At 70.5% G+C, this 57,671-nt stretch carries 42 protein-coding genes (2 of these 42 cut by a window edge); 25 read left to right on the top strand and 17 right to left on the bottom strand.

Annotated features, from left to right (window positions below):
* Positions 1 to 9: the 5' portion of an ECF transporter S component gene (locus DEU36_RS08465; protein WP_120263762.1), read on the bottom strand. Its footprint begins 534 nt before the window's first position; 9 of the gene's 543 nt are visible here — the first part of the coding sequence; the start codon lies at positions 7 to 9; its stop codon lies beyond the left edge, outside the window.
* Between the two features lie 191 nt (positions 10 to 200).
* On the opposite strand from DEU36_RS08465, the gene DEU36_RS08460 reads away from it, so the two are divergent.
* Positions 201 to 3,812, top strand: coding sequence for a S8 family serine peptidase (locus tag DEU36_RS08460; protein ID WP_120263761.1), 3,612 nt, complete (start codon positions 201 to 203; stop codon positions 3,810 to 3,812).
* 163 nt (positions 3,813 to 3,975) lie between these two features.
* Positions 3,976 to 5,274 (top strand): alpha/beta hydrolase, encoded by a 1,299-nt coding sequence (locus tag DEU36_RS08455; RefSeq protein ID WP_183045323.1) that lies wholly within the window; start codon positions 3,976 to 3,978, stop codon positions 5,272 to 5,274.
* A gap of 74 nt (positions 5,275 to 5,348) precedes the next feature.
* Here the strand turns inward: DEU36_RS08455 and DEU36_RS08450 are convergent, their stop codons facing one another.
* Positions 5,349 to 5,996 carry an FMN-dependent NADH-azoreductase gene (locus tag DEU36_RS08450; protein ID WP_120263759.1) on the bottom strand — a complete coding sequence of 216 codons (648 nt, stop codon included), beginning with the start codon at positions 5,994 to 5,996 and terminating at the stop codon, positions 5,349 to 5,351.
* Positions 5,997 to 6,068: 72 nt separating this feature from the next.
* On the opposite strand from DEU36_RS08450, the gene DEU36_RS08445 reads away from it, so the two are divergent.
* Both DEU36_RS08445 and DEU36_RS08440 read left to right on the top strand, forming a co-directional pair.
* Positions 6,069 to 6,398: a helix-turn-helix domain-containing protein gene (locus DEU36_RS08445; protein WP_120263758.1), complete on the top strand. Its 330-nt coding sequence runs from the start codon at positions 6,069 to 6,071 to the stop codon at positions 6,396 to 6,398.
* A gap of 33 nt (positions 6,399 to 6,431) precedes the next feature.
* A complete protein-coding gene (locus DEU36_RS08440) occupies positions 6,432 to 6,965 on the top strand; it encodes a GNAT family N-acetyltransferase (protein ID WP_120263757.1) in 534 nt (177 codons plus the stop codon).
* Positions 6,966 to 6,975: 10 nt separating this feature from the next.
* On the opposite strand, the gene DEU36_RS08435 is transcribed toward DEU36_RS08440, so the two are convergent.
* The 4 genes from DEU36_RS08435 to DEU36_RS08420 form a co-directional block, all read right to left on the bottom strand.
* Positions 6,976 to 7,380 carry a hypothetical protein gene (locus DEU36_RS08435; RefSeq protein WP_120263756.1) on the bottom strand — a complete coding sequence of 135 codons (405 nt, stop codon included), beginning with the start codon at positions 7,378 to 7,380 and terminating at the stop codon, positions 6,976 to 6,978.
* Between the two features lie 25 nt (positions 7,381 to 7,405).
* Positions 7,406 to 7,840, bottom strand: a complete 435-nt coding sequence (locus DEU36_RS08430) for a GNAT family N-acetyltransferase (protein WP_120263755.1) — start codon at positions 7,838 to 7,840, stop codon at positions 7,406 to 7,408.
* Between the two features lie 32 nt (positions 7,841 to 7,872).
* Positions 7,873 to 8,304: a hypothetical protein gene (locus DEU36_RS08425; protein WP_120263754.1), complete on the bottom strand. Its 432-nt coding sequence runs from the start codon at positions 8,302 to 8,304 to the stop codon at positions 7,873 to 7,875.
* A gap of 76 nt (positions 8,305 to 8,380) precedes the next feature.
* Positions 8,381 to 8,749, bottom strand: a complete 369-nt coding sequence (locus tag DEU36_RS08420) for a nuclear transport factor 2 family protein (protein ID WP_183045322.1) — start codon at positions 8,747 to 8,749, stop codon at positions 8,381 to 8,383.
* A 104-nt stretch (positions 8,750 to 8,853) separates the two neighbouring features.
* Here DEU36_RS08420 and DEU36_RS08415 point away from each other — a divergent pair, with 104 nt between their 5' ends.
* Positions 8,854 to 9,831, top strand: coding sequence for an NAD-dependent epimerase/dehydratase family protein (locus tag DEU36_RS08415; RefSeq protein WP_120263752.1), 978 nt, complete (start codon positions 8,854 to 8,856; stop codon positions 9,829 to 9,831).
* 105 nt (positions 9,832 to 9,936) lie between these two features.
* Entirely contained in the window at positions 9,937 to 10,560 is a 624-nt protein-coding gene (locus DEU36_RS08410) for a GNAT family N-acetyltransferase (protein ID WP_120263751.1), read from the top strand.
* A 67-nt stretch (positions 10,561 to 10,627) separates the two neighbouring features.
* Here DEU36_RS08410 and DEU36_RS08405 read toward each other — a convergent pair whose 3' ends face one another.
* The 3 genes from DEU36_RS08405 to DEU36_RS08395 all read right to left on the bottom strand — a co-directional run bounded on the left by DEU36_RS08405 (position 10,628) and on the right by DEU36_RS08395 (position 12,271).
* Entirely contained in the window at positions 10,628 to 10,873 is a 246-nt protein-coding gene (locus DEU36_RS08405; protein ID WP_147374374.1) for a hypothetical protein, read from the bottom strand.
* A 76-nt stretch (positions 10,874 to 10,949) separates the two neighbouring features.
* A complete protein-coding gene (locus tag DEU36_RS08400; RefSeq protein ID WP_259455280.1) occupies positions 10,950 to 11,933 on the bottom strand; it encodes a pirin family protein in 984 nt (327 codons plus the stop codon).
* Positions 11,930 to 12,271 carry a GNAT family N-acetyltransferase gene (locus DEU36_RS08395; RefSeq protein ID WP_120263748.1) on the bottom strand — a complete coding sequence of 114 codons (342 nt, stop codon included), beginning with the start codon at positions 12,269 to 12,271 and terminating at the stop codon, positions 11,930 to 11,932. Before DEU36_RS08395 ends, DEU36_RS08400 begins: the two co-directional genes overlap by 4 nt.
* 128 nt (positions 12,272 to 12,399) lie before the next feature.
* On the opposite strand from DEU36_RS08395, the gene DEU36_RS08390 reads away from it, so the two are divergent.
* From DEU36_RS08390 to DEU36_RS08380, 3 genes are read left to right on the top strand one after another with little or no spacing between them, the layout of a single operon-like run.
* Positions 12,400 to 14,655, top strand: coding sequence for a carbon starvation CstA family protein (locus tag DEU36_RS08390; RefSeq protein WP_120263747.1), 2,256 nt, complete (start codon positions 12,400 to 12,402; stop codon positions 14,653 to 14,655).
* 3 nt (positions 14,656 to 14,658) lie between these two features.
* Positions 14,659 to 14,952, top strand: a complete 294-nt coding sequence (locus DEU36_RS08385; protein ID WP_120263746.1) for a YbdD/YjiX family protein — start codon at positions 14,659 to 14,661, stop codon at positions 14,950 to 14,952.
* Between the two features lie 18 nt (positions 14,953 to 14,970).
* On the top strand, positions 14,971 to 16,170 hold the full coding sequence (locus DEU36_RS08380) for a glycoside hydrolase family 3 N-terminal domain-containing protein (RefSeq protein ID WP_183045320.1): 1,200 nt from the start codon (positions 14,971 to 14,973) through the stop codon (positions 16,168 to 16,170).
* A 42-nt stretch (positions 16,171 to 16,212) separates the two neighbouring features.
* Here DEU36_RS08380 and gtfA read toward each other — a convergent pair whose 3' ends face one another.
* From gtfA to DEU36_RS08355, 5 genes are read right to left on the bottom strand one after another with little or no spacing between them, the layout of a single operon-like run.
* The gene (gtfA, locus tag DEU36_RS08375) at positions 16,213 to 17,691 is read right to left on the bottom strand and encodes a sucrose phosphorylase (RefSeq protein WP_120263745.1); all 1,479 of its coding nucleotides are present in this window, start codon (positions 17,689 to 17,691) and stop codon (positions 16,213 to 16,215) included.
* A gap of 26 nt (positions 17,692 to 17,717) precedes the next feature.
* Entirely contained in the window at positions 17,718 to 18,683 is a 966-nt protein-coding gene (locus DEU36_RS08370) for an alpha/beta hydrolase fold domain-containing protein (protein WP_120263744.1), read from the bottom strand.
* The gene (locus tag DEU36_RS08365; protein WP_120263743.1) at positions 18,680 to 19,504 is read right to left on the bottom strand and encodes a carbohydrate ABC transporter permease; all 825 of its coding nucleotides are present in this window, start codon (positions 19,502 to 19,504) and stop codon (positions 18,680 to 18,682) included. Before DEU36_RS08365 ends, DEU36_RS08370 begins: the two co-directional genes overlap by 4 nt.
* Positions 19,501 to 20,463, bottom strand: coding sequence for a carbohydrate ABC transporter permease (locus tag DEU36_RS08360; protein WP_120263742.1), 963 nt, complete (start codon positions 20,461 to 20,463; stop codon positions 19,501 to 19,503). The genes DEU36_RS08365 and DEU36_RS08360 overlap by 4 nt, the downstream gene beginning before the upstream one ends.
* A 9-nt stretch (positions 20,464 to 20,472) precedes the next feature.
* Positions 20,473 to 21,828, bottom strand: a complete 1,356-nt coding sequence (locus DEU36_RS08355; protein WP_120263741.1) for an ABC transporter substrate-binding protein — start codon at positions 21,826 to 21,828, stop codon at positions 20,473 to 20,475.
* A gap of 134 nt (positions 21,829 to 21,962) precedes the next feature.
* Here DEU36_RS08355 and DEU36_RS08350 point away from each other — a divergent pair, with 134 nt between their 5' ends.
* The 15 genes from DEU36_RS08350 to DEU36_RS08280 all read left to right on the top strand — a co-directional run bounded on the left by DEU36_RS08350 (position 21,963) and on the right by DEU36_RS08280 (position 49,528).
* Complete coding sequence (locus DEU36_RS08350; protein WP_183045319.1) at positions 21,963 to 23,048, top strand: LacI family DNA-binding transcriptional regulator; 1,086 nt, start codon at positions 21,963 to 21,965, stop codon at positions 23,046 to 23,048.
* A 14-nt stretch (positions 23,049 to 23,062) separates the two neighbouring features.
* The gene (locus tag DEU36_RS08345) at positions 23,063 to 25,645 is read left to right on the top strand and encodes an RNA helicase (RefSeq protein ID WP_120263740.1); all 2,583 of its coding nucleotides are present in this window, start codon (positions 23,063 to 23,065) and stop codon (positions 25,643 to 25,645) included.
* 713 nt (positions 25,646 to 26,358) lie between these two features.
* Entirely contained in the window at positions 26,359 to 26,895 is a 537-nt protein-coding gene (locus DEU36_RS08340) for a DUF1697 domain-containing protein (protein WP_120263739.1), read from the top strand.
* Positions 26,896 to 26,969: 74 nt separating this feature from the next.
* A complete protein-coding gene (gene recQ, locus DEU36_RS08335; protein ID WP_259455279.1) occupies positions 26,970 to 29,075 on the top strand; it encodes a DNA helicase RecQ in 2,106 nt (701 codons plus the stop codon).
* A gap of 144 nt (positions 29,076 to 29,219) precedes the next feature.
* Positions 29,220 to 31,340: an acyl-CoA dehydrogenase gene (locus DEU36_RS08330; protein WP_120263737.1), complete on the top strand. Its 2,121-nt coding sequence runs from the start codon at positions 29,220 to 29,222 to the stop codon at positions 31,338 to 31,340.
* Between the two features lie 56 nt (positions 31,341 to 31,396).
* The gene (locus tag DEU36_RS08325; protein ID WP_120263736.1) at positions 31,397 to 32,044 is read left to right on the top strand and encodes a DNA-3-methyladenine glycosylase I; all 648 of its coding nucleotides are present in this window, start codon (positions 31,397 to 31,399) and stop codon (positions 32,042 to 32,044) included.
* Positions 32,025 to 34,400, top strand: coding sequence for an excinuclease ABC subunit UvrA (locus DEU36_RS08320; RefSeq protein ID WP_120263735.1), 2,376 nt, complete (start codon positions 32,025 to 32,027; stop codon positions 34,398 to 34,400). The genes DEU36_RS08325 and DEU36_RS08320 overlap by 20 nt, the downstream gene beginning before the upstream one ends.
* 151 nt (positions 34,401 to 34,551) lie before the next feature.
* Entirely contained in the window at positions 34,552 to 40,623 is a 6,072-nt protein-coding gene (locus DEU36_RS08315) for an Ig-like domain-containing protein (protein ID WP_120263734.1), read from the top strand.
* 52 nt (positions 40,624 to 40,675) lie between these two features.
* A complete protein-coding gene (locus tag DEU36_RS08310) occupies positions 40,676 to 41,647 on the top strand; it encodes a MoxR family ATPase (RefSeq protein ID WP_120263733.1) in 972 nt (323 codons plus the stop codon).
* The gene (locus DEU36_RS08305; RefSeq protein ID WP_120263732.1) at positions 41,647 to 43,074 is read left to right on the top strand and encodes a DUF58 domain-containing protein; all 1,428 of its coding nucleotides are present in this window, start codon (positions 41,647 to 41,649) and stop codon (positions 43,072 to 43,074) included. Before DEU36_RS08310 ends, DEU36_RS08305 begins: the two co-directional genes overlap by 1 nt.
* Positions 43,071 to 45,365, top strand: a complete 2,295-nt coding sequence (locus tag DEU36_RS08300; RefSeq protein WP_120263731.1) for a transglutaminase-like domain-containing protein — start codon at positions 43,071 to 43,073, stop codon at positions 45,363 to 45,365. Before DEU36_RS08305 ends, DEU36_RS08300 begins: the two co-directional genes overlap by 4 nt.
* The gene (locus DEU36_RS08295) at positions 45,362 to 45,745 is read left to right on the top strand and encodes an FHA domain-containing protein (RefSeq protein ID WP_120263730.1); all 384 of its coding nucleotides are present in this window, start codon (positions 45,362 to 45,364) and stop codon (positions 45,743 to 45,745) included. Before DEU36_RS08300 ends, DEU36_RS08295 begins: the two co-directional genes overlap by 4 nt.
* A gap of 5 nt (positions 45,746 to 45,750) precedes the next feature.
* On the top strand, positions 45,751 to 46,566 hold the full coding sequence (locus DEU36_RS08290) for a PP2C family serine/threonine-protein phosphatase (RefSeq protein WP_120263729.1): 816 nt from the start codon (positions 45,751 to 45,753) through the stop codon (positions 46,564 to 46,566).
* On the top strand, positions 46,566 to 47,867 hold the full coding sequence (locus DEU36_RS08285; protein WP_120263728.1) for an FHA domain-containing protein: 1,302 nt from the start codon (positions 46,566 to 46,568) through the stop codon (positions 47,865 to 47,867). Before DEU36_RS08290 ends, DEU36_RS08285 begins: the two co-directional genes overlap by 1 nt.
* A complete protein-coding gene (locus DEU36_RS08280) occupies positions 47,864 to 49,528 on the top strand; it encodes a serine/threonine-protein kinase (protein ID WP_120263727.1) in 1,665 nt (554 codons plus the stop codon). The genes DEU36_RS08285 and DEU36_RS08280 overlap by 4 nt, the downstream gene beginning before the upstream one ends.
* Positions 49,529 to 49,538: 10 nt before the next feature.
* Here DEU36_RS08280 and DEU36_RS08275 read toward each other — a convergent pair whose 3' ends face one another.
* From DEU36_RS08275 to DEU36_RS08260, 3 genes are all read right to left on the bottom strand, one after another.
* Positions 49,539 to 50,936 carry a serine/threonine-protein kinase gene (locus tag DEU36_RS08275; protein WP_120263726.1) on the bottom strand — a complete coding sequence of 466 codons (1,398 nt, stop codon included), beginning with the start codon at positions 50,934 to 50,936 and terminating at the stop codon, positions 49,539 to 49,541.
* 116 nt (positions 50,937 to 51,052) lie between these two features.
* A complete protein-coding gene (locus DEU36_RS16000; protein WP_183045318.1) occupies positions 51,053 to 53,851 on the bottom strand; it encodes an alpha-L-rhamnosidase in 2,799 nt (932 codons plus the stop codon).
* Positions 53,848 to 56,805 carry a sugar-binding protein gene (locus DEU36_RS08260; RefSeq protein WP_120263725.1) on the bottom strand — a complete coding sequence of 986 codons (2,958 nt, stop codon included), beginning with the start codon at positions 56,803 to 56,805 and terminating at the stop codon, positions 53,848 to 53,850. Before DEU36_RS08260 ends, DEU36_RS16000 begins: the two co-directional genes overlap by 4 nt.
* 233 nt (positions 56,806 to 57,038) lie before the next feature.
* Here DEU36_RS08260 and DEU36_RS08255 point away from each other — a divergent pair, with 233 nt between their 5' ends.
* A protein-coding gene (locus DEU36_RS08255) for an extracellular solute-binding protein (RefSeq protein ID WP_120263724.1) crosses the window boundary here: on the top strand, positions 57,039 to 57,671 show its 5' portion. 729 nt of this gene lie beyond the right edge of the window; only the first 633 of its 1,362 coding nucleotides appear in the window; the start codon lies at positions 57,039 to 57,041; the stop codon falls past the right edge of the window.

Genomic DNA, 57,671 nt, shown 5'->3' with positions numbered 1-57,671 from the left:
CGTGGCCACCTGCCCAGCCTATGGGACGGGTGGCGCGGGGCTCCCCTCCCGGCCGTGAGAAATGGCTCGGTCACCTCAACGCTCCCGTGACCTGAATGAAAGCCGAGGGTTCCTTGTGTCGGAACTGTGAGCTAGGTTGACTTCACCGCGCGCCGACGACGCCGCGCGGACTGCTCATCCATCCCCCCACTGGAGCGCACATGGTTCGCACCACCCTGCGAACAGTCGCGGCTGTATCCCTGGCTGCACTGTTCACGAGCTCTGCCGCAACGGCATCCTTTGCTGCAACGGGAGAGGGGGTGAACATCCCGGTTCCGATCGAGAGCGAGAGCGGGCGCTACATCGTCCTGCTCGATGAGGCTCCCGTCGCGACCTACGAGGGCGGCGAGGCCGGTCTCGCGCCGACCAAGCCCGACGAGGGCGAGCGTCTCGACGTCCAGTCGCGCGCCGTGACCGACTACTCCGGCTTCCTCGAACAGCGTCAAGAAGAGGTCGCGAGCGAGGTCGGCGCGACCCCCGACGCGACCTACCAGACCACTCTCAACGGGTTCGCGGCTCAGCTGACCGCCGATCAGGCGGGCAAGCTCGCGGCCAAGAAGGGCGTGCTCGGCGTCTTCCCCGACGAGATCCGTCACGTCGACGCCGTTCCCTCGACCGAGTTCCTCGGCCTCGAGGGCGCCGGCGGCGTCTGGGAGAAGGTCGGCGGCATCGATGCTGCCGGTGAAGGCGTCGTCGTGGGCGTCGTCGACACCGGCATCGCGCCGGAGAACCCGGCATTCGCCGGCGACGCGCTCGGCGGCTCGGCGGGCGCTCAGCCCTACCGCGACGGCGACGAGGTCGTGTTCACGAAGGCCGACGGCGGCGAGTTCCGCAGCACGGTCGTCGATCAGGATGCCGGGACGAAGGATGCCTGGGACCCGTCGCTCCTGAACACCAAGCTCATCGCGGCGCACTACTTCAGCGAGGGTGCCGCCGCCAACGGGTTCTCGTTCGCCGACGACCACCTCTCGCCGCGTGACGGCGACGGACACGGCTCGCACACGGCGAGCACCGCCGCGGGCAATAACGGTGTCGACGCGACGGTCGAGGGGGTCGACTTCGGCTCGATCTCGGGAGTCGCGCCGGCCGCGAAGGTCGCGTCGTACAAGGCCTGCTACGTCGGGCCCGACCCGCTCGTCACGACGGATGACATCTGTGCGCTCAGCGACCTGCTGGCCGCGATCGACCAGGCCGTCGCCGACGGCGTGGACGTCATCAACTATTCGATCGGCGGCGGCTCGGCCACGACCGTGCTCGCACCGGAGGACATCTCGTTCTTCAATGCGGCGGCGGCGGGTGTCTTCGTCGCAACCAGCGCCGGCAACTCCGGCCCCGACCCGGTCACGGCCGATCACGCCTCGCCCTGGTACGCCACGGTCGCGGCATCCACCATCCCGACCTGGGAGGGCACCGTCCGACTCGGTGAGGAGGGCGACGCCTCGGCCGCCCAGTTCGCGGGTGCGTCCGTCTCGGTCGGCTTCGGCGACACGATCTCGGGTCCCTCGGTCTTCGCCGGCGACGCCGGTCTGGCCGGTGCCGCGACCCCCGAGCTCTGCCTGCTCGGCTCGCTCGATCCGGCCAAGGTCACCGGCAAGATCGTCGTCTGCGACCGAGGGTCGAACGCCCGTGTCGAGAAGTCGCAGGCGGTCGAAGAGGCCGGCGGTATCGGGATGATCCTGACCAACGTCACGCCCGCGTCGCTCGACAACGACTTCCACTCGGTTCCCACCGTGCACGTCGCCGACACCGCCCGACCGGCCGTGCTCGAGTACGTGCAGGGCGGCACCGACCGCGTCGTCACCCTGATCGGCGAGAACGTCACCGGCAGTGAGACCCCGGTCCCGCAGGTGGCGGGCTTCTCGAGCCGCGGGCCGATGCTCGCCGACGGCAGCGATGTCATCAAGCCCGACATCACCGCTCCCGGCGTCGCGATCCTCGCGGCCACCGAGAACGGAATCGACGAGGACCCGACGTTCGGCATCCTCTCGGGCACCTCGATGTCGTCGCCGCACGTCGCCGGCCTCGCCGCGCTCTACCTCGGTGAGCACCCTCTCGCGACTCCCGCCGAGGTGAAGTCGGCGATGATGACCACCGCTTACGACACGGTGGACGCCGCCGGAGTTGCGGTCACCGACCCGTTCACGCAGGGGGCCGGACAGACCGACCCGACGAAGTACTTCGAGCCGGGCCTGCTCTACCTGAACGGTCCGGCCGACTGGGCCGCGTACCTGCAGGGGCTGGGACTGCGCGACTTCGGCGTCGACCCGATCGATCCGAGCGACCTGAACCTGCCTTCCATCGGCGTCGGCGCGCTCGGCGCGCCGCAGACGGTGACCCGCACGATCACGGCCACCGAAGCCGGGACGTACCAGGCGCAGGCATCCGTCCCCGGCGTCGACGTGCAGGTGTCGCCGTCGTCGGTGACGCTCGCGGCGGGCGAGTCGGCCACGGTCGAGATCACGCTGTCGCGCGTCGACGCACCGATGGGCGAGTGGGCCACCGGCTTCCTCACCTGGACGGGCGGAGCGAACGATGTGCGCTCGCCGATCGCCGTTTTCCCGGTGCCGGTCGACGCTCCGGCGTCGGTCTCGGGAACGGGCGTCACGGGCTCGGTCGACGTCACCGTCGCGCCCTCGCTGACGGGTGAGATCGACCTCGGTCTGTCGGGTCTCGTTCCGCAGGAGTTGCGCGTGAACCCGGACTTCCCCGAGGTGCCCGGTCACTCCGGTGACCAGGACTCGTTCTACGACGAGGGCGAGGCCGGCTTCAACACGTACGAGATCGTCGACGTTCCGGAGGGCACCGAGTTCGCGCGCTTCGCTGTCGAGACCGAGGCGACCGAGACGACCGACCTCGACATGACGGTGTACCGCGTCGTGAGTCCCGACGACCTGCGCTACTACGAGCAGTGGTCGTCGGCGACGGCGTCGGCCAACGAGGCGGTCTCGCTCACGGCTCCCACCGCGGGCACCTACCTGGTCAAGGTCAACCGGTACTCGTTCAGCGAGCCGTTCACCTACGACCTCACCACCGCGGTCGTCGCGGCGGGGGTGTCGGGCGGCGAGTTCACCGCGACACCTGACCCGCTGCCGACGGTGCAGGGAGAGAGCGCGACCTACACCCTGTCGTGGGCCGGGCTCGAGCCCGAGACGTCGTACGTGGGCGTGGTGCGCTACGGCGACTCGTCGATCCGGACGATCGTCGACGTCGAGTCAGGCCAGGGAGCCCCGGTCGCGGTCGTCGCGCCCGAGGTCACCGGCTCGGCGAAGGTCGGGGCGACGCTGACGGCCACAGCCGGCGAGTGGGACCCCGCCGAGGTGAGCGTCGCCTATCAGTGGCTTCGCGGCGGTGAGCCCATCGAGGGCGCCACCTCGGCGTCGTACAAGGTGACGCGCGCCGATGTCGGCACGGCTCTGTCGGTGCGGGTGACCGCGACGGCGGAGGGCAACCCGCAGGTCGGAACCGCGGTGTCGAACGAGGTGTTCGTGAAGTTCGCCTCGGCGACGACGGTGTCGCTCAACCGGTACGTCGGGACGGCTTCGCAGCCGTACGTCGTTTCGGTGAAGGTCACCCCGACCGGGGGCGCCCCGGCGACGGGCACCGTCGACATCTGGGTGAACTCGACCCGCTACAGCGCGGATGTCGTCGACGGAACGGCGCGTGTCGAGCTGCCTCGGCAGTCGCGCGGGCTGAAGGTCGTCGTCGCCACCTACAACGGCAGCGACACGGTCGAGGGATCGCTGGGGCTCAGCGGCTTCCTCGTGCTGTGGTGATGACCGGCTGACGCGCTGCGGCGCGGATGAGCGGGGCGCTCGGACGACGGTCCGGGCGCCCCGTCGCGTACGGCTGGAGTGGGCCCCGACATCGTTCGCGAGGATGCCGCGGAAGCGTCCTCCGGCTGACGCGGCCGATCCCCCGGGCTGTTTGGCTGGCGTCATGCATCACTCACCTCGTTCCTCGATTCTCCTTCCCGCGACTCTGCTCGCCCTCGGCGGACTGCTCAGCGCCTGCAGCGTCGCCCCCTCGGCACCGACGTCCCCTCAGGCGGACGCGATCGCGTGGCAATCGTGCGACGGTCTGGTCTCGCAGGTCGCCGCGCTCTATGACGTCATGGAGACTCCCTCGCCGCTCGACGGGTGGGGCGATCGGATGCAGTGCGCGAACGTCTCGGTTCCCCTCGACTACGACGATCCCGACGGGCGGCAGATCACCATCGCCGTCAGTCGAATGGTGCCGGAGGGGCGAAGCGCCGGCACGATCCTGACCAACCCCGGTGGGCCGGGCCTCGAGGGGAGAACGACGCCCGCCCTGCTCGCAGCCTCCGGCATGGGGGATCTGGCAACGGATCACACGCTCATCGGCGTCGACATCCGTGGCACGGGCGGCTCGACGAGCATCAATTGCGATGAGTCCCTCGACGTCCCGCTGCCGGAGGGACCCGTCGACGAGCGGGTGGCGCTGGAGTACTCGGCCGCGGTCAGCGCCGCGAACGAGGCATGCGTGGCTCGAGACCCCGCGTACTTCGCTCAGCTGACCACGGCCAACGCGGCTCGCGACATGGACCGCGTGCGTGCGGCGATCGGCGCTGACCAGGTCGACTACGTCGGCGTGTCGTGGGGAACGGAGCTCGGCGCCGCCTATCTCGCCCAGTACCCCGGCCGGGTGCGTCACATGCTGCTGGACAGCATGGTCGACCTCCGGCACGACGCAGCGATGAGCCTGGACGATCTGGTCGCAGCCGACGTCGCGTACGGCAGCGATGACGAAGCCGGTGTCGCCGACGACGTCGTGGTAGACGGCCTGTCATCGCCCGACAGCTACGTGCCCTCCAATCTCACGACGCGAACGGCCTTGACCTGCAACGCGTACACCGGCGCGACCGACCCCGAGGCCGTCTGGTCTGCTCACCTCGCCCGAAGCGAAGCGATCGGCAGCGATCCGCAGGTTCGCACGCAGCACCCGTTGAGCGGAGGCCTCGCGGGCACGTCCGCCTGCGCGGGATGGCCGATCGAGGCGCATCCGCTTGTCCTGACCTCCGGTGACGCGGGAGACAAGCTGCAGATCGTGGCTCACGCCTCCGAGACGGTGACCCCCGCGCCGTGGGGCACGCTCGCGCATGCGCTCCTCGGTGGGAACCTGACCATCCTCGACGACGCGGTCCACGGCTCGCTCGCCAACGGCGACAACGCCGCCGAGGCGGTGGAGTACCTCCGCAACGGCACCCCGATGTCGTGAGGTGAGCATTCGAGGGGCGGAGCGCCGGCGAGGCGCCCCGCCCCTCGAACGCGAGAACGGGGCGTGGCGGTCGGTCAGGCGGGGCGGGATGCCGCGAGGGTGCGGCCGGCCGTGACGGCATCCCGTTCGGCGTTCGCGCGCAACTCGGCCGCCGCCTCTGTGAAGGCGTCGAGCGCGGGGTTCACTCCCACGAGGGTGAAGGGACGGTGGACCACCGTGAGGTCGAGGCCCCAGACGTCTGCGAAGACGCGCCGAAGCCATCCGGTCGAGTGGTCCCAGCCCTCCTTCGGGCTGCCGGGCTCGTAGTTGCCACCCAAGACGGTGACGAGGGTCGCGGGCTTGCCGCGCAGCGCCGTGCCCTGCGGGTCGATGCGCGGGTCGGTGTATGCCAGGTCGAACCAGGTCTTCACGTGCTGCGAGACGCCGTAGTTGTACAGCGGCACGGTGAAGAGCAGGGCGTCGGCGCCGATGAGCTCGTCCGCCAGCTGCTCGCGCAGGGCGATCGCCTCGCGTTGTCCGTCGGTCAGCTGCTCGGCGGGTGTGAAGCCGGCGGTCACGGCATCGCGCCAGGCGGTCGCCGGGACCGGATCCGCGGCGATGTCGCGGCGCACGACGTTGCTCGAAGGGTGAGCGGCGAGCCACTCGGCCTCGACGAGGTCACCCAGCTCACGGCTGGCTGAGGTGGCGGGGAGGATGCTGGCATCCAGGCGGAAGAGGGTCATGCGCTTCTCCGATCAGAGGGGCTATGAAAAACAAAGCGACTTCGGGAACGCTAGCACACGTACGATAGGGGGATGGCCGAGCCCCACGATGCGCGACAGTGCGATGCTGCGGTGTCGCACGCGTTCTCGGTGCTCGGCAAGCGGTGGAACGGCATGATCGTCGACGTGCTCGGGCAGGGTGAGCTCTCGTTCGTCGGCCTGCGTCGCGCCGTCGCCGGCATCAGCGACGCGGTGCTCTCCGATCGGCTCACCGAGCTCTCGGATGTCGGGCTGGTCGTCCGACGCGTCGAGTCGGGCCCACCTGTCGCGGTCACCTACGCGCTCACGGACGCCGGGTCGCGCCTCGTGCCGATCCTCAGCCAGCTCGGCGAATGGGCCGACGGCAACCTCGCACGCCGCTGAGCGCGCACCGGAGCAGGTCGGAGAATAGAGACCGTGATCGACGGCCTGAACCTCCCGGCATCCCTTTCCGCACGCGCGGCGGATGTCGTCGTCCGGCGTGCGACGCCGGACGATCTCGACCCGATCGTGCGGCTGCTGTCGGACGACCCGATCAGCGCGGGCCGGGGCGACGTCGCGCGCGATGAGGACCGCGGCGCGTACGCCGACGCGCTCGAGCGGATCATCGCGAATCCGGCGAACGAGCTGCTGGTCGCCGCCGATGATGCCGGTCGGGTCGTGGCGACCCTGCAGCTGACCCTCATCCCGGGAATGGCGCGGCGGGGGAGCACCCGCCTGCTTGTCGAGGCCGTCCGCGTCGCGAGTGCCGAACGCTCATCCGGCATCGGCACCGCACTCATGCGGTGGGTGGTGGATGCCGCGGCAGTCGAGCTCGGCGTTTCCCTCGTGCAGCTCACATCGGATGCCGCGCGCGTCGATGCGCACCGGTTCTACCGCAGGCTCGGCTTCGTCGACTCGCACGTCGGGTTCAAGTACGCCGTGCCCTCGGCAACGATCGGCGGCCGATGACGGGTAGTCGTCACGAGCTCTGTCTGGTGAACGGCCAATTCTCCGCGTGCGTGAAGGGGAGAGCGACCACCTGCACGGGGTCCTCGTACAGGATCGTTCCGGGCCGAGCGGTCCGTACCTCGTGCCAGGGAACGTCGTAGCGGTCGAGCAGGTGGAGGTATCCCGCCGTCAGTGCGAGGAGGTCGTGCGCTTCGGTTTTGAACCACGACCGCCCGCCGGGAGGCGCATCCGGACCATAGGCCTCGTTCGGAGCATCGTAGAGGCTGTTGGCGCGATCGTTCGCCGCCCGCCACCAGGCTTCGTCCTCGGGGAGAAGCACCTCGTCGCGCGCCAGCCCGTTTGCGAGGGCGAAGACGCCGGGGAAGCGCCCGTTCCGGTTGGGAATTGCGCTCTGGAATCGGACGAATCGCTGCACACGGCGACGATACCGACGTTCGGCGTCAGGCCGGCGTGCGCAGGGTCAGCCACACGTCGACGTCGTCCTCGCTGTCGAGGGCGAAGCCGTGCCGCTCGTACAAGCGCCGCGCGGCGCTGCCCTGCAGGACGTTGAGGCGCGTCGGTCCGTCGTGCGGCTCGGCGATCACCGACCGCAGAACGATGCTGCCGATGCCTCGCCCTTGCTGGGACGCGGGCACGTAGAAGTGCTCGATCCAGCGGGTGGTGTCGTCTGGGCGGGTCGTGATGCAACCGGCATCCGTCCCCTCGACGACGATGATGCGGGTCCACTCGGGGCGGAAGCCCGCGCGCATGCGCTCGCGCACCCGGTGCTCGTCGAAGCGGCCGAGGCGCTCGAGGTCGGCACGCAGCACGTCGGCGCGCAGCTCGACGAGCCACTCGATGTCGGCCGGGACAGCGGGGCGGAGGGTGACGTCCATCGCGTCGAGTCTATGGACCGACCGGATCAGGGTTACTCGGCCTCTGTGGCGGGAGTCCAGGCGTAGTAGGTGCCGTCGTTCTCCGCCACTGCCCACTCGCCGCAGACGGCGACGCGGTCGATCGCGTAGACATCGGGGCCCGACGTGATCTCCATGGTGGGGGCCGAGAGGCGCTCGACCTCGGCGCAGTCCGCCGCGAGGCCCGTGTCGCTCGAGAACACGATCGATTCGGCTTCGGCGCGGGCCGAGACGACGCGCGTGAGCTCGCGTGCATCGGCGGGCAGCCACGCGGGAGCCTCGCCGCGCGCCTGCGCCAGCTCCTTCGCGGTTTCATAGGTGCTCTCGACGCTCCCGTAGGCGACGGTTTCGATGGCAGCGCAGCCCGACAGCGTCAGCAGGATGGCGGCCATGCCGAGGGCGGCGGCGCCGGGCGGGAGGTCGCGGGGAAGGCGGGTCTTCGTCATGTCATCGACGCTACGAACCACCGCCGCATCCGTCGTCGCCCCGACGGATGAGCGACATCAGCCTCGCGGATGACGTCTACTTCCACTCGCCTTCCCAGGTGTAGAGGTCGTCGGTGACGGCATACTCGCGAAGCTCGGCGATTCTGCCGTCGCGCTGGGTCGCGATCGTCGCCCCCAGAAATGAGTGGTCCGCGCCGTCCTGGTGGTATTCGAACCGCCACTCGGCCACGAGCTGGTCTCCGTTCTGGAACTCGTTCGAGATCGTCCAGTCGAGAACGCGCGAGCCTTGTTCGTTCCACTTCTCGCACCACTCCCGCACGCGTTCTCGGCCGTAGTACACCGGCCCGAAGCTCTCGGTGATCACGACATCCTCCGTGACGGTCTCGACGATCCGCTCCGTGTCGTTCGTCTTCCAGGCTGCGATGTAGTCGGTGAGAGCGCTCATCCGAACATTCAACAACCGGGGTTCACGCCGGCGCATCCGACGGTGTTTGCGCCGACAGCGAAGGCGACTCGTCCGCGCGAGGCGATGGCTGTTGACTGGCGGGCATGAGACGGATCCTCGTGCTGGGCGGAACCGGATGGCTGGGTCGCGAGATCGCGCGACGGGCGCGCGACAGCGGAGCGGAGGTGGTGTGCCTGGCGCGTGGCGAGTCGGGGTCAGCGCCGGACGGTGCGCGACTCGTGCGCGCGGACCGATCGCGCGCCGGGGCTTACGACGGTCTCGGGGGTGAGTGGGATGAGGTGGTCGAACTCGCCTCTGAGCCGCAGCTCGTCGAGTCGGCTCTCGACGCGCTCGCGGCCCACGCGGCGCACTGGACTCTCGTCTCGACCGTGTCGGTCTATGCGGACAACAGCACGCCCGGCGCCGACGAGACGGCGCAGCTGGTCGAACCGCAGAACCTCGCCGAGTATCCCGACGCGAAGGTGGTCGCCGAGCGCGCCTCCGCGGCCAAGCTTGGAGACCGCCTGCTCATCGCCCGGCCCGGCCTGATCGCGGGTGCGGGTGATCCGAGCGACCGCCTTGGCTACTGGCCGGCTCGGCTGCACCGCGGCGGCAGCGTGCTGGCTCCGACGATGAGTCAGCGATTCGTGCAATTCATCGATGTCGAAGACCTCGCCGACTGGATCGTCCGCGCGGGAGAGGCTGGCCTCACCGGAGAATTCAACGCCGTCGGTGAGGCTCACACCATGGATGACTTCTTTCGTGCCGCGCGGTCGGTCGCCGGGTTCGACGGTGAACTCATCGCGGTCGACGACGACGAGCTCCTCGATCTCGACGTGCACTACTGGGCCGGCCCCCGGTCTCTTCCGTTGTGGCTGCCGCTCGAGGCCGCGGGCTTCGCTCAGCGAGACGGAAGCGCCTTCGCCGCGGCGGGAGGCCGATCGCGACCCCTCGCAGACACCCTGACCCGCGTGCTGACGGACGAGATCTCACGGGGAATCGACCGTCCTCGGCGCTCCGGACTGACGTCGCGCGAGGAGCAGGTCGTCCTGGCTGCCGTTCGTCGGTTGTCCGAGGAGTGAGCCCGGGGTGAAGTATCGAGGTGGGTAGCCTGCGCTGAGAGGCAGATTCATGTCAGTGCCTCGACGGCGAGCGGCCGGCCGGTGAGGCGGCCAGTGAGGACGATCATGACGAGTGCCTGGGTAGACCGATGGGTCACGGGGTGGTGCATTTCGCGGCAGATGCAACGATGCCGCGACGGCGACAGCTGGTTCGTCGAGGTCGGGGCAGACGACCGTTCCCAGGAACGCATCGTGTCGACGGCGTCGCTGACAGAAGTCGACCGCCTGGTCGCAGCGACGAGCGCACCCGATGTGTGGCTGACTCTCGTCGGTGAACTCGACGCGTCGATGCGTGACGCTGTCGCTGTTCTCGATCCCGCGAACACGAGCGAGTGCATGATGAGCGCGTATATCCAACCGGGCATCGTGCCGACCGAGGTCGCGATCGAGCAGGACGGTGCGGTTGCGTACGCCCGAATTCACGTGGACGGGGAGCTCGCAGCCCGCGGGCAGGTCGCTGTGGATGCCGGCGACGCCGTGTTCGATCGCATCAGGACGACCTCGGCATTCCAACGCCGAGGTCTCGGGAGACTGGTCATGACCGGCCTCACAGCCTGGGCTGCCGAGCGTCAAGCAACGACGGGAATCCTCGTGGCGAGCGCCAGTGGACGCAAGCTCTACGAGAGCCTCGGATGGTCTCAGGTCGCTCCCATCGCGATGTTCCGCGGGCGGGGTGACGAGCGAGGCTGATTCCCTGGGGCCCGTGTCGCCGTGATCAGCGCTTCGCCGGACACACCCTGGCCGTCAGCGCGAAACCTCACTCGCGTTCGCGGTCGGATATCTCGCCTCTACGCATGAGGTCGCGATCCAACCATCTGGACCCCAGATAGGCGAAGAAGGCGATGACGAGTAGGCCGACGAGCGTGGTCGACCACCACGGCACGAATGGCTCGATGACCGTGGCCACGAGGAAATATGCGGCCAGGATGCCGATCACTGTGAGCGCGCGCGGGACGGTACCGAACAGTGCGCGCCACGCTTGGATGCTGAGCGTTCTTCTCACGAGGTCCACTGACAACAGCCGTCATTGACGTCCATCGCACGAGCCACGCAGGGCTCGAAAGCACGCGACGTGTGGGTCAGAGCCGTCGCCGCCGCGGGGTGAGCCGCACGTGCGGCAGCGGTGGGGCCGGGATGCGCTCGTCGCCGTGGCCGACAACGTGTCCGAACCGATCGGATGCCGCCTCCCACTCCTCGCGGGCGACCTCGATCTCGTCGTGGCTGCGTCCGACGAAGTTCCACCACATGACGATCTCGTCGCCGAACGGCTCACCTCCCAGGAGGAACACCGTCGCCTCCTCGTCGCCGGCGGTCAGGCGGATGCCGTCACGGCCGTCACCGAGGTACAGCAGGGCGCCGGGCGCGACAGCATCCGGTGCCGCGGCATCCTCGCCGTCGACCCGAACCGAGCCGAACACCGGTACGACGGCGTACTCCCACGCGGCCTCGAGCGGCAGGTCGACGACCGTCCCGGCGGGCAGTCGCAGCTCCGCGCCGACGATGGGCGTGTGCATCGTCGCGGGTGAGGCGGCCCCGGCGAGCTCGCCGACGACGACGGTCGCCGCAGCCCCGCCGCCGAGGTCGAGCTCGGGCAGGTCGGCATGCCGTTCGAACTCGGGCGCCCCATGGCGGCGTTCCTCCGGGAGGGCGACCCACAGCTGCAGGGCATCGAGCGGGATGGGCTCGTCGCCGACGGAGTACTCGGAGTGGGCGATCCCGGCGCCGCTGGTCATGATGTTCAGCGCGCCACGCTCGATGACGACATCGCTGCCGAGTGTGTCGCGGTGATGCACCTCGCCGGCGAGCGGCCAGGTGACGGTCTGCAGTCCGATGTGCGGATGCGGTTCGACGCGCATGCGCGTCCGCTGCGGGCCGAAGCGGTCGAGGAAGCACCAGGCGCCGACGAGCGGCAGGTCACGCTGCGGCAGGAAGCGATGAACCGACATCGCACGCACACCGCCGAGCGGTACCTCGCGTGCCTCGAGCAGCGCCCGTCGTGGACCGGGGGAGCCTGTCCCCGGGTCTTCGTCGACGGGCGCCGTCTCGGCGTCGAAGCGGGTCACGCCGACGGTTCCGCCGGGGCAGCGGCGCCGGCGGCATCCTCGTCGCGCCAGTCGACCTGCAGACCGGCGACCTCGTTCTCGCGCAGGAACTTCACGATGAACGGGCATTCGGGAACGACGGTCTCGCCGCGCCGCGCGACATCGGCGAGGGCATCACGTGCCAGCGTCTTGCCGAGGCCGCGTCCGCCGAACTCCTTCTCGACCACGGTGTGGTCGAACACCAGTCGGCCCTCGTCGTCGCGGCGGAACGCGGCGTATCCCGCCGCCGCGCCGCCGACCGTCAGGTCGTATCGGTCGTTCGCATCGTCACGGGTGACGGTGATGGTCTCGTCGGTCATGGGGTCTCCTCATCGGTCCCCTCCACGGTAGAGCCGCACGAGACCATTACGACCAAATTCCGGCAACGGTTCGGAGCGTCCGCCTAAGCTGGGAAAACGCAATGAAGCGCCTTCCCTCAGGAGAACCGATGCCTCGATCCTCGTCCGACATCGTCACCGACCCGAAACTGCCGCCGGTCGCCGTCTCCGACGACCAGCTCCGCGCCGCCGCGCGGTGGACGCCGCTGAAGGTCGTGATCTGGATCGCGATCGCCCTGCTCGGCGGCCTCGCCTGGGTCATGCTCGCCGTCGTCCGCGGCGAGACGGTCAACGCCATCTGGTTCGTCTTCGCCGCCGTCTGCACCTACCTCATCGGCTACCGCTTCTACTCGAAGGTCATCGAGCGCTACCTGCTGCGCCCCGACGACCGGCGCGCGACCCCGGCCGAGGTCAAGCAGGACGGCAAGGACTACGTGCCGACCGACCGCCGCGTGCTCTACGGCCACCACTTCGCCGCCATCGCCGGCGCCGGTCCGCTCGTCGGCCCGGTGCTCGCGGCGCAGATGGGGTTCCTCCCCGGCACGATCTGGATCATCGTCGGCGTCGTCGTCGCGGGCGCCGTGCAGGACTACACCGTGCTCTTCTTCTCGATGCGACGCGGCGGCCGGACGATCGGCCAGATGGCACGCCAGGAGCTCGGCCGCATCGGCGGAACCGCCGCGATCGTGGCATCCCTGCTCATCATGCTGATCATCGTCGCGATCCTCGCTCTCGTCGTCGTGAACGCGCTCGGCGAGAGCCCGTGGGGAGTCTTCTCGGTATCGATGACGATCCCGATCGCCCTCTTCATGGGCGTCTACCTGCGCTACCTGCGGCCCGGCAAGGTCACCGAGGTGTCGATCATCGGATTCGTGCTGCTGATGGGCGCGATCATCGCCGGCGGCTGGGTCGCCGACACCGCGTGGGGCCAAGAGATCTTCCACCTCGACCGCACCGTCATCGCGTGGGGCATCATCATCTACGGCTTCATCGCCGCGGTGCTGCCCGTCTGGCTGCTGCTCGCCCCGCGCGATTACCTGTCGACGTTCATGAAGATCGGCGTCATCGTGATGCTCGCCGGTGCGATCGTGCTCGTCCGCCCCGAGATCTCGGTGCCGGCGGTGACGATCTTCGGCGAGAACGGCCTCGGCCCCGTGTTCGCAGGGCCCCTCTTCCCGTTCCTCTTCGTCACGATCGCCTGCGGTGCGCTGTCGGGATTCCACGCGCTGATCGCTTCGGGGACGACGCCGAAGCTCGTCGAGAAGGAGCGCCAGACGCGCTTCATCGGATACGGCGGCATGCTCATGGAGTCGTTCGTCGCGATCATGGCCCTCGTCGCCGCGATCTCGATCGACCAGGGCATCTACTTCGCTATGAATGCTCCGTCGGCGGCGACCGGCGGCACCGTCGAGGGCGCGGTCGCCTTCGTCAACTCGCTCGGCCTCGCCGGGGTCGAGATCACCCCCGATCTGCTGATCTCGACCGCAGCCGACGTCGGGGAGGAGTCGATCGTCTCGCGCACCGGCGGCGCGCCGACCCTCGCGCTCGGGCTCGCGCACATCATGCAGCAGGCGCTCGGCGGACAGGCGATGATGTCGTTCTGGTACCACTTCGCGATCATGTTCGAGGCCCTGTTCATCCTCACCGCCGTGGATGCCGGAACCCGCGTCGCCCGCTTCATGCTGCAGGACTCCATCGGCGCCTGGATCCCGAAGTTCCGTGACGTGTCGTGGCGTCCGGGCGTGTGGATCACGACGGCGATCATGGTCGCCGGCTGGGGCGCCATCCTCATCCTCGGCGTCACCGACCCGCTCGGCGGCATCAACACCTTCTTCCCGCTGTTCGGCATCGCGAACCAGCTGCTGGCCGCGATCGCGCTCGCCGTCGTGCTGGCGATCGTCGCCAAGCGCGGACGGTCGTACGTGAAGTGGATCTGGATCATCGCGGTGCCGCTGGCCTTCACCGCCGTCGTGACGATCACCGCGTCGGCGTACAAGATCTTCTCGCCGGTGCCCGCCATCGGCTACTGGGCGAACCACTTCCGCTACCGTGACGCCCTCGCGTCGGGCGACGAGAGTCTGGGGCCCGTCGCGACGGTCGAGGCGGTCATCCGCAACACCGGGGTGCAGGGCACGCTGTCGATCATCTTCGTCGTCCTCGCGATCATCGTCATCGTCTCGGCCGTCGTGGTGGCCGTGCGCGCGATCGTGCGGGGCGGGGGCGAGGAGACCGAAGACCCCGCGGCGCCGTCCCGCCGCTTCGCGCCGGCCGGCTTCATCCCCACCGGCCCCGAGCGCGAGCTCGAGAAGGAGTGGGAGCCGCTGCTCGCCGAAGAGCGGGCCGAGACCGCCCGCCGGGGGCATTGACCGATGGCGCTCGCGCACAACTCCTCAGAATCGGCGCCTCTCGGCCTGGCAACCGCGGTTTCCGCGCCGCAGCGCACCGGATCGAAGGAGTTGTGCGCGCGCGCCGGTCGGGCCGTCCTCCGCGTCGCCCGCGCCGTGCACTGGTACGTCACCTCGCTCATGGGAGACAACGCCTACGCGACGTACCTCGCGCACCAGCGCCGGACGCACCCCGGCACCCCGCCCCTCACCGAGCGGCAGTTCTGGCGCGAGCGCATGGACGACCAGGACCGCAACCCGGGTGCGCGCTGCTGCTGACCGAGTGACGATGGAGGAGTGACCCGAACCCCCTCCTCCTCGCGCGCCGGCCGTTCCGCGCTCGCCGCCGCCCTGGCCGGGGTGCTCGCGTTCGCCGCCGGGTGCACTCCCGAGCCCGGCCCGGCTACCCCGACGACGTCTGCCCCGAGCCCGACCGGGTCGACCGCCGCGACCGAGCCCCCCGCCACCCCGTCCGACCCCGCCGCGGCGCTCGGGCTCGCGGGTTGCGTCGGCCAGGTGCTCATGGTCGGCACCCCGGTCGACACGGTCTCGCCCGATGCCGCTGCGGCGATCCGCGACCGCGGCGTGGGTGGGTTGTTCCTCCACGGCCGTTCGAGCTCGGGGGTCGATGCCACGGCGGCGCTCGTCGCGCAGTTCCGCGACCTCGCCCCCGAGGGCGACCCGAGGCTCTGGGTCGCCACCGACCAGGAGGGTGGCGAGGTGCAGGTGCTGAGCGGGCCCGGGTTCGACGAGATGCCCTACGCCATCCGGCAGGCCGACCTCGGTCCCGACGCGCTCCGCACCGCTGCGGCCACGTGGGGTGGGCAGCTGGCTGCGGCGGGCATCGACGTCAACCTCGCCCCGGTGGCAGACATCGTCACGAGCTCCGAGACCCGCCTCGACAACCCGCCCATCGGCGCCCTCGGACGGCAGTACGGCTACGACGAGCAGACCGTCGCCGCGGGCGCCGGGGCGTTCGCCGACGGGATGCGCGGCGCCGGTGTGCTGCCGACGTTCAAGCACTTCCCGGGGCTCGGGCGGGTCGACGCGAACACCGACTACACCGCGGAGGTGCTCGACACCGTGGTCTCGGCGGACTCGCCCGACGTCGACGTCTACCGCGAGCTGACGGCATCCGGTCCGTCGCTCGTCATGGTCGGCACCGCGCGGTATCAGAACATCGATTCCGACAACCCGGCTGCGTTCTCTTCGGCGGTGCTCGACCTGCTGCGCGATCGCGTCGGCTTCGACGGCGTCGTCATCACCGACGACCTCTCGGCCGCGGCCGCCGCGGAGATCGTCGCCCCGGGCGACCGGGCCGTCGAGGCGCTGTCGGCGGGGGTGGACATCGTGCTGGCGTCCGCCGACCCGACGGTGCTTCCCGCGATGTACGACGCGGTCCTCGCGCGGGCGCAGTCCGACGCGGGGTTCGCCGAGCGCGTCGATGAGTCGTGCGGCCGGGTGCTCACCGCGAAGGATGCCGGCACGGCCGGCTGATGCTGCGGGCGGGGCAGCGCGCACTGCCCCACCCGCCTCGGCTCAGTCCCCGGTGAGACGCGTGTGCGACCAGGTGCTCGTCGCCGAGCCGTCGGTCGCCGTCAGCTGGAACGAGGCGTCGTCGAGGTCGAAGCCGAGCGTGACCGACGCACCGGCGGCATCCCACCGCAGCTCACCGCGAGCGCCCCGCAGATCGTGCGAGAACGTGCCGGTGAAGGCGGGGTGGGTGGCGCGCAGCCGGAGCGCGTCGAGCTGCAGTCCGACGACCGGTCGCGCCAGCGCGGCGTCGATCTCGTCGGGCGTGTAGTGGTGCCGGTTGACGTCGCGGCCGACGCCGGTGGACCTCAGCAGCTCCATGTCGTTCTCGCCGGCGAGCAGTCCGACGTAGTAGACCTGCGGGATGCCCGGCGTCATGATCTGCAGCAGCCGGGCCAGCGCGTATCGCCGGTCGTCGCGGCCGAGCGCGTCGTAGAACGTGCAGTTGACCTGGTAGAGGTCGAGGTTGGATGCCGCGGCCCCGGTCGCCTGGCGGCTGGTGCCGCCGCTGGCGTCGTGGATCGCCTCGACGAGGGCGTCGATCTGCTCGGGTTCGAGCAGTCCCGGTTCGCCGGGCGCGAGGTCGCTCACGCCGACGTCGATGATCCCGATGCCGTCGTGGGTGTCGAGGACCGTGATGGAGTTGGCGGGGCGGATCTCGAGCCAGCGCGCGAGGGGCCGCGTGTCGAGCGCGTGCAGTGCGTGCAGCACGAGGGGCGGGAGCGCGAAGTCGTAGACGTAGTCGACGGTCTGAGCGATCGCGATCTGCTGGGTGTGATGCCCGTGGATCTCGAGCAGCACCTGGGCGCCCCGATCATGCGCGAGCTCGAGGATGCGCTGCGTGTAGCGCTCGGTCGCCTCCGTCATGAAGCAGCTGGTGCCGGCTTCCTTGCCCGTGTACCCGACGGCGTCGAGCCGGAGCATCGTCGTGCCGCCCGCGACGAGGGCGTCGATGACCGCGGTCAGGTAATCCCATGCTGCGTCGGTGCGCAGGTCGATGTCGATCTGCTCGGACGTGAACGTGGTCCACACCAGCCGCAGCCGGTCGCCGAGGACCATGGCGGTGAAGGGGAGGCCCGGACGCGGGCGATAGATGCGGGTGAGGTCGGCCTCGGTGACGCCGTCGGGGAACACGGAGTCGAGCGTGAGGAACATCGGTGCGAAGGGCGAGGCGTCGCCGCGGCGGCGGACGTCGGCGAAGGCAGCGGAGTCGGCGGAGACATGGTTGACGATGAGGTCGCTCATGACCGTGTGGGTCTCGCTCAGCAGGCGGACGTCGTCCCACGTTCCCAGCCGCGGGTCGATCGAGGCGTGGTCGACCGGGTCGAAGCCGGCATCCGCGCCGTCGAACGGCGTGAAGTAGGGCAGCAGATGGACGCCGCCGAAGACGCCCGACAGGCGTGTGGCGAGCAGCTCGCGGATGCCGGTGACGGTGCCGCCGAGGCGGTCGACGTAGGTGATGAGCTGGGGGGAATCGGGGTTCATGGTTCGTGGGGTTCTTCCGAGCGGGGTCAGATGCGGTGGAGGAGGCGGCGCAGCCACTCTTCGCGGGCGCGTCGCGCATCGCGGGCGAGTACGGTCCACGGCGCGAGGAAGTCGAAGGCATGCGCCCCGCCGGGCCAGACGTGCAGTTCGGCGTCGCCGCCGTCGGCCCACATCCGGCGGGCGAAGGCGACGCATTCGTCGCGGAACGTCTCGGCGGATCCGACGTCGATGAAGGTCGGGGGCAGCCCCGCGAGCGAGCCGGCCACGGCGGGCGACGCGTACGGCGGCACCTCGCCCTCGACGCCGGAGAGGTACGCGGCCCAGGCGGTCGCGTTCGCGTCGCGATCCCACGAGCCGTGGCCGGCCATCTGCCGCGCCGACTCCGAGTCGGAGCGATGGTCGAGCATCGGGCAGAGCAGCACGAGCCCCGCTATGCGCGGGCCTCCGCGATCGCGAGCGAACAGGGCCGTGGCCGCGGCGAGACCGCCCCCGGCGCTGACCCCCGCGACGATGATGCGGTCGCCGTCCAGCGCGTGGGGCGCCTCGGGCCCGGCCAGCCAGCGCAGGGCCGCCGCGGCGTCTTCGAGAGCCGCGGGATACGGGTGCTCGGGCGCGAGCCGGTACTCCACCGAGACGACGGCGCACCCGGTGCGCTCGGCGAGCGCCGCCGTGGCCGGCATGTCCGAGTCGGCGGTGCCCGCGATCAGCCCGCCTCCGTGCAGGTGCAGGATGACGGGGACCGGTCGCCGGACGACGACGGGCGTGTAGACCACGACGCCGACCGCCGGGTCGTCGTCATTCCATCCGGGCACGAGCAGCTCCTCGCGCTCGAACGCGCCGTGGGCGGTGAGCTCGACCAACGGTGCCGCGACCCCGGACTGGCGCACGCGCGGGATCTCGTCGCTGCTCATCGATACGACCACGAGGTCGTCGAACTCGACGAGAGCGCGGGCGACGGCGTCGTCGAAGGGAGGCCGTGCGACATCCGTCATCCCTTCACCGCCCCCTGCAGCAGTGCCGCCACGAACTGACGCTGGAAGATCAGGAACACCAGGAGCGTCGGCAGCAGGATCAGGATCGATCCGGCGCACAGCAACGGGATGTCGGTGCCCCACTGCCCCTGGAACGCGCCGAGCGCGCCGGCCATCGTCCGTTTGGTGGGGTCGTCGACGAGGACGATCGCCAGCAGGAACTGGTTCCAGGTCCACAGGAACAGCAGGATCGCGAGCGATGAGATCGCGGGGCCCGACAGCGGCACGTGGATGCGCCAGAACAACTGCCACGTCGTCGCGCCGTCGATGCGCGCGGCCTCGGTCAGCTCGTGCGGCATGTTGACGAAGTGCGCCCGCATCCACATCACCGCGAACGGCATGAACAGACCGATCAGCGGCAGGACGATCGCCAGCTGGGTGTTGAGGAGGCCGTAGCCCTTCATCTGGTAGTAGATCGGCACGATGATGCCCTCGAAGGGCAGCGTCAGGCCGAGGACGAACAGCACGAAGATCGCACGGGCGAACGGCACGCGCAGGTGGCCCAGCGCGAAGCCGGCGAGCGTCGCGATGACGAGCGAGATCGGCACGACGCCGAGCTCGATGAGAGCGCTCGAGCCGAGCATCTTGAGCATGTCGGCCGACTGGAACGCGAGGGCGAAGTTGTCCCAGTGCGGGGTCTCGGGCCACGACAGGCCCTTCGGGTACGTGCCGGGCTCGTGGAGCGCGGTGACGAAGAGCGTGGTGAACGGGATGATCGTGAACGCCATCACCACGATCAGGACGATGCGGCCCGTCCAGGCCTCGACGGCGGAGGTTCTCATGCGTCTTTCTCGTTTCCGCGCGTGATGCGGTTCAGGGGCAGGACGATCACCAGGACGAGCACCGTCAGCACGACGGCGAGCGCGGAGGCCTGGCCGACCTCGCGCTGGAAGAACGCGAGGTAGTAGATCTCGAGACCGGGCACCGTGGTCGAGCCGCCGGGCCCGCCCTGCGTGGAGATGTAGATGATGTCGAAGCTGCGGAGCGCGTTGATCACGGTGATGAGGATCGCGACGCCGAGCTCCTGGCGCACCGCGGGCAGTGTCACCGTGAAGAACTCGCGGATCGGTCCCGCGCCGTCGATGCGGACGGCCTCGTACAGGGCCGGATCGATCTTGGTCATGCCCGAGAGCATGAGCAGCATGCACAGGCCGAGGGAGACCCAGGCCCCGATGACGCCCACGGCGGGAAGGGCGGTGTCGAAGTCGCCGAGCCAGGCGCGGGTGACGCCGCCGAGGCCCACCAGGCGCAGCGCCTGGTTGACCAGACCGTCGGCGGCGAGCAGCCACGTCCACATGATGCCCGCCGCGACCAGGGGAATCACCTGCGGGAGGAACAGCACGGTGCGCGAGACACCGGCCAGACGGCTGCCGCCGAGCTTGCGGATCAGGGCCGCCGAGACCAGCCCGAGGATCACCGGCACGATCGAGAAGTACAGGATGAGCTTCAGCGCGTTGAGGATCGGGACCAGCAGCGCCGAGTCGGTGAAGATCCGGATGTAGTTGTCGAAGCCCGCCCACGTGGCGGTGGTGATGCCGTCCCAGTCGTAGAACGAGTACTGGACGGTCGAGCTGAGCGGGATGAGCACGAACATCGCATACGCGATGAGCGCGGGGGCGATCAGGGCGAGACCGATCGACCTCTCGCGCAGGCGCCGCGGGGAGACGCGGCGCCTGCGCGGCCGAGAGGCCGATGAGTCCCGGGATGCCCGGCGGTCGCCGAGCTGTCCGGTGACGGTCATCGGAGCGGCCTACTCCTTCTTCTGGCTGAGGTAGTCGGACTGCACCTTGCTCAGCAGGCCGTCGGCGGTCTGCTTGCCGGCGAACAGCTCCTGCAGGTTCGGGGTCAGCGTCTTGGCGTAGATCGACCCGGTCGCGTTGGCGATGAAGTCCATCGAGCCGTTGTTGGCCGAGAGCTCGGCGCCCGCCGCGAGGGTCTCGGCCGTCACGCTGCCCTCCGCGATCTCGGGCATGAAGGCGTCGGCCGGGCCCATGGGGTGCGAACCGCCGGATTCGACGGCGATGGTGCGCGCCGTCTCGTCGGTGGCGACCCAGTTGAAGAAGAACGCCGCGCAGTCGGGCTCGTCCGCGTAGGCCGAGACGCCGTACGTCGTCGGCGCCGACATCGCGCCGACCTGGCCGCCGGTCTCGACCGGGGGCATGAGGAAGAAGCCGACGTTGTCGGGCATCTGCGCGTCGAGGTTGCCCGACTCCCAGTCGCCGTTGAAGATGAAGACGCTCTCGCCGCCGATGAAGCGGCTCATCATCTGCGAGTAGTCCATCGAGTTGATGTCGGGGGCGAAGAAGCCGGCATCGATCCAGCCCTTCAGGTGCTCCGCCGCCTCGAGGTTCTCAGGGGTGTCGATCGTGGCGTCGTCCTTGAGGAAGATCCAGTCGTTGATCTTGCTGGGCTCGCCGTACGAGGCCATGAGGGCCTGCAGTGGGAAGGCGAGGCCTCCGGTTGCGCCGCCATTGAACTGCGCGACGGGCGTGAGCCCGGCATCCTTCGCGGCCTGCAGGTAGCCGTCGAGCTCGGCGAGAGTCGCGGGCGGCTCGGTCATGCCCGCCTGCGCGGCCAGGGTCTTGTTGTAGAACACTCCGGTGACGGAGTAGTTGATGCCCATGCCGTAGAGCGGGCCGTCGCCGCGCTGTCCGTTCTCGTCGACCCGCAGCTGCTCGAGCTGCGACGACGGCCACTGGTCCCAGCCGTAGGCCTCGGCGTAGGGGTCGAGGTCGTACAGGAGATCGCTGTCGACCAGATCGACGATCGTGGGGAGGCGCATGATGTCGGGCGGCGAGTCGACCAGCACGCGGGGTGCGTTCTGGGTGATCACGGCGAACTGGTCTTCGCGCAGGTTCACCGTGACGTTCGGGAACTGCTTCTCGAACTCGGTGGCCAGGTCGCTGAAGACCGGGAAGCCCGTCTCGACGTAGGCGTCGAGGGTGACGTCATCCGTTCCGCAGGTCGTCTGGATCGGACCGCCGGATGCCGCGCCTTCGCCGGCGGGCGCGGCGCTGGGCGGAGCGCAGGCCGAAAGGGTGACCGCGACGGCGAAGCCGGTCGCCGCGGTGGTGAGAACACGTCGTCGCATTCGTGTCGACATCATCGTCTACCTTCTGTGGGTGGTGGAGGGGTAGGTGCTGCTAACACGAAATAGCACCTGGGCTAAAACGTACTAGCCCATGGTCCCTCTCCGCAATCGCGGCATACTGAAGCTGCACCGGAGCGAGAGGGGGAGAGATGAACCGCAAACGCGTGACGCTGGCACAGGTCGCCGCGGAGGCCGGGGTAGCGGCCTCGACCGCATCCCTCGTCCTCGCCGGTCGCGGCAGCGAGGTGCGCCTGTCGCAGGCCCTGCAGGACCGGGTGCGCGCCGCCGCCGAGCGGCTCGGCTATCGTCCCAACGCCGTCTCGGTCGGACTGCGCACGGGCAGCACGCGCACCCTCGCGTTCATCTCCGACTCGGTCGCCTCGTCGCGACTGGCCGGCGAGATGATCAAGGGCGCCATCGACGCCGCCCGGGCCCGGGGCTTCCTCGTCTTCGTCGGCGAGACCGGCGGCGACGTCCAGCTCGAACGGCAGCTGCTCAACGCCATGTTCGACCGGCAGGTCGACGGCCTCGTCCTGGCCTCGATGATCACGCACCGCCGGGCGCTGCCACCCGAGGCGACCCGCAGCCCCGCCGTGCTGCTGAACCTCGAGGTCGACGGGGCGACGGATGTTCCCCGGGTGCTTCCCGACGAGTACGCCGCCGGGCGCCAGGCCGTCGGGCACCTGCTCGAGCGCGGCCACCGCGACATCCACCTCATCGGCGCCGGCCCCACGGAAGACGACGTGCCGCCGTTCTCGCTCGGTGCGCAGCAGCGGCTGCACGGCATCCTCGATGCCCTGCGGGATGCCGGACTCGAGCCGGCATCGGGAAGCCCTGTGGTCCAGTGGCTGCCGCCCGAGGGGTTCCGCCTGACGTCGCAGCTGCTCGACGGGGGAGTCGTGCCGCAGGCACTGATCTGCTTCAACGACCGTCTGGCGATGGGTGCGTACCAGGCGCTCGGTGAGCGGGGACTCGCGGTACCCGACGACGTGTCGGTCGTGTCGTTCGATGACGTCTCGTTCGCCCAGTGGCTGCGGCCAGGACTCACGACCTTCGCCCTGCCGCACCGGGCGATGGGCAAAAAGGCCGTCGAGCTGCTCATCGACCGGGTCGAGGCGTCGAAGGGTGACACCGGTGGGGACGACGCCCCGGTCGCCCCGGCGCTGCTGCCCATGCCGTTGCGTGTCCGCGCGTCGGTGCGGCAGCTCGACGAGGCCGCCGTTCCGCAGGCGTAGGGCAGACTCGAGGGATGACCTCCGCGCCGCTGCTCGACCTCATCGGCCCGGACCCCTCCGACGACGCGATCTACGACGCCTTCACGACCTGGGCGGAAGGGCGGGGCCTCAGCCTCTACCCGGCGCAGGACGAAGCGGTCATCGAGCTCGTCTCGGGAGCGAACGTGGTGCTGGCCACGCCGACCGGCACGGGCAAGTCGCTCGTCGCGGTCGCGGCGCACGCGACATCCGTCGCCCGCGGTGGGCGCACGTACTACACCGCCCCGATCAAGGCGCTTGTGAGCGAGAAGTTCTTCGCGCTCGTCGAGATCTTCGGCGCCGAGAGAGTCGGCATGGTGACGGGCGACTCGTCGGTCAACCCCGAAGCGCCGATCATCTGCTGCACGGCAGAGATCCTCGCGAACCTGGCGCTGCGCGAGGGCGCCGACGCCGACGTCGACCAGGTCGTCATGGACGAGTTCCACTTCTACGGCGACCCCGATCGCGGCTGGGCCTGGCAGGTGCCGCTGCTGACGCTGCCGCGCGCGCAGTTCCTGCTGATGTCGGCCACGCTCGGCGACGTCACCGACCTCGCCGACGACCTCTCGCGCCGCACGGGCCGGCGGACGGCTCTGGTCACCGGGGTCGAGCGTCCCGTGCCGCTGCACTTCTCGTACGAGCGGCGTCCGGTCCACGACGTCCTCGAGCGGTTGCTCGAGGAGCGCGAAACCCCGGTCTACATCGTGCATTTCTCGCAGGCCGCCGCGCTCGAGCGGGCGCAGGCCCTGTCGAGCGTGAAGATCACGACCCGCGAGCAGCGGGATGCCATCGCCGAGGCGATCGGCGGATTCCGCTTCACGACCGGCTTCGGCAAGACCCTCTCGCGCCTCGTGCGCGCCGGCATCGGGGTGCACCACGCCGGGATGCTGCCGCGCTACCGGCGCCTCGTCGAGACCCTCGCCCAGCGCGGCCTGCTCAAGGTCATCTGCGGCACCGACACCCTCGGGGTGGGGATCAACGTCCCGATCCGCACCGTCGTGATCACGGCGCTGTCGAAGTACGACGGAACCCGGATGCGGCAGCTCACCGCCCGCGAGTTCCACCAGGTCGCGGGTCGTGCGGGCCGCGCCGGATTCGACCCCCACGGCAACGTCGTGGTCATGGCGCCGGAGTGGGAGATCGAGAACGCCGTCGCGCTGGCCAAAGCCGGCGACGACCCCGCCAAGCGGAAGAAGATCGTGCGCAAGAAGGCGCCGACCGGGGTCGTCAACTGGGGCGAAGGGTCGTTCGAGCGTCTCGTCGATGCGCAGCCCGAGCCCCTGACGCCGCAGATGCAGTTGACCGCCGCGATGCTGCTCAACGTCATCGGTCGCGGCGGCGACGTGTTCGGCAACGTCCGCTCGCTCGTCTTCGACAACCACGAGCCCCGCGCCCGCCAGTATGCCCTCGCCCGCCGCGCCCTCGCGATCTTCCGCACCCTGGTCGCCGCCGGCATCGTCGAGGTGACGCGCCCCGCGCCCGCGCCGGCGCCTGCCGTCGACTCGCCAAAGAGTGCGGATGTGGCGGGTGCGGCATCCGCACTCTCTGGCGACTCGACGATCAGGCTCACCGTCGATCTGCAGCCGAACTTCGCCCTCAACCAGCCGCTGTCGCCGTTCGCGCTCGCCGCGATCGAGCTGCTGTCGCCCGATGATGCCGAGACAGGTACCGGGCACTACGCGCTCGATGTGGTGAGCGTCATCGAGGCGACGCTCGACGACCCGCGCGCCATCCTGTCGCAGCAGGAGTACAAGGCTCGCGGCGAGGCGGTCGGCGCGATGAAGCGGGACGGCATCGAGTACGACGAGCGGATGGCGCTGCTCGAGGAGATCACCTGGCCCAAGCCCCTCGCCGACCTGCTCTCTCAGGCGTTCGAGACCTTCGCATCGAGCCAGCCGTGGGTCCGCGACTTCGAGCTGTCACCGAAGTCGGTCGTGCGTGACATGTTCGAGAGGGCCATGTCGTTCGGCGAGTTCGTCTCGTTCTATCAACTCGGGCGCAGTGAGGGGTTGGTGCTGCGGTACCTCAGCGACGCCTACCGCGCGATCCGCCAGACCGTGCCAGCCGAGGCGCGCACCGACGACCTGATGGACCTCATCGAATGGCTCGGCGAGCTCGTGCGCCAGGTCGACTCGAGCCTCGTCGACGAGTGGGAGTCGCTCGCGAACCCGACCGGCGACCCCGACGCCCCGGTGGTACCGCCCGCGCCGCCCTCCGTGCTGACGAACCGGCGCGCGTTCACGGTGCTCGTGCGCAACGAACTGTTCCGCCGCGTTCAGCTGGCGGCCCTGCAGGACGACGAAGCCCTCGAAGCCCTCGACCCCGACGTCGACTGGCCCGAGGTGCTCGACCGCTATTACGACGACCACGACGAGGTCCTCACCGGCGGGGCGGCGCGCTCGCCGTCGCTGTGCGTCATTGACGAGTCCGCCGCTCGCGACGGTCTCTGGCGGGTCGAGCAGATCATCGACGACCCCGCCGGAGACCACGACTGGCGCATCCGCGCCGAGGTCGACCTCGAGCAATCCGTCGAGGCCGGCACGGCGGTGGTCCGGGTCACCGAGGTCGTCCGCCTCTGACTCCGGCGGGGACGGCGGTGCCCTGCCGGGGCTGCCGGTTGCCGGCTGTGTCTTGCCGCGCTCTGCTGTGTCTTGCCGCGCTCTGCTGTGTCGTGCCGCGCGGGCGTGTGCCGTCGTCAGGCTGAGCGCGGAGCTGGGCCTGGTTGAGGCTCGAGTACAGCTGCTGAGCCTGTTGGCGGGACGTGGTCGGCGGTCCGCGAAGACGGGCGGGAGTGGTCCGCGGCCGTCTGCCCCCGCTCGGTCTCGCCTCCGGTTCGGCGGGCGCGCCGTGCCGTCGACAGGCTGAGCGTGGAGCTCGGCCCGGTTGGGGCCCGGATACCGCGGCTGAGCCTGTTGGCGGGACGCGCCCAGCCGGCGGGTCGGTAGGGCGGGCCGGTAGTGCGTGGAGCCGGCGGGTCGGTAGGGCGGGCCGGCCGGGCGCGGAGCCGGCGAGCCGGGAGGGCGGTGCCGGCCGAGGGTGGAGCCGGTCGGGCGCGGCGACCGGCCCGGGGCGGGTGGCCAGGCCGGACGGCGGGGAGGAGTACACCGGGCAACGGTGCCGGCGACAGGCTGCGCGCCGGTTTGCGGTGTCGCGGGCGCGACTTCGGGTGAGCCAACCTGTTCACGGGACGCGTCGGGGCGGGGCCGCTGGGTCGCGCGACCGCCGACAGGCTGACTGCCCCGGTGCGGGCTGCGCAGCCGCGGATGTCGCGGGCCCGGGGCATGATGAGGCTGTGGCCACACATCTCGGGTTCCTGCGGGCGATCAACCTCGGCGCGACGCGGGTGTTCCCGAAGGACGACATCCGCCGCGTGACCGAGGGCGTCGGCTTCGATGACGTCGCCACGCACATCAACACCGGCAACATCCGATTCGAGACGCGGATGCGCTCCCGGGCGAAGATCGAGCGGACCCTCGAGCGGGCGTACGCGGTCGACCGGGGGTTCGACGTTCCGACGATCACGTTCCGGGCCGATGAGTTCGCCGCGCTCGCCGCTGAGGCGCTCGCGGTGAGCGACGCGAACCCGGGCCTGGCCCGTCACTACGTCTACCTGCTCAAGGACGAGCTCGATGCCGACACCGTCGACCGGGTCGAAGCCCTCGCCGCTCCCTCCGGGCGCATGCTCGTGCGGGGTCGCGCGGTCCATGCGCTCCTCGAACCCGGGTACCGCGACGGCGCCGTCGACCCGTTGGGCGCGGCGAAGCTCCTCGGTGTCGCGACCAACCGCAACCTCGGCGTCGTCACGACCCTCGCCGAACGGTGGTGCTGACGGGGGCGTGCGACGCCCCTGCGTCTGGGGACGCGCCCAGCAGGATGTCGGATGCCGCGGCTATCGTGAATCGAGTGAGTCGAGAGCAGCAGCCCCGGGATGTCGATCCCTACGCCGACCTCGACTGGAACCCCGACGAGTTCGCGCCGCCCGAAGACTTCGACGCACCGCCGCCGCCCGAGTTCGACGGGTACGGCGCCGCTGTCGCCCGCGCCACTCGCGACCGCGCTGCAGCCCCTGAGTCGAGCGCCCCAGCCCGCCGCGCCGCAGCTCCGGCCCGCACCGCCGCTCCGGCCCGGACCGCACACCCGGGCGCGACCGCAGCTCCCGCCGCCGTCCTCTCCCTCGCCCGACGCGACTTCGTCGGGACCGACCCGCGCGCGGTGCTCAAAGAGGTCTTCGGCTACGACGACTTCCGCGGCGACCAGGGCGACATCGTCTCGCATGTCATCGGTGGCGGGGATGCCGTCGTCCTCATGCCCACAGGCGGAGGCAAGTCGATCACCTACCAGGTGCCCGCGCTCGTGCGCCCGGGCACCGGCCTCGTCGTCAGTCCGCTCATCGCGCTCATGCACGATCAGGTCGACGCTCTGATCGCCAACGGCGTGCGCGCCGCCTATCTGAACTCCACGCAGTCTCCGGGCGAACGCGCGGGCGTCGAGCAGGCCTACCTCGCGGGCGAGCTCGACCTGCTCTACGTGGCGCCCGAGCGCTTGAGCGTGCCGCAGACGACGCAGCTGCTGCAGCGCGGAGCCCTGAGCGTCATCGCGATCGACGAGGCGCACTGCGTCTCGCAGTGGGGCCACGACTTCCGGCCCGACTACCTTTCCCTCGGCGACCTCGACGAGCGGTTCCCCGGGGTGCCGCGTATGGCCCTCACCGCGACCGCCACCCGCGCAACGCACCAGGAGCTGACCGAGCGGCTTCGGCTGCCGCAGGCGCGTCACTTCGTCGCGAGCTTCGACCGGCCCAACATCCAGTACCGCATCGAACCCAAGGTCGATCCGCGGCGACAGCTCGTCACGTTCATCCGCTCGATGCCCGAGGGCTCGGCCGGCATCGTCTACGCGCTCAGCCGCAAGTCGGTCGAGCAGACGGCCGACTATCTCGCCGCACAGGGGCTCGACGCGTTGCCGTACCACGCGGGGCTGCCGGCCGAGATGCGTGCTGCCCACCAGTCGCGGTTCCTCCGCGAAGACGGCGTCGTCATGGTCGCGACGATCGCGTTCGGGATGGGCATCGACAAGCCCGACGTCCGGTTCGTGGCCCACATCGACCTCCCGAAGTCCGTCGAGGGGTACTACCAGGAGACGGGCCGAGCCGGGCGCGACGGCGAAGCGTCGATCGCCTGGATGGCCTATGGCCTGGGGGACGTCGTGCAGCAGCGGCGCCTCATCGACCAGAGCCCCGGCGACCGCACCTTCAAGATGCGCATGGGGCAACACCTCGACGCGATGCTCGCCCTGTGTGAAACAGTCGCGTGCCGCCGACAGAATCTGCTCGGCTACTTCGGTCAGGACTCCGAGCCCTGCGGCAACTGCGACACGTGCCTCACGCCGCCCGACACCTGGGATGGTCTGGTCCCCGCCCAGAAGCTGCTGTCGACGATCATCCGGCTTCAGCGCGAACGCAATCAGTCGTTCGGCGCCGGCCATCTCGTCGACATCTTGCGCGGCGCGTCGACGGAGCGCATCCGTCAGCAGCGCCACGACGAGCTGGCGACGTACGGCCTCGGCTCCGATCTGTCCGACCAGGACTGGCGCAGCGTCATCCGGCAGCTCCTCGCTCGCGGCATCCTCGTCGCCCGCGGCGAGTACGGTGTGCTCGCGGTCGGCGATGCCGGAGCCCCCGTGCTCAAGGGCGAGACCGGCGTTCCGCTGCGACGCGACGTGCTCGGACGAGGGCAGAACAGCGGCGGCTCGCGGGTGCGCAAGGCTGCTGCGGCCGAGCAGGTGGCCGAGGGCGACCGCGACCTCTTCGAGGCGCTGCGCGCGTGGCGTGCCGAGCAGGCGCGCGAGCAGGGGGTGCCCGCCTACATCGTCTTCGGCGACGCGACCTTGCGCGCCCTCGCCGATCGTCGGCCCCGCACCTCGGCCGACCTCGAGGGAATCACGGGCATCGGCGCCAAGAAACGCGAGGCCTACGGCGACGCCGTGCTGGCCGTCGTCGCGTCGCACTGACCGACCGGATGTCGCGGTCGCACAATGCGGGTCGCCGACGTACCGGCATCCCGTTGTACCCATCGTCCAACCCGCTTGGCGAGGTGTTGTGGAAGTTCTACTGTGATTATCGACTCCGATCCTTCCGACGTCGAAAGGCACGCGATGACCGACGCCGCTGTTCGTCCCCACAAGCCCGCAACCGAGAACCGCACCCCCGCCGGGGGAGCTCCGACCGCGCCCCATACCGCGGAGGAGGCGCACGAGGCGCGCATCGACATCGACGCGGTCACCGACATGCTGCTCGGAACCTGGGCGGCGACGCGTCGCGAGGCGCGCGAGATGATCAAGGACCCCGTGTTCTGGCAGATCCCGGGCGAGCCGATGGCTGAGCACCGCGAACGCGTGCTCAAGCAGCTCCACCTGCTCGTCGAGCGCGGCGCCTCGGGGCGCGGCTATCCGAAGGAGTACGGCGGCGACGGTGACAACGGCGCGAACCTGGCCGGCTTCCAGGAGCTCGTGCTCGCCGACCCCAGCCTGCAGATCAAGTCCGGCGTGCAGTGGGGCCTCTTCGGCTCGGCCATCCACCAGCTCGGCACGAAGCCCCACCACGACGCGTGGCTGCGCGACGCGATGGAGATGCGCCTGCCGGGTGCGTTCGCGATGACCGAGACCGGGCACGGATCGGATGTCGCTGCCATCGACACGACCGCCACGTACGACCCCGAGACCGAGGAGTTCGTCATCCATACGCCGTTCCGCGGTGCGTGGAAGGACTACCTGGGCAACGCGGCGGTGCACGGCAAGGCGGCCACCCTCTTCGCTCAGCTCATCACGGGCGGCGTGAACTACGGTGTCCACTGCTTCTTCGTGCCGCTCCGCGATGACGAGGGCAACTTCCTGCCCGGCGTCGGCGGAGAGGACGACGGGGTCAAGGGCGGGCTCAACGGCATCGACAACGGCCGTCTCCACTTCGATCACGTCCGCATCCCGCGCACGAATCTGCTCAACCGCTACGGCGACGTCGCGCCCGACGGCACCTACAGCTCCGACATCGCCAGCCCGGGCCGCCGGTTCTTCACGATGCTCGGCGCACTCGTGCAGGGGCGCGTGTCGCTCGACGGCTCCGCCACGACGGCTTCAGCGCTCGCGGAGTACATCGCCGTGACCTACGCCAACCAGCGCCGCCAGTTCGACTCCGGCGCCGGCACCGAAGAGGTCACCCTGCTCGACTACGGTCGGCACCAGCGCCGTCTGCTGCCGCGGATCGCGCAGACCTACGCGCAGTTCTTCTCGCACGACGAGCTGCTGCAGGCGTTCGACGGCGTGTTCTCGGGCCGCACCGACACCCCGGAGGGGCGCGAGAACCTCGAGACTCTCGCCGCCGCCCTCAAGCCGCTGTCGACGTGGAACGCGCTCGACACGATCCAGGAGTGCCGCGAGGCATGCGGGGGTCAGGGCTTCCTCGCCGAGAACCGCATGGTCGACCTGCACCACGACCTCGATGTCTTCGCCACTTTCGAGGGCGACAACAACGTGCTCCTGCAGCTGGTCGGCAAGAGGCTCCTCAGCGACTACGCCAAGCAGTTCAAGGGCGCCGACGCCAGGTCCCTCGCGAAGTTCGCCGCCGTCTCGACGGCCGAGCGCGTGTTCCACGGTGCCGGTCTTCGCCGGCTCGGTCAGTCGGTCGCCGACTTCGGGCAGATGGCGCGGTCGGTCGAGCTCGGGCTCCGGGCCGAGCAGCAGCACGAACTGCTGACGGGCCGCGTCGAGCAGATGATCGCCGACATCGCCGCCGCTCTCCGTCCCGCGTCGAAGATGTCGCAGCAGGATGCCGCCGCCGTCTTCAACCAGCACCAGTCGGAACTGATCGAGGCCGCACGCGCCCACGGTGAGCTGCTGCAGTGGGAGGCGTTCGCGCAGGGTGTCGAGCGCGTCGGCGACGAGGGCACCCGCCAGGTGCTCGTGTGGCTGCGCGACCTCTTCGGTCTGACCCTCATCGAGCGGCACCTCGCCTGGTACCTGATCAACGGTCGCCTCTCGACTCAGCGGGCAGCCGCCGTCACGAGCTACATCGACCGGCTCTGCGCGCGCCTGCGCCCGCACGCCCAAGATCTCGTCGACGCCTTCGGTTTCGCACCCGAGCACGTCCGCGCTCCCATCGCGTCCGGCGCGGAGGCGGAGCGGCAGCGCGAGGCGCACGAGTACTTCGCCGACCTCGCCGCGTCGGGCAACGCGCCCGTCTCGGAGAAGACGCTCGCGAAGTCGGGAAAGCGGGGCTCCTGAGGCGCGGCCCGGCCATCGGGTCCTTCCGTGTCGGACGCCCTCGCTAGCCTGGCGGAATGGCGCTCGACCTCATCACCGGACCCGACGGCCTGGACCGCTGCGGCTGGGTGGGTGACGACGCCGAGTACCGCCGCTACCACGACGAAGAGTGGGGTCGCCCGCTTCACGGCGACCGTGCGCTGTTCGAGAAGCTGAGCCTCGAAGGGTTCCAAGCGGGGCTCAGCTGGATCACGATCCTGCGCAAGCGCCCGCGCTTCCGCGAGGTCTTCGCCGGCTTCGAGCCGGTGCGTGTGGCGGCATTCGGTGCGACGGAGATCGCGGCTCTCATGGCGGATGCCGGCATCATCCGCAACCGGGCGAAGATCGAGGCCACCATCTCGAACGCGCGGCTGCTGCTCGACGTCGCCGACGGCGAGTTCGACGAGCTCATGTGGTCGTTCGCTCCTGAGGCGGGCCGGCCTCGCCCCGCGACACTGGCCGACGTGCCGCCGGTGACGGCGGAGTCCGAGGCGATGAGCAAGGCACTGCGCCGACGTGGCTTCCGATTCGTCGGTCCGACGACGATGTACGCGCTCATGCAATCGACCGGCATGGTCGACGACCACGTCGAGGGATGCCACCGAACCCTCGCCCTCGACGTCGCGAAGCCCCACAATGGGGAGGTCCGCACCGAGAGGATGTCCGATGGCCGCCGCATCCGCTGAGATCGTCGCCGATTCGCACGAGGTCATCCGCGTCCGCGGCGCGCGCGAGAACAACCTCGACGATGTCGACGTCGACATCCCGAAACGACGTCTCACGGTGTTCACCGGGGTGAGCGGCTCGGGCAAGTCCTCGCTCGTGTTCGGCACGATCGCCGCCGAGTCGCGGCGTCTCATCAACGAGACCTATCCCACCTTCGTGCAGCAGTTCATGGCGCAGATCGGGCGGCCCGACGTCGACTCGCTCGAGAACATCAGCCCCGCGATCATCGTCGACCAGGAGCGGATGGGCGCGAACGCGCGCTCGACCGTGGGCACGGCGACCGATGTCCACGCGATGCTGCGCGTGCTGTTCAGCCGCATCGGCGAACCGTTCGTAGGGTCGCCGCAGGCGTTCTCGTTCAACGTGCCCTCGGTGTCCGGCGCCGGCAAGATCACCATCGCCGTGGGCGGCGATGCGGGCCGCGAGCAGCGACGGTCGTTCCAGGTGACGGGTGGCATGTGCCCCGACTGCGAAGGTCTCGGCGAAGTGAGCGACGTGGACATCGATGAACTCGTCGATCGGTCGAAGTCTCTCAACGAGGGGGCCATCCAGGTTCCGGGCTACAACGCCGACGGCTGGATGGTGCGCGGGTACAGCGAGTCGGGTCTGCTCGATCCCGACAAGCCGATCGCCGAGTACTCGGATGCCGAGCTCGCGGACTTCCTCTACAAAGAGCCCACGAAGGTCAAGATCCAGAGCATCAACATGACCTACGAGGGGCTCGTGCCCCGGATCACGAAATCGATGCTGCAGAAGGATCGCGACGCGTTGCAGCCCCACGTCCGGGCTTTCGTCGAGCGTGCGGTGAAGTTCATGCCGTGCTCGGCATGCGGCGGAACGAGACTCAACGCGGGCGCGCGCTCGGCGAAGATCGCCGGCGCGAGCATCGCGGACGCCGCGGCGATGCAGATCACCGATCTGGCCGACTGGCTCGGGGCGATCGACGCCCCCGCCGTCGAGCCGTTGCTGGCCGGCCTGCGAGCCACCGTGCAGTCCTTCATCGACATCGGCCTCGGCTATCTCTCGCTCGACCGCTCATCGGGAACGCTGTCGGGCGGCGAAGCTCAGCGGACGAAGATGATCCGGCATCTCGGGTCGAGCCTGACGGATGTCACCTACGTCTTCGACGAACCGACCGCGGGTCTTCATCCGCACGACGTCCAGCGCATGAACGAGCTGCTGCGGGGGCTCCGAGACAAGGGCAACACCGTGCTCGTCGTCGAGCACAAGCCCGAAGTCATCGAAGTCGCCGATCACGTCATCGACCTCGGTCCCGGGGCGGGACGCCATGGCGGGCGGATCCAGTTCACCGGATCCGTCGCCGAGTTGCGGGCATCCGGCACCCTGACGGGGCGGCACCTCGACCACCGGGCTCAGCTCAAGCCGACGGTGCGGGCGTCGACCGGCGTCATCGAGATCCGTGGAGCGACCGCCAACAACCTCAAGTCGGTCGACGTCGACGTCCCGCTCGGCACCCTCACGGTCGTCACCGGGGTCGCCGGCTCGGGGAAGTCGTCGCTCATCCACGGCAGCCTCGCGGGGCGGGAGGGAGTCGTCGTCGTCGACCAGTCGTCCATCCGAGGCAATCGTCGCAGCAGCCCGGCGACGTACACGGGCCTGCTCGATCCGATCCGGTCGGCGTTCGCGAAGGCCAACGGGGTCAAGCCGGCTCTCTTCAGTGCCAACTCGCAGGGGGCGTGCCCGGCGTGCAAGGGGCTGGGGGTCATCGTCACGAAGCTCGGCATCACCGCATCCGTCGAGACCGAGTGCGACGTGTGCCAGGGGTCGGGGTTCAGTCCCGAGGTCCTCCAGTACACCCTCGACGGGCGGACCATCGCAGACGTGCTCGCGCTGAGCGCAGCCGAGGCGGCCGAGGCGCTGCCCGCACGTGTGGCGGGCGGCATCCTCTCGCGTCTGATCGATGTCGGCCTCGGTTACATCACGCTCGGCCAGGCGCTCAGCACACTCTCCGGCGGGGAACGACAGCGGCTGAAGCTCGCGATCTCGATGGCCACGTCGGGTTCGGTGTACATCCTCGACGAGCCGACGACGGGCCTGCATCTCGCCGACGTCGACAACCTCCTCGCCCTGCTCGACCGGCTCGTCGGGGCCGGCAACTCCGTCATCGTCATCGAGCACCATCAGGCGGTCATGGCGCACGCCGATCACATCATCGACATCGGTCCCGGTGCCGGGCGTGACGGCGGGCAGGTCGTGTTCGAGGGGTCGCCGGCCGACCTCGTGGCGGCCGCCGACACACTCACCGCGCAGCATCTGCGGCGCTACGTCGCGACGAGCGCGGCGCCGGAGCGGTGATGCACACGTCCGCCAGGGTTGACATGGGGAGAACTCCCCATGTCAACCGCCGAATCCGGCACCCCTCTTGACATAGGGTGGTTCCGCAGTTCAACCAGCGCGAGCCCGGAAGCCGGGCCGATGATCGTCGCCCCGGGGGGAGCCGAGCCCAATGAAGTCGACCTCGTGGCTGCGGGCACGCCCGCGAACGCTCATCTCCGCCGGCATCGTGACCGTCGCAGCGCTCACCATCGGCACGCTCGCCGTCGCGTACGAGGGCGAACCCACGACCGAGGTCGACCTCCACGACGGCGGCGTCTGGGTGACGAAGCAGTCGAGCCTGCTCGTGGGGCACTACAACAACGAGTCGCGTGTGCTCGACGGAAGCCTGCGTACGACGTCCGCTGAGTACGACGTCCTCCAGTCGGGTCCTCGCGTGGTCGTGGTCGACTCCGACGGCTCGGCGATGTCGGCGGTCGATCCGGCGAAGGTGGTGCTGTCGGGCACGGCCGAGGTGCAGCCCGGCGCGCAGATCGCCCTCGGTTCCGACACCGTCTCCGTGCTCGACGCTGCCGGCGACCTGCGCACCGTCCAATTCGCCGGCGTGAACGGCTTCAGCTTCGAGGGCAACGAGCCGATCGCCGAACTCGGCGAGAACGCGACCGCGACGGTCGGCACCGACGGCACGATCTACGCCGCGTCCGCGGCGGGTGCGTCGCTCTACGCCTACGCACCGATCGGTGACGGCACCGTCGCCCAGACGGCGGAACGACGCCTCGAGGGCATTGCCGAGGACCACGAGCTCGCGATCACATCGCTCGGGCAGACGCCGTTCGTGCTCGACCGTGACACCAATCTTCTGTACGGAGGAGACGGCTCGCAGACGAACCTTCCCGCCGACGCGCTCCTGCAGCGCCCGTCGAACTCGGCCGAGACGCTCACGGTGAGTACCGGCAGCGCCTTGCTGCGGGTGCAGCCGGGGGGTCAGACGACCACGATCGAGGCCGGCGCCGAGGGCACACCTGCCGAGCCCGTTTACGTGGGCGGCTGCGCCTATGGGGCGTGGTCGGGTTCGGGTGTCTTCGTCCGCGACTGCGCCGACGACGCCGACGACATCGTGCAGAAGATCGAGGGCATCGATCCGGCGGCCAAGCTCGAGTTCCGCGTGAACCGCGACGTCGTCGTGCTCAACGACGTGTTCGGCGGTGCGGCGTGGCTCGCGAGCGAGAACATGCAGCGCGTCGACAACTGGACCGACATCACCCCGCCCGAGGGCACGGGTGACGAGGAGCAGGAGACGACCGAAGAGACGGTCGAGACCGCCCTGCCCGAGCGCACGGAGGAGAACACGCCGCCGATCGCCGTGGACGACTCGTTCGGTGTTCGTCCGGGTCGCACGACCGTGCTCCCCGTCCTCTTCAACGACACCGACGCCGACGGTGACGTGCTCGTCGCCGAAGCGACGAGCGATCCTGCGTTCGGCCAGATCTCGCCGATCCAGAACGGCGGCGCCCTCCAGATCGCGGTGCCCGACGACGCGTCGGGGTCGACGTCGTTCACCTACAAGGCCGACGACGGCCGGGGCGGCGAAGCGTCGGCCACCGTCCGGCTGTCGGTGCGAGGCGACGACGAGAACTCCCCGCCGGTCCAGCAGCGCGTCACCCCGGTGACCGTCGAGGCCGGCGGCACGACGTCGTACAACGTCCTCAGCGAGTGGATCGACCCGGACGGCGACGACATCTTCCTGAAGTCGGTCCAGCCCGACGGCGGCGACGAGGCCGACTTCACCTCCGACGGCCAGATCACGTATCGCGCGATCGGCGCCGTGCAGGGCCGCAAGGACGTCCCCATCATCGTGTCGGACGGAACCGACGACGGCGCCGGTGTCCTCCGCATCGACGTCCGCCCTCCCGGCACGACGGTGCCCGTGACCAACGCCGACCACGTCGTGACCCGGGTGGGGCAGTCCGTCACCGTCTCTCCTCTCACCAACGACACGAGCGCGGGGCGCGAGCCGTTGCGTCTGACGCGCGTCGACGAGGTGGAGGGCGCGACGATCCAGCCCGACTTCGCCGAGCAGACCTTCACGTTCACCTCCGACGTCGTGAACACCTACTACGTCGACTACCTCGTGTCGGCGGGCCCGAACAGCGTGCCCGGCCTCGTTCGTGTCGACGTCCTGCCGGCCGCCGACACCAACCTCCCGCCCGTCGCGGTGCGCGATGTCGCGTTGCTGCCGGCCGGCGGCGATGTGCTGGTGAACGTCCTGGGCAACGACACCGACCCCGCCGGCGGCATCCTCGTCGTCCAGTCGGTGACGGCCGACCCGGACGGCGGCGTCACCGCGGCCGTGCTCGGCCACGAGACCGTCCGCATCACCGACCAGGGCTCGCTCAGCGAACAGACCCGGGTGTCGTACACCATCTCCAACGGCGATCAATCGGCCACCGGCGAGATCGTCGTGATCCCGATCCCCGCGCCCGACAAGCTGCGGCCCCCGGTCGCGAACAACGACACGGCGGTCGTGCGCGTGGGCGACGTCGTGACGATCGACGTGCTCGCGAACGACACGCACCCCAACGGCGACACGCTGCACGTCTCACCCGAGCTCGTGCCGCCGCTCATCGACGAGGTCGACGGCCAGGTGTTCGTCTCGGAGGACAAGCTCCGGTTCCGCGCCGGCGACGAGCCCAAGACCGTCAACGCCACCTACGAGGCGGTCGACAGCTCGGGTCAGCGCGCCGGCGCCTATGTGACGATCCAGATCCTGCCCCGGCAGGACGACGCCAACGCGGCGCCGCGCCCGCGCGACCTCACCGCGCGCACCCTGAGCGGTTCGAAGGTGACGATCCCCGTGCCCCTCGACGGCATCGACGAGGACGGCGACTCCGTCGAGCTGATCGGCATCGCGAGCTCGCCGAGCAAGGGCCGTATCGTCGAGACCGGGTCGAACACCTTCGTCTACGAGGCCTTCGACACCAGCGTCGGCTCGGACTCGTTCACCTACCGGGTGCGCGACCGCCTCGGCAAGGAGGGCACCGCGCGTATCCAGGTCGGCGTCGCGCCGCCGGAGACGACCAACCAGGCGCCATACGCGGTGAAGGACGCGGTCATCATGCGGCCGGGACGCCAGGTGGCGGTCTCGGTGCTCCTGAACGACTCCGACCCCGACGGCGATCTGTTCGGCTTCGCCGCCGACGCACTCGAGGTGCCGGACGTCGACGGGCTCGCGGCCGAGGTATCGGGCGAGCAGGTCATCATCACCGCCCCCGACGTGCCGATGAACACCAGCATCCAGTACACGATCGAGGACGCGCGCGGGCTGAAGGCCACGGCTCCTGTGCAGATCACCGTCGACCCCGACGTGCCGCTGCAGCGCCCCATCGCCCGTGACGATCGCGTGCGCGCCGAAGACGTCGACGAGAACGGCGTGGCCGAGGTCGCGGTGCTCGACAACGACGACGATCCCGACGGCACGCGCAGCGCGCTGCGCGTCACGCTCGGTGCCGGCGGCGAGAACGCGACCGTGCGGCCCAACGGCACGGTCTCGGTGCAGCTGACCGACGAGCGACAGCTCATCACCTACTTCATCACCGACGAGGACGAGCTCACCGCGGCCGCCTTCATCCACGTGCCCTCTCTCGCCGAGCTGCCGCCGAGCCTGATCTCGACCGAGGCGCTGGTCGTGCAGAGCGGCGAGACCGTCGAACTGCCGCTGTCGGAGTATGTGCGTGCCTCGGGCGGACGCGACGTCGTCGTCACCGAGGCCGAGAAGGTCACTGCGGCGCACTCCGACGGAGCATCCCTCGTCAAGGACGAGCGGACGCTCGTCTACACCTCCGCCGCCGACTACTTCGGTCAGGACGCACTCACCTTCGAGGTCACCGACGGCTCCGGTCCCGACGACCCCGAGGGCCGCAAGGCGACCCTGATGATCCCCATCACCGTCACGCCACCCGACAACCGGCCGCCGAGCATGATCGGTGCGCAGATGGATGTCGCGCAGGGCGAGGACGCGCGAACCCTCGACCTCGCCGCCCTCGCGACCGACCCCGACCCGGACGACGCCGGAAACCTCCGGTTCGCCATCGTCGGCGGAGCGCCCGACGGGCTCACGGCGCGCGTCGACGGCTCGGTGCTGTCGGTGCAGGCGAGCACCGACGTCGCCAAGGGGACGTCGCTGCCGGTCCAGGTGAGCGTCACCGACGGCGAGTCCGACCCGGTGACGGCGACGATCACGGTCACGGTCACCGCTTCGACGCGGCCCCTCGCGACGGCGAACGCCGACGTCATCGAGCAGGCCGACCAGGGTGCGACGATTCCGGTCTCCGTGCTCGACAACGATGTGAATCCGTTCCCGGAGACGCCGCTGAAGGTCGTCGGAGCGTTCACCGAGACATCGGGCGCCTCCGCCACCGTCGCCGGCGATCGCGTGGAGGTCACCAGCCGTGCGGACTTCGTGGGAACGCTCGTCGTCCGCTACCGGATCCAGGATGCGACGGGCGACCCCGATCGCGAGGTCGAGGGTCAGATCCGCATCACGGTGCAGGGGCGTCCCGACGCGCCCGGCAAGCCGACGGTCACCAGCGTCGAGAGCCGCACCGTCGTGATGTCGTGGTCGCCGCCCGTCGACAACGGCGCGTCGATCACCGGCTACACGGTGCGCTCGACGTCGGGTTCTTACAGCCGCGAGTGCCGCTCGACGACCTGCACGCTCGACGGGCTGACGAACAACGTCGAGTACAACTTCGTGGTCACCGCGACCAACCGCGTCGGCGAGTCCGACCCGTCGCTGCCGTCCGAGACCGCGCGTCCCGACCAGCGGCCCGACACCCCCAACCCGCCGACGCTCGCGTTCGGCGACCGCAGCGTCGACGTCACCTGGACGGCTCCGCGCACGGAGGGCTCGCCCGTCGAGAGCTACAGCCTGCAGATCTCGCCGGCACCGCCCTCCGGTGTGGCCGAGAAGACCGGCGTGACCGGCAGCCCCATCACGTGGGACGGCCTGCAGAACGGTGTGCAGTACCAGGTGCGCGTGCGTGCCCACAACCGCGCTCCCGAGCCGTCGAGCTGGAGCGTCTGGTCTCAGGCGATGGTGCCCGCCGGCAAGCCGGACGCTCCCGGCGCACCGTCGACGCAGCGCCTCAACCCGGTGGGCAACCGCTCGCAGATGCAGGTGAGCTGGAACCAGCCGGCGAACAACGGCGATGCGATCGCGGGGTACCAGCTGCAGGTCCGCCGCGGCGGCGCGACCGTCGACACCATCAGCGTGCCCGCCGGCCAGACGAGCCAGGCCGTCACCGTCGACACCTCGACGACCGACTACACGTTCGTCGTCCGTGCCCAGAACAAGGCGGGCTGGGGCGAGTGGAGTGCGGCATCCGCACCTCGACGCGCCTTCACGCCTCCCGGCGCCCCGACCGGAATCAGCGCGAGCGAAGGCGACAACCGCGTCACCGTGTCGTGGACGGCCGGGCCGCTCAACGGTGCGAACCCGGGTGAGGTCAGCTACCAGTACTCCGTCAACAACGGCGGCTGGCGCAACGACTGGATCGGCGGCGGCAACGGCGGATCGGGCACGATCGGCAACGGTCAGGTCAACAACAACGGCACCTACACCGTGCGCGTTCGCGCCGTCGCCACAGCCGACGGATCGCGGTACGAGGGCGAGCCCTCGGCGGCCTCCAACCAGGTCGCACCCTACGGTCAGATCGGCAACCCGTCCGCCAGCGCCACGCGCGACGGAAACCGCGTCACGCTGTCGTGGTCGTCGCCGTCCCGGAACGGTCGCGACATCACCACCGAGATCAGCATCAACGGCGGCGGATGGCAGCGCGTCGACGCGAGCGGATCCAGCCCGCGCGGCGATGTGGGCTACAGCAGCACGCAGTCGATTCGGGTGCGCGTGAGCGCCGCTGGCAGCGAGGCGCGTGAAGCCTCGGCGAGCGTGACGACGCCGAACCCGCCCCCGCCGCCGCAGCCCCGCGCGTCGGTCGAGAAGGGTTCTCCGGTCGGCGGCTGCGTCAACGGCTGCTTCCACCTGAAGGTGAACACGCAGGACTTCCCCGCGGGCAACTACCGCATCGACTGCTACGACGGCAACCGGAAGTTCAACACCTACCCGTCGTCGTACGACGTCCCGGCCAACGGCTCGATCCAGCTCGACTGCTGGATCGGCGCCGACGGGCGAGACATCTCCGCCGAGATCATCGGCTGGGGCCGAACCGGTACGACGCGCTGGTAGCCCCCGCATCCGCCCCCGGCATCCATTCACCACGAGGAACGAGAACGAACGAATGAGCATGACACCCGAGCAGGCAGCGTGGTTCCGCGACACCTTCACGCGCCTGATCGACAACGTCGACGCCGCCCTGCTCGGCAAGCGCGAGGTCGTGGCCCTCGTCCTGTCGGCGATGATCGCCGAGGGGCACGTGCTGCTGGAGGATGCGCCGGGCACGGGCAAGACGAGCCTCGCGAAGGCGATCGCGGCGAGCGTGCAGGGCACGTCGACCCGCATCCAGTTTACGCCCGACCTGCTGCCCTCCGACGTCACCGGCGTCACGATCTACGACCAGGCGAACAAGCGCTTCGAGTTCCACCGGGGGCCTGTGTTCGCCTCGATCGTGCTCGCCGACGAGATCAACCGCGCGTCGCCCAAGACGCAGTCGGCGCTGCTGGAGGTCATGGAGGAGTCGCGTGTCACGGTCGACGGCGTCGCGCACGAGGTGGGCCGCCCGTTCCTCGTCATCGCGACCCAGAACCCGATCGAGCAGGCCGGTACGTACAAGCTGCCCGAGGCCCAGCTCGACCGCTTCATGATCAAGACCTCGATCGGCTATCCGACCCTCGCCGTCTCGGAGCGCATCCTCGTCGGCGCCGTCGACCGCAACCCATCTGCGAGCCTCAAGCCCGTGATCACCACGCGTGCCGTCGGTGAGATGGCCGACCTGGCCGCGACCGTCCACATCGATCCGGTCGTCGCCCGATACGCCGCGCAGATCGTCGAGGCCACGCGTGAAGCATCGGCGACGCGTCTGGGCGTCTCGGTGCGCGGGGCGATCGCGATGATCCGCATCGCGAAGGTCTACGCCGCGGCGCAGGGACGCCACTACGTCGTGCCCGACGACATCAAGCTGCTCGCCCTTCCGGTGTGGGCTCACCGCCTCGTGCTCGACCCCGAGGCCGAGTTCACCGGCACGACCCCCGAGACGGTCATGAACAACGCCCTCGCCGACGTCGAGGCGCCGCTCGCGCGGGCGGACGCTTGATGGCCACACCCCCTGCCGCCCCGACCCCGACGCGTCGTCCGCGCCGGGGCCGCGGTGCTGCCGGCGGTGACGCTGCCGCTGCGGCGGGGAGCACCGCCGACGCACGCACCGTCGGCGACACGACGCGCGACGCCGACGCGACCGTCCAGGTCGGGGCGACGACACTGTCGGCCGACGCCGCACCGGTCAATGCCGAGGCGCCGTCGCGGCTCGTCGTCTGGCGTGAGCGGCTCGAGTCGTGGTGGGCGGTGGCACGCCGCGGCATCCGACTGGTCACCCGGACGATCCGTCCGCTCGGCTGGGTGCTGCTGTTCGCGACCCTGCTGCTCTGGTTCGTCGCGCTCAGCTTCGGATGGCAGGAGATGGTCATCGCAGCCGTCATCCTCACCGCCATCGTCGTCTTGAGCGTGCCCTTCCTCTTCGGCGGCACGGCCTACGACGTCGACCTCGACCTCACGCGCACCCACGTCGTCGTCGGCGAGCGTGCGATCGGCGGGCTGACCCTCGTGAACGGGACGTCGCGGCCGATCCTGCCGTCGCGGGTCGTGCTGCCGGTCGGTTCCGGTCGCGGCGAGTTCGATGTGCCGCGACTCGCGCCGCAGGCCGCCCACGAGGAGCTGTTCGCCATTCCCACCACCGCGCGCGGGGTGCTGGCGGTCGGACCGGTCAGCGTGCTGCGCGGCGATCCGCTCGGACTCTTCGAGCGCAGCAGCGACCGCCGTCAGGCCGTCGACCTCTACGTCCACCCGCGGACCGTCCCCCTCGAGGGGCTCTCGCTCGGGCGTCTGCGCGACCTCGAGGGGCTGCCCTCGACGCAGCTGGCCAGCGACGACGTGTCGTTCCACGCGTTGCGGGAGTACCAGCCCGGAGACGACCTGCGTCACGTGCACTGGAAGTCCACGGCCCGCGTCGGCAACCTCATGATGCGTCAGTACGAGGAGACCCGCCGATCGCACTTCGTGCTCGGGCTCTCGACGTACGCCGGCGACTACGCCGACCCCGACGAGTTCGAGCTGGCGATCTCGGCCGCCGGTTCGATCGGTCTGCGCGCTCTGCGCGACTCGCGGATGCTCGAGGCGCGCACGCAGCGCGGCCCGTTGCGCACGCAGGGGCCGCGTCGCCTGCTGGACAACCTGTCTGTTCTCGAGCACTCGCGCCAGCGCGACGGAGGGGTCGTGGCCCTCGCGGGAACGATCGCGATCAACTCGCACGGCATCGCGATCGTCGTGCTGTTCTGCGGTTCGGGTGCCGACTCGGCCGAGCTCAAGCTCGCCTGTTCGCGACTGCCCCTGGGGGTGCGTGTGCTCGCCGTGGTCGCCGACCGCTCGGCCGAGGTGCCGCTGCTGCGCCGTGTCGGCGATGCCGACGTCATCTCCATCAGCGCGCTCGACCAGCTCGCTCCCGCGATGCGGAAGGTGCTCTCATGATGTCGCCGCGGCGCCGCCGGCTCGTGCTCGACCTTGTCGCCATCGCGCTGCTGCTCGCCGTCGCGATCGTCGGCTTCGGACCGACGTTCGATGGCGGCGCCTACCTCATCGCGGGGTTCGGCGCGCTCGTCATCGGCGTCGGCATCGCTTGGCTGTGCGCCCGCCGCCGCTGGGGCGTGCTGCCCGCAGCCGGCCTGACCGTGGCCGCGTACTTCATCTTCGGCGGCGCGCTCGCGCTTCCCCAGACCGCGCTTTTCGGCGTCATCCCGACGCTCGAGACCTGGACCCAGCTCGCTCTCGGCTCGGTGCAGTCGTGGAAGCGCCTGCTCACGACGGTCGCCCCGGTCGCGCCCTACGACGGCCACCTGATCGTGCCGTTCCTGCTGACCCTCGTCGCCTCCGTCCTCACGGCCTCGCTCGCCCTGCGCCTGCGTCAGGCCGCATGGGCCCTGATCCCCGTGACGGCGTTCCTGGTCACGCAGATCCTGCTCGGGATGACCGAGCCCGCGATCCCCGTCCTGCAGGGCGTCGTCTTCGCCGTCGTCGCGTCGGTGTGGCTCGCGCTGCGACAGGCCTGGGACCCCGACAACGCCGCCGTGCGCATCGAGCCGTCGGCGACCTCGGATGCCGCGACCCTCCGGCACACGCGCCTGCGTCGGCTGATCTCGGGGACGGCGGTCGTGGCCGTGGCCGTGGGCGCCGGTGTCGCGACCGCCGCGGTGGCGAGCCCCCCGTCGACGCGGTACGTGCTGCGCGACATCGTGATCCCGCCTTTCGACGTGAAGCAGTACCCCAGCCCCTTGCAGGGATTCCGGGGCCTCGTGCGAGATGACGCGGAGACGCCGCTGTTCACCGTGCAGGGTCTTCCGGACGGTGGACGCATCCGCCTGGCGACGATGGACGCGTACAACGGCATCGTCTTCAACGTGTCGGACGAGGGAGCCGGCTCGTCGAGCTCGTTCACGCCCCTCCGGTCCAACATGTCGCCCGACGCCGAAGGCGTTCCCGGTCAGCTGCAGTTCGAGATCGACGAGCTGCGGGGCGTGTGGCTTCCCGACGCCGGGGCCGTCCGGTCGATCGAGTTCGAGGGCGAACGCGCCGACGAACTGCGCCGCACCGCCCACTACAACGACGCCACGGGGACCGCTGCCGTCACCGCGGGACTCGCCCCCGGGACGACGTACACGGTCGACACGGTGTTCCCCGTGCTGCCCAGCGACCAGGCGCTCGCCGACGTACCCTTCGCGCCGGTGAAGATGCCGAAGCAGGAGGGCATCCCCGACGGTCTGTCGCAGATCGCCACGGATGCCGTCGGCGACGCCGAGACCCCCATCAAGCAGGTCCAGGCGTTGGCGAACTGGCTGTCGACGGACGGCTACTTCAGCCACGGTCTCGAGGACGACCCGTACTCGCCGTCCGGTCACGGCGCGGCCCGCATCACGAGCTTCTTCGGCGGCGACGAGATCATCGGCGACGACGAGCAGTACGCCGTCGCGATGGCGCTGCTGTCGGCGCAGCTGGGCATCCCGGCGCGCGTCGTCATGGGATGGCACCCCGACGAGGGCGACACCGCGGGGGAGTTCACCGCGACGGGCGACAACGTCCACGCGTGGGTCGAAGTGGCGTTCGAGGGGTACGGGTGGATTCCGTTCGATCCGACACCCGACGAGGACAACGAGCCGAACGAGCAGACGACGACCCCGCGGGCCAATCCCAAGCCGCAGGTGCTGCAGCCGCCGCCGCCCGCTCAAGAGCCGGCCGAGCTGCCGCCCGCGATCGCGAACGACCGCGATCAGGAGGAGGAAGACGACCCCGGTTTCGATTGGATCGGCGCCATCCTCGCGCCGGTCGGCATCGGCATCGGCGTCCTCGCGATCATCTTCGCCCCGTTCGTGATCATGGGTGCGGTCAAGACCGCGCGGCGCACGAGACGGCGCAACGCCGACAAACCCGCCGACCGCATCAGCGGGGGATGGGACGAGCTGATCGACCGCGCGGTCGACCTCAACGCCCCCGTCGCCTCGGGTGCGACGCGTACCGAGAGCGCTCAGGTGGTCGCTGCCACGATGGAGCAGCCCGACGTGACCTCACTCGCCACGTCGGCCGATGCCCGTGTCTTCGGTCCGGGTGAGCCGACGCCGGAGGACGTCGACGCCTTCTGGCGTGAGGTCGACGCGATCGTCGTCGGAATGAGCGGGCGGGTGTCGGTCTGGCGTCGTCTGCGCGCACGTCTGAGTCTGCGCTCGCTCCTGCGCGGCCGCACCCGACGTACTCGGGGAGGCGACGCATGAGCGCGATGATCTTCGACACGGAACCGCTCACGGGCGTTCCCGACATCCGTAGCGGCGCCCGTGCGCTGCTGATGTGGGATGACGGCACCCGCACGGCCGTCTACGGTCGTACCGTCTTCGGGCGCGACCCTCATCGCACCAGCGGTGCCGATGCGATCGTGCTGCGCGACGAGACGCTGACGCTGTCGCGAACGCACTTCGAGCTCGTTCCGCTCGATCCCGTCGGCCTCGCGGTCGTCGATCGTGCATCGACGAACGGCGTCGTCGTGACGCGTGGGAGCGACGGTGTTCCCGTCGTGCCGGGCATGCAGACCGTGCTCCGCAGTGGCGACCGGCTCGACCTCGGCGATCGGTGGCTCGTCATCGAGGTCGTGCGGTGACACCGATGTCGGTGCGGGTCGGGCATGGGGCGGCGACGCACGCCGGCTTGCGCGGCCGGGCGAACGAAGACTCCTACCTCGCGGACGCGCCTGTGTTCGTCGTGGCGGACGGGATGGGCGGACACGAGGCAGGGGCCCGCGCGAGCGCCGCCGCGGTCGCCGAGTTCCAGCCGCTGGTCGGCATCGCCCGGGTGACGAACCAGGATGTGCGGGCCGCGATCGAGCGAGCGCGCTCGAACATCGACGCCCTTGCCACGGGCCAGCGCGCCGCGGGCACGACGCTCACCGGAGTCGTGCTGACCCGCGTGGGAGACGCCGGCTATTGGCTGGCCCTGAACATCGGCGATTCGCGCACGTACCGCTGGGCCCGTGGCCGTCTAGAGCAGATCAGCGTCGACCACTCCGTCGTGCAAGAGCTCGTCGACTCCGGACAGATGGACGCCGAGACCGCCGCCCGCCACTCGCGGCGCAACGAGATCACCCGTGCCCTCGGAGCCGGCAGCGTCGGCCAGGCGGACTTCTGGATGCTGCCCGCCGAGAGCGGCGACCGCATCCTGGTCTGTTCGGACGGACTGTCGACCGAGCTCGACGACGAGCGGATCGCCCGTATCCTCGACGAGGAGACCGAGCCGCAGGATGCCGCGCAGCGGCTCGTGCATGAAGCACTGCTGCACGGTGGACGTGACAACGTCACGGTCATCGTCGTCGATGCGCTCGGGGACGGCGGTGACGACGTGTACGACACCGTGCCGTCCGTGCAATCGGATGACGCAGACATAGACACCCGGCCGCGCGCAGCGGCCGCAGGGGGGAGCACCTGATGGTCGAGGTCCGCTATGTGCCGGCGGTAGGCGCGGAGCACTGGCGCGTCGCCCTGGCGCCCGCCGCGGCCGTCGCGCTGCCGGCGAACGTGTCGATCCCGACGGTCGAGGCCGTCTGGCGGCGCTTGGAGGAGCGGGGCATCGGTGCGGTCATCGAGGCGCTCACGGGCGCGTTCGGCACGTCGCTCGCGGCCATCCCCGACTTCATCCTGGCGATCGTCGAAGGCGACGGGCTGCGCGTCGCGGTGCGTGGACCGGTCGAGTTGGTCGTCGAGACCGATTCCGGTCCGCTCTCGGTCTCGGGCCAGGGCGTCTCGACCTGGGTCGAGCGTCATATCCCGGGCGTGCATCGCGCGTCGGCGCTCTTCGTCGATGCGGCGGACGAGACCTCGTCGCTGCCCTTCGTCGAGGGTGTCGTCGCGGCAGACTCCGTCACCGTCGACCTGACGGGTGCCCGACCGGGCGCCCGTCCCGCGAGCCCCTTCGTCGCTGCGGCTCCCGCGCCAGCGGCTCCCGCGCCCGCGAAGCCCGCGCCGGCGGAGACTGCCACGCCCGACCCCGCGCCCGCACCCGAGCCGCCCGCCGTACCCGAACCCGCTGCGACGCCCGAGCCCGCCGCCGCACCCGAGCCCGCCGCCGCACCGGTGCTGGGCGAGAACGACATCTCGTTCGACGAGTCGCCCGGCGCGCAGACGTTCGTTCCGCTCGGCGACACCGCGGCTGCCGATGAGCACGCGATGATCTGGGGCGAGACGGTCGTGCGGCCGACCCTTCCCGCCGAGCAGCTCGACCCAGCCGCGACCGCCACCCCCGACGACGACGCCACCGTCGTCTCGGCCCCGCCGGCACCGGCGGGCGATCACGACGGCGAGACGATCGCGGTCGCCGACATCCGCAGTGCACGTCGCGGCGAGCCGGCCGTCTACGAGTCGACGGAGATCGTGCCCGCTCGGCGCCTCGCACGCGGACGGATTCGCGTCTCGGACGGGCAGATCGTCGAGCTCGACAACACCGTCATCGTCGGACGGCGCCCCCGATCATCGCGATCGAGCGGTGACACGCTGCCCACGCTCGTCGCGGTCGAGAGCCCCGAGCAGGACATCTCGCGCAACCACGTCGAGATCCGCGCCGAGGGCGAGCACGTCCTCGTCGTCGACCTCGATACGACGAACGGCTCGGTGCTGCTGCGCGGCGGCAACGATCCGGTGCGGTTGCACCCGAACGAGCCGACGATGGTCGTCTCGGGCGACGTGCTCGACATCGGCGACGGTGTCACGCTGGCGTTCGAGGATCTGCCGTGAGCGCGAAGCGGCCCCCGGCGCCGCCGCCCGAGCTGCCCGGCTTCACCTACCTCGAGCTGCTGGGGTCCGGCGGCTTCGCCGACGTCTACCTGTACGAGCAGCATCTGCCTCGACGCAAGGTCGCGGTCAAGGTGCTGCTGCCCGAGCGGATGGCGGGCGGGTCGGTCGAGCAGTTCACGGCCGAGGCGAACGTCATGGCGATGCTCTCGACCCACCCCGCGATCGTGACGATCTACCAGGCCGGTCTCGCCGACGACCAGCGGCCCTACCTGGTGATGGAGAACTGCCCGCGGCCGAACCTCCAGGTGCGCTATCGCGCCGCGGCGTTCTCGGTCGCGGAGGCGCTGCGCGTCGGCATCCAGGTCGCGGCGGCCGTCGAGACCGCTCACCGTGCCGGCATCCTGCATCGCGACATCAAGCCGGCCAACATCCTCGTGACCGAGTACAACCGGCCCGCGCTGACCGATTTCGGCATCGCCACGACGACTGATGGCGCTGACGAGACCGCCGGTATGTCGATTCCCTGGTCGCCGCCCGAGGCGTTCGGTGAGGGACCCGATTCGGGTGTGCGCTCGGACGTCTACGCCCTCGGTGCCACGATCTACACGTTGCTCGCGGGCCGTTCGCCTTTCGAGCAGCCGGGTGGCCGCAACAGCGCCGCCGACCTCATCCAGCGCATCGAGACCGCACCTCTCCAGCCTCTCGACCGCGCCGATGTCCCGCCGTCGCTGCAGCAGGCTCTCGCGCGTGCCATGGCGAAGAGCCCCGGAGCACGCTTCGACAGTGCCGTGGCATTCGCCCGCGCCCTGCAGCGCGTTCAGATCGAGCTCGCCCATTCGGTCACTCCGATCGACATCCTCGACGATTCGCCCGACGCCGAGCAGGAAGACGACGCCGACGGCGAGTTGACCCGCGTCCGGGGCATCGTGAGCATCGAACCGACGACCGCCCCGCCCGCGGGGTCGACGCGCCGCAAGGGCGGCCCGGATGCGTCGTCGCCCTTCGCGCCGGGTGCCCCGGGCACGCCGTTCGCACCGGCGGCCCCCGACGAGACCGTGCTGCGTCCGTCGGCCCGCGCCGGGCAGGAGGCCACGGTCCGCCGCCCCCGCACGGTCGAGCCGATCGCGGACCAGACGGTGCAGCGAGGCGCGGCCGCGGCGGATGCGGCCGCAGCCGTGTCCCACTCGGACGCCGTTCACGACGTCGAGCACTCCGATGCCGGTACGCCCGCGCCCGCTGCGTCCGGCCGCTCGCGTCCGTGGCTGTGGATCACCCTGGGCGGGGTCGCCGCAGCGCTCGTCGTGGCCGTCGTGGTGGTGGCGAGCATGCTCCAGCCGACCACGCCCGCCGAACCCCAGGCGAGCGGATCCCCCTCCAGCGCCCCGCAGGACCCGCTCGCCGGTTTCGTCCCGCGCGTCGGTGACCTCGCGGGTGCGCCGGCGGGCACCGAGGTGACGTTCACGTGGACGAATCCGAATCCGGTCGAGGGCGATTCGTACCTCTGGTATCCCGTCACCCTCGAGGGAACCAGTGCACCGCAGCGTGTCGAGGACGAGACCGTCACCGTGCCCGCCGACCCCTCGGGTCGGACGTGCATCGAGGTCCAGCTCGTGCGTTCGAACGGCGGCGCGGGGGACGCGGTTCGCGGCTGCACGCCCTGACGCCTGGACGTCAGCCCCCGGGCTTGTCCTCGTCTCGTCGGCTGTCTCGCTCCTCGGCCTTCCGCTGTTCGTCGGCTCGCTTCTTCGCCTCCTGCTCCGCCTGCTTCGCCGCGTCGTCGGCCGCCTTGCGGTCTTCCCCCGGCCCCTTCCGCTCGGTCGTGTTCTCGGCGGGCCCGGCAGGTTGCTGAACGGGCTGTTCCGTCTGCTCGGGCTGGTCGGATTGGTCGTTCACGATGGTCGCGGGCTCGGACGCCTCGGTGGGAGCCGGCTCGGGAGCCGCCGACTGCTCGGTGTCGGCGGGTGTGGCCGGTGCGTTCTCTCCGGTCGCGGCGCCGAGCCACATCCCGCCGAGCGCGGTGGCTGCGAGCGCCGCGGCTGTCAGGCCGCCGACGAGTCCGATGCGCGCACGCGAGCGCTGACGGCGCCCGGTCGTCTCCCGCGAGACCCCCGCGGCCGCCGCAGGAAGGATCCTGGTCGCCGTCGGGGGGATCGCTTCGGTGGTGAGTGTGGTCACGGAGGGTACGGCCGCCGCGACCGCTGCAGGCACAGCGGGAAGCGTGGGTGTCGCCGGTCGGCGTGCCAGATCGGATGCCGCGGCGAACACCTCGACCGCGCTCGGCCGGTCTTCGGGGCGCCTGGCCGTCATGCGGCCCAGCAGAGACGCCCACGCGGGGTCGAGCGAGTCGGGGATGTCGGGTGCGAGGGTGAGCCGTGCGAGCGCCTCGCCGACCCCCTCGGCGCGAGGGAAGCCGCGCTGGCCGGTGAGGACCTCGAGAGCGACCAGGCCGAGCGCGTAGATGTCGGCCGGTGGAGCAGGCGGCGCCCCGGTGAGCTGTTCGGGTGAGAGGTACGCGGCTGTTCCGATGACCGTTCCCGGCTGCGTGACCCGGGCGGCATCCACCAGCACCGAGATCCCGAAATCGGCGAGCTTCGCTCCCGACCGGTTGCCGAGCGGAGGCACCGGCGCCAGGAGGACGTTGGAGGGCTTGATGTCGCGGTGCACGATGCCGGCGTCGTGAACGACGTGGAGAGCCTCGGCGAGATCGGAGACGAGGACGGCCGCCTGCTCGGCGGGCAGCGGACCCTCGGCGATGCGTGCCGCGAGGGTCGGGCCGTCGACGAACTCCATGACCAGATACTCCGCGCGGCCCGGCGCCAGCTGAGCGTCGTAGAGCGTGACGAGGGCAGGATGGTTCAGCGACGCGAGCACGGTCATCTCGCTGCGCGCGCGTGCGGATGTCGTCGCGCCTTCCATCTCGGGGCGCAGGAGTTTGATCGCCACGGTGCGCCCGAGCAACTCGTCTTCGGCGCGATAGACCCGGGCCATCCCGCCCTGGCCCACGCATTCGCCCAGTCGGTACCGGCCGTCGAGCATCGCCTCCGTGGGCGGAGGTTCGTTCGTCGCCATGTCGTCTCCCTGCGGCCGCGTCCCCGGGTCGGAGCGGCCAGGCTCCACCGTAGAGCCCACCCGCCCGCGGGCCAGGGTCTTGACACCGGGAACGGGAACGGGGCGGATGCCGAGACTCAGCGGGGGAGGGCACCGAGCGCGCGATCGACGCGCGTGACCACCGCGTCCGGTGCGGCGACGGCGGCGAGCTCATCGCGCAACCGGCTGCCCGGGACCCAGCGGATGTACGCGTCGAACTCCTCCGCCATCTCGGCGGAGTGCTCCGCGATCGAGCGGGACACCGCGCCGCAGGCATCCGGGGTGTCCGCGATCAGGGCGAGGTCGGAGTCGACGCCGACCCGGGGCGAGTCGCGGACCTCGGCGGCGGCTTCCCACGTGTGGGTTCCGGCACCCACCTCGAACGGTGCGCGGTCGCCGAGATCGACGAGCGCCGTCACCCCGTGAGGGACGTCCGCCCGAACGCGAACCCGCTCGCGGCTGTCGGCATCCCGTTCCCACGCAACGGAGGCTCGGCCCCGCGGCGTGTCGTGCGTGACGCCCGCGTGCTTCAGCGTCGACACGAACCACGGCTGGATCCGCAGCCGGGCCCAGCCGGGTTCCGCGCACGCGAGCCCGCCGAGGCGCCGGTGCAGGACATCTCCGACGGATCCGAGCGCGTAGTGGTTGAGCGAGGTCATGCCCGAGGGGTGCAGCGACCCGTCGGGTCGTACGGCATCCCATCGCTCCCAGACGGTCGTCGCGCCCTGAGAGAGCGGATAGAGCCAGGATGGGCACATCGTCTGCAGCAGCAGTCGTTCGGCAGCCCACGACTGCCCGTTCGACAGCAGGGCGTCGAGGACGAGCGGGGTCCCGAGGAAGCCCGTGGCCATGCGGTATCCGCCCGCGCGGAGGAGGAAGGCGAGACGCGCGGCGGCGGCGGAACGCAATCGGCTCGGGAGCAGATCGAACTCGAGCGCGAGGGCGTATGCCGTCGGGGCGTCGGAGGAGAGGCGGCCGCGCGGTGTGACGTACGAGGCTGCGAACGCATCGCGGACGTCGTCCGCGACCGCGGCGTATCGACCGGCCGCCGGCGCTTCCCCGGAGCGGGCGAGCGCGTTCGCGGTCAGCCGGGCCGAGTGAGCGAAGTAGGCCGTGGCGACGAGCCCGGGATCGGTCTTGGCCTTGTCGGGTCGGACGGAGGTCGGATCGAGCCAGTCGCCGTACTGGAACCCGCGTTCCCAGAGCCGCTCAGGCCCGGCGGCGTGCGCCACCGCGTCGACCCATGCTCGCATCGGGCCTGTCATCTGCTCGAGCAGCCGCGTATCGCCGAAACGCTCGTGCATCACCGTCGGGATGACGGTGATGGCGTCGCCCCAGCCCGCCGCCATCGTCTCGCCCAATCGCCCGAGCGTCTGCGGAACCACCGTCGGCACCCGGCCGCCTCGGCAGCCCTGCTCTGCGGCGACATCGATCAGCCACGACGAGAAGAATGCGTCGGCGTCGAAGAGGGACGCGGCCGTCGGGGCGAATACCTGCGCATCGCCTGTCCACCCGAGCCGCTCGTCGCGCTGCGGGCAGTCGGTGGGCAGTGCGAGGGCGTTGCCGGTGAAGCTCCGCACGATGTTCTCGTGCAGACGCGTGAGGCGCTCGTCGGAGCACGAGAACCAGCCGGTGCGCTTCATGTCGGTGTGCAGCACGACGGCGCTGAAGTCCGCGGGATCGAGCTCGCCGGGGTAGCCGCTGACCTCGACGTAGCGGAATCCGTGAAAGGTGAAGCGCGGCTCGCAGACGCTGTCATCGGTGCCGTCGAGCACGAATGTGTCGGTCGCCGCGGCGGCCCGCAGCGGTCTCGTGCTCAGCCTCCCGCCGTCGAGCACCTCCGCGTGTCGCAGAACGATCCGCGTGCCGGCCGGCCCGGAGACCCGGAATCTCACTCGTCCGACGATGTTCTGTCCGAAATCGAGCAGGACGAGCCCGGGATCAGCGCTCTCGGGCATGGTCGCGACGGGCAGGAACCGGATGCGCCGCACCGGCTCGACGTCGATGGCCTCGGGCTGCCGGTCGGGCTGCGTCAGGCCCGGAGCCCCCCAGGCGGTGTCGTCGAACCCCGCGACATCCCAGCCGTGCGGATGCCGGCGGAGGTCGACCTCGTCGCCGGCGTAGATGCCGCTCGAGACGAGCTCGCCGTCGCCGTACAGCCGCCAGCGGCCGTCGGCGCGGATCTCCTCGATGCGGCCGTCGCGGTGGCGCAGGCGGAGAAGGGGGCCGACGCCGGGTTGATCGCCGTAGAAGCGTTCCGCTGTCTCGCCGAAACCGTACGTCTCGGTGAACCAGCCGCCCGCGACCTCGAGCGTGAGAGCGTTCATCTCGCCCGGTCGCAGGGAGGGGGTGACATCGGTCAGGTGCAGGGGGAGCCGGTGCTGGTAGGCGGTCCAGCCGGGCTGCAGCACGGCGTCGTCGACGTCGGCGCCGTTCAGCCGTGCGCGGTAGACGCCGTGCGCCGCCACCTGCAGCTCGGCGGCGACGACCGTCTCGGCGACCGCGAACTCGCGCCGCGCGAGGAAGGGCTGGGCGACAGACCCGGGGTTCGCGAGGTACAGGAAGGGCGTGGCCCACGCCGTAGCGGGGAACGCGGCGCGGACCTCGCGGGGTTCCGACCAGGCGCTCGCCGTGCCGTCGACGCCGACGACGCGGGCCTCGAGCGTGTGAGACGAGCCGGCGTGGAGCGGAGCGAATGGCCAGTCCTCGAGGACACCGTAGGGACGCACGCTCACGGTCGTCGCACCGTCGAGCCGCAGCTCGGCTCGGTCCGCCTTCCACGTGGCGGGCGCCTCGACGAGCCACGACACGGGAGGTCGCGGTGAGGCGGCGACGGAGAGATCCCGCCGCCGCCCCACGCGCAGGGCGACGATGCGCGGAGCGCGAGCGATGCTCACGACTGCCGCGTCGCCCGGCGCGCCGTCAGGAGGGCGATGCCGCCGACTCCCGTCAGCACGGCTGCGCCGAGCCACCCGAACAGCGGTGATCCGCCCGTGCTCGCCAAGGCGCGCGCCTCGGTGGTCCCCGCGGCGGTTCCGTTGCCCCCGTCGGCGACGCCGGGTGCCGTCGTACCGCCGTCGCCCGGCGTCGCGGGCTGCGTGGGGTCGACGGGCGCCTCGACGACCGGTGCCGGCGCGAGCAGCCGCACGGCGGTGAATTCGCCCGAGTCCTTCTCGCCCGCGATGCCCCCGCCCCAGGCGAGGAAGCCGGCGCGACCGGTCCCGTCCGCCTCGTTGACGATCGCGGCGCTGCTCAGAAGCGACGTCGTCCTGTCGACGCCCCGCAGCAGTGCCCACGGGATCGCCGTCTCGTACACGGTCCGCCCGGCGTCGTCATCGCGGGAGATGGCGACCGGAGCACCGGGCACCGGGCCCGCGCCCGCGTCGACCGAGAGCCAGCGGTAAAGCTGCGGGCCGGCGCTCGTGAGCGCCATGCCGAACTCATGCCAGGTGGTCGCAGCCCCCGGGGCGCCGCCTGCGACGGTGAACTGGATCGAATCGCCCTGCCAGATGTTCGCGCCCTGCGCGGGCTGGTCGTGCACGTCGTCGGCCACATCGGCCGAGAGATACAGGTACTCCTCGTCCCAGGTGAGCCAGGCGACGGCGGATTGATCGTCGTCGTCGGCCTCGGGGTTGGCGGCGAAGGCGATCGGCGTGACGCCGTCGAGATCGTCGAGCGAGCCGTCGACGGTGATCGCGCGATGAGAGGCAGGCAGGACGGATGCCGCGTCGACCGGTGCGACGCGTCCCGAGGCCGTCAGCGTCGCCCCGTCGACGACCGCCGTCGCGGTGAAGGTCGCGGGGCCGGCCAGCGCGTCGAGCGGGATGTCGACGACGGCATCCGAATTCGCGCCGATCGACGCCGGAGCCTCCGGCTGCCCACCGACGTCACCGAGCGTGTACGACAGCGAGTCGAGCGCACGGGTGGTCGCGGAGGCGTTGGCGACGCGGATGCGGAGCACCGAGGCGCCCTCCGCCGTGAAGGCCTGCGCAGCCTGCAGCGTCACGGGTTCGCTCACCGACGCGGCGGCGCGGAGCGTACCGACGTAGCGGTCGCCGTCGTAGACGCGCGCGCTGGTCTCGTAGGTTCCCGAGGTGGTGGGAGCCGGGAGGGAGACCGCCGCGCTCGCGGTGGCACCGGGTCCGGTGGTCTGGGTCGCCTCGGAACCGTCCGGCAGCACGAGACGCCACGATGACGCGGCATCTGCCCGACCCTGCACGGTCCACGAACCCGTGATCGGGGCGCCGACGACACCCGCGTCGAGCGTCAGGCCGGCACCGGTCTGCGTGATGGCTGTCACCTCGCCCCGGACGTACAGCGGTTCCGTGCCCGTCTGCGCCAGCACCGGGGCATCCGCGCTGCCGCTGACGGTCTCGGCGTCGCCGAACATCGTCGTCAGTTCGGCCGACCCGCCGACCTCGAGCGCCACCGTCTGCGGGCCATCGGACCACAGGACGTGCAGTGGTCCGTCGGCGGTGGCGAACCGCACCTGGCGCAGGCCGGGCAGCGGCTCGTCACGCCCGGCGAACGTCGCCGTCGCGAGGGCGTCGGCCGCCACGGAGTAGGCGGCGAACGAGGGCTTCGGGGTGAAGGCGCCGAGCTCGTCGTCGGGGTGGTGCAGCAGGCCGAAGTTCTCTTCCGTCTCGGCGTCGTCGACGCCGTCGTTGACGAGGTCGTACACGTAGTACCGGGCGGCGTCATGGGCTGCCGCGATCACCGCCGACTTCGCGATGTCGGACGCCTGCTGACGCTCAGACACGGCGCGCGCGTTCGTGCCGGTGGGCCAGCCGTGCTCGGTGATCCACAGGGGCTTCGGCTGGCCGCCGTTGTAGCGCCGCACCAGGGTATCGATGCGCGTCAGCGTCTCGTCGAGGGCGTCTGCTCCGACGGGGTAGCTGTAGGGATGGAGCACGACGCCGTCGAGGTGATCGAGCGCGCCGAGCTGGAACGTCCGCTCCAGCCAGTCGGTGTTGAGGTTGGCCACCGCGGGGCCGATGACCGGCAGGTCGGGGGCGGCCTCCCTGATTGCGGGTGCTGCGGCCGAGAGTAGGGCGACGTAGTCCTCGGGCGAGACGTTCGTGTTGCCCCCGAGCCCGAGGTCCCACTCGTTCCAGACCTCGATGCCGGTGGACATGTCGCCGAACTCGGCGGCCATCGCCGCGGCATAGTCGGCGTACGCGGCGACGGCTTCGGCGCTGACGGGGCCGTTGCCCGAGTCGTAGAGGGGGTTGCCGTATCCGGCGAGCAGCAGTGGGCGGATGCCCTGCTCGCGCGCGGGGTCGAGGAACTCGGCACGAGCCCGCGACCAGTCGTAGACGCCGGGCTGCGTCTCGACCTCGCTCCAGTAGACCTCGTCGCGCAGCTGAGCGAAGCCGCCGGCGCTCAGCGCCTGCATCGAGGCCGGATCCCATGACTGTCCGTAGTGTGTGGCGGCACCGAACCGGCCGGTCGCCGAGGCGGCGGCATCCGCGTCGGGGAGGATCGCGAACGTCGTCGCCGCGCGAGTCTCGCCGTCGCCGACGGCGGTCACTTCGAGGCGATACCAGCCGCGGTCGGTCACCGTCGAGGTCAGGGTGCCGTCGGCCTGCTCCGTGCCGTCGTCGACGACCTCGCCCCAGCCGTCGACGACGCGCCAGCTGATGGTCGGGGCCGTCGTGTCGTACCGGAACGACACGGAGTCGCCGTCGTCGAAGAGGTTGCCCCATGCCTCGGGGCGGAGCGACAGTGCGGGTGCGTCGGCGGATGCCGGCGCGGCGAGCGCCACGCCGGCGGTAAGCGTGAGGGCGATGGCAGCGGTGGCGGCGACGAGCCGCGGGGCGGAACGGGGATGGGGGGAAGGATGCTTCGGCACGCGGTGCTCCTCGTCGAGTGTTCGCGGATGGTAGACGGTTAGGAAAATCGTTTGTCCAGCGGGAAGTCTGGATGGCAGGTGATGGATCTGTCAACAGCCCGACCGAGGTTCCCCCTCGAATTGTCGCGCCGCGACACGCTCAGGCGAATTGGTTTTGACGTGTCGGGTCGAGAGGTGCTAGACATCGGAGAGCAATCGTTTTTCCTGCTTGCCACTCACACCTAGGAGTTTCAATGACGAAACGTTTCCGTTCCGTCGCGGTCGCGATCGCGGTCGGAGGCCTGTCCGTCGCCGCCCTCACGGGCTGCAGCAGCGACGCATCTGCGCCCGCCGATGGCACCGTCACGATCGAGGTCGGCGACCGCCCGACCGCCGACCGGCCCGAGGACCGCGCCTACTTCGACGAGCGCGTCGCCGCGTTCGAGAAGGCGAACCCGGACATCGACCTGCAGCCCGTCGAGACCGGCTACGACGCCTCGACATTCCAGGCGCTCGCTGCGGGCGGCAGCCTGCCCGACGTCATGAGCGTGCCGCTCACCGAGCCGCAGGGCCTCATCAAGCGGAACCAGGCCGCCGACATCACCGATGCGCTCGAGAGCGAGGGTCTGCTCGATGCGCTGAACCCGACGATCCTCGCCCTCACCAAGAACAGCGACGATCGCGTCTTCGCCATCCCCACGAACGCCTACTCGTTCGGTCTGGTCTACAACCGCGATGTGTTCACGCAGGCGGGCCTCGACCCCGAGAACCCGCCGAAGACGTGGGACGAGGTCCGCGAGGCGGCGAAGAAGATCAGCGATGCGACCGACGCCGCCGGCTTCTCCGTGCTGACGACCGCGAACACGGGCGGATGGCAGTTCACCGGT

The sequence above is a fragment of the Microbacterium sp. AG238 genome (genome assembly GCF_003610405.1).
GTDB lineage: Bacteria > Actinomycetota > Actinomycetes > Actinomycetales > Microbacteriaceae > Microbacterium.
Note: the sequence above shows the minus strand (reverse complement) of the source record. Positions and strands in the feature narration are given on the sequence as shown.

Excerpts from the sequence above, each read along its gene's own strand:
- DEU36_RS08345 (WP_120263740.1), top strand. The coding sequence starts at position 23,063 with ATGACCTCCGCGCCGCTGCTCGACCTCATCGGCCCGGACCCCTCCGAC.
- DEU36_RS08300 (WP_120263731.1), top strand. The coding sequence starts at position 43,071 with ATGATGTCGCCGCGGCGCCGCCGGCTCGTGCTCGACCTTGTCGCCATC.
- DEU36_RS08360 (WP_120263742.1), bottom strand. The coding sequence starts at position 20,463 with ATGACCGTCACCGGACAGCTCGGCGACCGCCGGGCATCCCGGGACTCA.
- DEU36_RS08310 (WP_120263733.1), top strand. The coding sequence starts at position 40,676 with ATGAGCATGACACCCGAGCAGGCAGCGTGGTTCCGCGACACCTTCACG.
- DEU36_RS08325 (WP_120263736.1), top strand. The coding sequence starts at position 31,397 with ATGGCGCTCGACCTCATCACCGGACCCGACGGCCTGGACCGCTGCGGC.
- DEU36_RS08365 (WP_120263743.1), bottom strand. The coding sequence starts at position 19,504 with ATGAGAACCTCCGCCGTCGAGGCCTGGACGGGCCGCATCGTCCTGATC.
- DEU36_RS08390 (WP_120263747.1), top strand. The coding sequence starts at position 12,400 with ATGCCTCGATCCTCGTCCGACATCGTCACCGACCCGAAACTGCCGCCG.
- DEU36_RS08385 (WP_120263746.1), top strand. The coding sequence starts at position 14,659 with ATGGCGCTCGCGCACAACTCCTCAGAATCGGCGCCTCTCGGCCTGGCA.
- DEU36_RS08290 (WP_120263729.1), top strand. The coding sequence starts at position 45,751 with ATGTCGGTGCGGGTCGGGCATGGGGCGGCGACGCACGCCGGCTTGCGC.
- DEU36_RS08275 (WP_120263726.1), bottom strand. The coding sequence starts at position 50,936 with ATGGCGACGAACGAACCTCCGCCCACGGAGGCGATGCTCGACGGCCGG.
- DEU36_RS08450 (WP_120263759.1), bottom strand. The coding sequence starts at position 5,996 with ATGACCCTCTTCCGCCTGGATGCCAGCATCCTCCCCGCCACCTCAGCC.
- DEU36_RS08370 (WP_120263744.1), bottom strand. The coding sequence starts at position 18,683 with ATGACGGATGTCGCACGGCCTCCCTTCGACGACGCCGTCGCCCGCGCT.
- DEU36_RS08395 (WP_120263748.1), bottom strand. The coding sequence starts at position 12,271 with ATGACCGACGAGACCATCACCGTCACCCGTGACGATGCGAACGACCGA.
- DEU36_RS08410 (WP_120263751.1), top strand. The coding sequence starts at position 9,937 with ATGACGAGTGCCTGGGTAGACCGATGGGTCACGGGGTGGTGCATTTCG.
- DEU36_RS08295 (WP_120263730.1), top strand. The coding sequence starts at position 45,362 with ATGAGCGCGATGATCTTCGACACGGAACCGCTCACGGGCGTTCCCGAC.
- DEU36_RS08285 (WP_120263728.1), top strand. The coding sequence starts at position 46,566 with ATGGTCGAGGTCCGCTATGTGCCGGCGGTAGGCGCGGAGCACTGGCGC.
- DEU36_RS08415 (WP_120263752.1), top strand. The coding sequence starts at position 8,854 with ATGAGACGGATCCTCGTGCTGGGCGGAACCGGATGGCTGGGTCGCGAG.
- DEU36_RS08445 (WP_120263758.1), top strand. The coding sequence starts at position 6,069 with ATGGCCGAGCCCCACGATGCGCGACAGTGCGATGCTGCGGTGTCGCAC.
- DEU36_RS08330 (WP_120263737.1), top strand. The coding sequence starts at position 29,220 with ATGACCGACGCCGCTGTTCGTCCCCACAAGCCCGCAACCGAGAACCGC.
- DEU36_RS08350 (WP_183045319.1), top strand. The coding sequence starts at position 21,963 with ATGAACCGCAAACGCGTGACGCTGGCACAGGTCGCCGCGGAGGCCGGG.
- DEU36_RS08460 (WP_120263761.1), top strand. The coding sequence starts at position 201 with ATGGTTCGCACCACCCTGCGAACAGTCGCGGCTGTATCCCTGGCTGCA.
- DEU36_RS08355 (WP_120263741.1), bottom strand. The coding sequence starts at position 21,828 with ATGATGTCGACACGAATGCGACGACGTGTTCTCACCACCGCGGCGACC.
- gtfA (WP_120263745.1), bottom strand. The coding sequence starts at position 17,691 with ATGAACCCCGATTCCCCCCAGCTCATCACCTACGTCGACCGCCTCGGC.
- DEU36_RS08320 (WP_120263735.1), top strand. The coding sequence starts at position 32,025 with ATGGCCGCCGCATCCGCTGAGATCGTCGCCGATTCGCACGAGGTCATC.
- DEU36_RS08420 (WP_183045322.1), bottom strand. The coding sequence starts at position 8,749 with ATGAGCGCTCTCACCGACTACATCGCAGCCTGGAAGACGAACGACACG.
- DEU36_RS08305 (WP_120263732.1), top strand. The coding sequence starts at position 41,647 with ATGGCCACACCCCCTGCCGCCCCGACCCCGACGCGTCGTCCGCGCCGG.
- DEU36_RS08430 (WP_120263755.1), bottom strand. The coding sequence starts at position 7,840 with ATGGACGTCACCCTCCGCCCCGCTGTCCCGGCCGACATCGAGTGGCTC.
- DEU36_RS08425 (WP_120263754.1), bottom strand. The coding sequence starts at position 8,304 with ATGACGAAGACCCGCCTTCCCCGCGACCTCCCGCCCGGCGCCGCCGCC.
- DEU36_RS08315 (WP_120263734.1), top strand. The coding sequence starts at position 34,552 with ATGAAGTCGACCTCGTGGCTGCGGGCACGCCCGCGAACGCTCATCTCC.
- DEU36_RS08455 (WP_183045323.1), top strand. The coding sequence starts at position 3,976 with ATGCATCACTCACCTCGTTCCTCGATTCTCCTTCCCGCGACTCTGCTC.